At 71.9% G+C, this 56220-nt stretch carries 54 protein-coding genes and 2 pseudogenes (1 of these 56 only partly in view); 25 read left to right on the forward strand and 31 right to left on the reverse strand.

Annotated elements, in window-relative coordinates; genetic code table 11:
• Positions 1-182 precede the first annotated feature (182 nt).
• From ACRDTB_RS11475 to ACRDTB_RS11495, 5 genes are all read left to right on the forward strand, one after another.
• Positions 183-2804 (forward strand): DUF4118 domain-containing protein, encoded by a 2622-nt coding sequence (locus ACRDTB_RS11475; RefSeq protein ID WP_431430072.1) that lies wholly within the window; start codon positions 183-185, stop codon positions 2802-2804.
• Positions 2801-3481 (forward strand): response regulator, encoded by a 681-nt coding sequence (locus tag ACRDTB_RS11480; RefSeq protein ID WP_431430073.1) that lies wholly within the window; start codon positions 2801-2803, stop codon positions 3479-3481. The genes ACRDTB_RS11475 and ACRDTB_RS11480 overlap by 4 nt, the downstream gene beginning before the upstream one ends.
• A gap of 340 nt (positions 3482-3821) precedes the next feature.
• Positions 3822-5510, forward strand: coding sequence for a hypothetical protein (locus tag ACRDTB_RS11485; RefSeq protein WP_431430074.1), 1689 nt, complete (start codon positions 3822-3824; stop codon positions 5508-5510).
• A 9-nt stretch (positions 5511-5519) separates the two neighbouring features.
• Entirely contained in the window at positions 5520-7091 is a 1572-nt protein-coding gene (locus ACRDTB_RS11490) for an ABC transporter substrate-binding protein (protein WP_431430076.1), read from the forward strand.
• Between the two features lie 102 nt (positions 7092-7193).
• Entirely contained in the window at positions 7194-7448 is a 255-nt protein-coding gene (locus ACRDTB_RS11495; protein WP_431430077.1) for a hypothetical protein, read from the forward strand.
• Positions 7449-7510: 62 nt separating this feature from the next.
• On the opposite strand, the gene ACRDTB_RS11500 is transcribed toward ACRDTB_RS11495, so the two are convergent.
• From ACRDTB_RS11500 to ACRDTB_RS11535, 8 genes are all read right to left on the reverse strand, one after another.
• Complete coding sequence (locus tag ACRDTB_RS11500; RefSeq protein WP_431430078.1) at positions 7511-8641, reverse strand: ABC transporter permease; 1131 nt, start codon at positions 8639-8641, stop codon at positions 7511-7513.
• Positions 8641-9522, reverse strand: a complete 882-nt coding sequence (locus tag ACRDTB_RS11505) for an ABC transporter ATP-binding protein (RefSeq protein ID WP_431430079.1) — start codon at positions 9520-9522, stop codon at positions 8641-8643. The genes ACRDTB_RS11500 and ACRDTB_RS11505 overlap by 1 nt, the downstream gene beginning before the upstream one ends.
• A gap of 89 nt (positions 9523-9611) precedes the next feature.
• Positions 9612-10313, reverse strand: a complete 702-nt coding sequence (locus tag ACRDTB_RS11510; protein ID WP_431430080.1) for a response regulator — start codon at positions 10311-10313, stop codon at positions 9612-9614.
• A complete protein-coding gene (locus tag ACRDTB_RS11515) occupies positions 10310-11701 on the reverse strand; it encodes a sensor histidine kinase (protein WP_431430081.1) in 1392 nt (463 codons plus the stop codon). The genes ACRDTB_RS11510 and ACRDTB_RS11515 overlap by 4 nt, the downstream gene beginning before the upstream one ends.
• 30 nt (positions 11702-11731) lie before the next feature.
• The gene (locus ACRDTB_RS11520) at positions 11732-12631 is read right to left on the reverse strand and encodes a carbohydrate ABC transporter permease (RefSeq protein WP_431430082.1); all 900 of its coding nucleotides are present in this window, start codon (positions 12629-12631) and stop codon (positions 11732-11734) included.
• A complete protein-coding gene (locus ACRDTB_RS11525) occupies positions 12631-13575 on the reverse strand; it encodes a carbohydrate ABC transporter permease (protein ID WP_431430142.1) in 945 nt (314 codons plus the stop codon). Before ACRDTB_RS11525 ends, ACRDTB_RS11520 begins: the two co-directional genes overlap by 1 nt.
• Positions 13575-14615 carry an ABC transporter ATP-binding protein gene (locus ACRDTB_RS11530; protein ID WP_431430083.1) on the reverse strand — a complete coding sequence of 347 codons (1041 nt, stop codon included), beginning with the start codon at positions 14613-14615 and terminating at the stop codon, positions 13575-13577. Before ACRDTB_RS11530 ends, ACRDTB_RS11525 begins: the two co-directional genes overlap by 1 nt.
• 73 nt (positions 14616-14688) lie before the next feature.
• Positions 14689-16065 carry an ABC transporter substrate-binding protein gene (locus tag ACRDTB_RS11535; RefSeq protein WP_431430084.1) on the reverse strand — a complete coding sequence of 459 codons (1377 nt, stop codon included), beginning with the start codon at positions 16063-16065 and terminating at the stop codon, positions 14689-14691.
• A 309-nt stretch (positions 16066-16374) separates the two neighbouring features.
• On the opposite strand from ACRDTB_RS11535, the gene ACRDTB_RS11540 reads away from it, so the two are divergent.
• A complete protein-coding gene (locus tag ACRDTB_RS11540) occupies positions 16375-17493 on the forward strand; it encodes a J domain-containing protein (protein ID WP_431430085.1) in 1119 nt (372 codons plus the stop codon).
• A 4-nt stretch (positions 17494-17497) separates the two neighbouring features.
• Here ACRDTB_RS11540 and ACRDTB_RS11545 read toward each other — a convergent pair whose 3' ends face one another.
• Both ACRDTB_RS11545 and ACRDTB_RS11550 read right to left on the reverse strand, forming a co-directional pair.
• On the reverse strand, positions 17498-18259 hold the full coding sequence (locus tag ACRDTB_RS11545) for a hypothetical protein (RefSeq protein WP_431430086.1): 762 nt from the start codon (positions 18257-18259) through the stop codon (positions 17498-17500).
• On the reverse strand, positions 18256-19188 hold the full coding sequence (locus ACRDTB_RS11550; RefSeq protein WP_431430087.1) for an ABC transporter ATP-binding protein: 933 nt from the start codon (positions 19186-19188) through the stop codon (positions 18256-18258). Before ACRDTB_RS11550 ends, ACRDTB_RS11545 begins: the two co-directional genes overlap by 4 nt.
• 181 nt (positions 19189-19369) lie before the next feature.
• Here ACRDTB_RS11550 and ACRDTB_RS11555 point away from each other — a divergent pair, with 181 nt between their 5' ends.
• Positions 19370-21463, forward strand: a complete 2094-nt coding sequence (locus tag ACRDTB_RS11555) for a diguanylate cyclase (protein ID WP_431430088.1) — start codon at positions 19370-19372, stop codon at positions 21461-21463.
• Here ACRDTB_RS11555 and ACRDTB_RS11560 read toward each other — a convergent pair.
• Together ACRDTB_RS11560 and ACRDTB_RS11565 are read right to left on the reverse strand one after the other, a co-directional pair.
• Positions 21460-22131 (reverse strand): transcriptional regulator, encoded by a 672-nt coding sequence (locus ACRDTB_RS11560; RefSeq protein ID WP_431430089.1) that lies wholly within the window; start codon positions 22129-22131, stop codon positions 21460-21462. The two genes, ACRDTB_RS11555 and ACRDTB_RS11560, sit on opposite strands and share 4 nt — an antisense overlap.
• Positions 22132-22212: 81 nt before the next feature.
• Positions 22213-23124 (reverse strand): EamA family transporter, encoded by a 912-nt coding sequence (locus ACRDTB_RS11565; protein WP_431430090.1) that lies wholly within the window; start codon positions 23122-23124, stop codon positions 22213-22215.
• Positions 23125-23284: 160 nt separating this feature from the next.
• Between ACRDTB_RS11565 and ACRDTB_RS11570 the strand changes: the two genes are divergently transcribed.
• The 4 genes and pseudogenes from ACRDTB_RS11570 to ACRDTB_RS11585 all read left to right on the forward strand — a co-directional run bounded on the left by ACRDTB_RS11570 (position 23285) and on the right by ACRDTB_RS11585 (position 25231).
• Complete coding sequence (locus tag ACRDTB_RS11570) at positions 23285-23830, forward strand: hypothetical protein (protein ID WP_431430091.1); 546 nt, start codon at positions 23285-23287, stop codon at positions 23828-23830.
• Between the two features lie 36 nt (positions 23831-23866).
• A pseudogene (locus ACRDTB_RS11575) lies at positions 23867-24091 on the forward strand (helix-turn-helix transcriptional regulator); the annotation flags it as partial.
• 166 nt (positions 24092-24257) lie between these two features.
• Positions 24258-25010 carry a hypothetical protein gene (locus ACRDTB_RS11580; RefSeq protein ID WP_431430092.1) on the forward strand — a complete coding sequence of 251 codons (753 nt, stop codon included), beginning with the start codon at positions 24258-24260 and terminating at the stop codon, positions 25008-25010.
• The gene (locus tag ACRDTB_RS11585) at positions 24965-25231 is read left to right on the forward strand and encodes a hypothetical protein (RefSeq protein WP_431430093.1); all 267 of its coding nucleotides are present in this window, start codon (positions 24965-24967) and stop codon (positions 25229-25231) included. Before ACRDTB_RS11580 ends, ACRDTB_RS11585 begins: the two co-directional genes overlap by 46 nt.
• 12 nt (positions 25232-25243) lie before the next feature.
• Here ACRDTB_RS11585 and ACRDTB_RS11590 read toward each other — a convergent pair whose 3' ends face one another.
• The gene (locus ACRDTB_RS11590) at positions 25244-26404 is read right to left on the reverse strand and encodes a beta-ketoacyl synthase N-terminal-like domain-containing protein (RefSeq protein WP_431430094.1); all 1161 of its coding nucleotides are present in this window, start codon (positions 26402-26404) and stop codon (positions 25244-25246) included.
• A 345-nt stretch (positions 26405-26749) separates the two neighbouring features.
• Here ACRDTB_RS11590 and ACRDTB_RS11595 point away from each other — a divergent pair, with 345 nt between their 5' ends.
• Entirely contained in the window at positions 26750-29521 is a 2772-nt protein-coding gene (locus ACRDTB_RS11595) for a sensor domain-containing protein (RefSeq protein WP_431430095.1), read from the forward strand.
• 39 nt (positions 29522-29560) lie between these two features.
• Here ACRDTB_RS11595 and ACRDTB_RS11600 read toward each other — a convergent pair whose 3' ends face one another.
• On the reverse strand, positions 29561-30076 hold the full coding sequence (locus ACRDTB_RS11600; RefSeq protein ID WP_431430096.1) for a CAP domain-containing protein: 516 nt from the start codon (positions 30074-30076) through the stop codon (positions 29561-29563).
• A 124-nt stretch (positions 30077-30200) separates the two neighbouring features.
• Between ACRDTB_RS11600 and ACRDTB_RS11605 the strand changes: the two genes are divergently transcribed.
• The 4 genes from ACRDTB_RS11605 to ACRDTB_RS11620 all read left to right on the forward strand — a co-directional run bounded on the left by ACRDTB_RS11605 (position 30201) and on the right by ACRDTB_RS11620 (position 32582).
• The gene (locus ACRDTB_RS11605) at positions 30201-30593 is read left to right on the forward strand and encodes a hypothetical protein (protein ID WP_431430097.1); all 393 of its coding nucleotides are present in this window, start codon (positions 30201-30203) and stop codon (positions 30591-30593) included.
• Between the two features lie 104 nt (positions 30594-30697).
• Positions 30698-31372 carry a DUF6766 family protein gene (locus ACRDTB_RS11610; RefSeq protein WP_431430098.1) on the forward strand — a complete coding sequence of 225 codons (675 nt, stop codon included), beginning with the start codon at positions 30698-30700 and terminating at the stop codon, positions 31370-31372.
• A gap of 26 nt (positions 31373-31398) precedes the next feature.
• Positions 31399-32325: an ornithine cyclodeaminase family protein gene (locus ACRDTB_RS11615; protein ID WP_431430099.1), complete on the forward strand. Its 927-nt coding sequence runs from the start codon at positions 31399-31401 to the stop codon at positions 32323-32325.
• Between the two features lie 95 nt (positions 32326-32420).
• Positions 32421-32582, forward strand: coding sequence for a hypothetical protein (locus ACRDTB_RS11620; protein ID WP_431430100.1), 162 nt, complete (start codon positions 32421-32423; stop codon positions 32580-32582).
• Between the two features lie 15 nt (positions 32583-32597).
• Here the strand turns inward: ACRDTB_RS11620 and ACRDTB_RS11625 are convergent, their stop codons facing one another.
• Together ACRDTB_RS11625 and ACRDTB_RS11630 are read right to left on the reverse strand one after the other, a co-directional pair.
• Positions 32598-33656 (reverse strand): hypothetical protein, encoded by a 1059-nt coding sequence (locus tag ACRDTB_RS11625; protein ID WP_431430101.1) that lies wholly within the window; start codon positions 33654-33656, stop codon positions 32598-32600.
• 159 nt (positions 33657-33815) lie between these two features.
• Positions 33816-34757: a phosphotransferase enzyme family protein gene (locus ACRDTB_RS11630; protein WP_431430102.1), complete on the reverse strand. Its 942-nt coding sequence runs from the start codon at positions 34755-34757 to the stop codon at positions 33816-33818.
• A 98-nt stretch (positions 34758-34855) separates the two neighbouring features.
• Here ACRDTB_RS11630 and ACRDTB_RS11635 point away from each other — a divergent pair, with 98 nt between their 5' ends.
• Both ACRDTB_RS11635 and ACRDTB_RS11640 read left to right on the forward strand, forming a co-directional pair.
• Positions 34856-35725, forward strand: a complete 870-nt coding sequence (locus ACRDTB_RS11635) for a hypothetical protein (RefSeq protein ID WP_431430103.1) — start codon at positions 34856-34858, stop codon at positions 35723-35725.
• 57 nt (positions 35726-35782) lie between these two features.
• Positions 35783-36757: a GNAT family N-acetyltransferase gene (locus tag ACRDTB_RS11640; protein WP_431430104.1), complete on the forward strand. Its 975-nt coding sequence runs from the start codon at positions 35783-35785 to the stop codon at positions 36755-36757.
• Here the strand turns inward: ACRDTB_RS11640 and rnhA are convergent.
• Together rnhA and ACRDTB_RS11650 are read right to left on the reverse strand one after the other, a co-directional pair.
• Positions 36667-37230 carry a ribonuclease HI gene (rnhA, locus tag ACRDTB_RS11645; RefSeq protein WP_431430105.1) on the reverse strand — a complete coding sequence of 188 codons (564 nt, stop codon included), beginning with the start codon at positions 37228-37230 and terminating at the stop codon, positions 36667-36669. The two genes, ACRDTB_RS11640 and rnhA, sit on opposite strands and share 91 nt — an antisense overlap.
• A 9-nt stretch (positions 37231-37239) precedes the next feature.
• Positions 37240-38718: pseudogene (locus tag ACRDTB_RS11650) on the reverse strand (DUF7059 domain-containing protein).
• 75 nt (positions 38719-38793) lie between these two features.
• On the opposite strand from ACRDTB_RS11650, the gene ACRDTB_RS11655 reads away from it, so the two are divergent.
• From ACRDTB_RS11655 to ACRDTB_RS11665, 3 genes are read left to right on the forward strand one after another with little or no spacing between them, the layout of a single operon-like run.
• Positions 38794-39135, forward strand: coding sequence for an MmcQ/YjbR family DNA-binding protein (locus ACRDTB_RS11655; protein ID WP_431430106.1), 342 nt, complete (start codon positions 38794-38796; stop codon positions 39133-39135).
• Between the two features lie 33 nt (positions 39136-39168).
• Complete coding sequence (locus ACRDTB_RS11660) at positions 39169-39678, forward strand: hypothetical protein (protein WP_431430107.1); 510 nt, start codon at positions 39169-39171, stop codon at positions 39676-39678.
• Positions 39679-39713: 35 nt separating this feature from the next.
• Complete coding sequence (locus tag ACRDTB_RS11665; RefSeq protein WP_431430108.1) at positions 39714-40256, forward strand: DinB family protein; 543 nt, start codon at positions 39714-39716, stop codon at positions 40254-40256.
• Between the two features lie 28 nt (positions 40257-40284).
• Here the strand turns inward: ACRDTB_RS11665 and ACRDTB_RS11670 are convergent, their stop codons facing one another.
• Complete coding sequence (locus tag ACRDTB_RS11670; RefSeq protein WP_431430109.1) at positions 40285-40857, reverse strand: TetR/AcrR family transcriptional regulator; 573 nt, start codon at positions 40855-40857, stop codon at positions 40285-40287.
• Positions 40858-40936: 79 nt separating this feature from the next.
• On the opposite strand from ACRDTB_RS11670, the gene ACRDTB_RS11675 reads away from it, so the two are divergent.
• Entirely contained in the window at positions 40937-42322 is a 1386-nt protein-coding gene (locus ACRDTB_RS11675) for a cytochrome P450 (RefSeq protein WP_431430110.1), read from the forward strand.
• A 22-nt stretch (positions 42323-42344) separates the two neighbouring features.
• Here ACRDTB_RS11675 and ACRDTB_RS11680 read toward each other — a convergent pair whose 3' ends face one another.
• The 6 genes from ACRDTB_RS11680 to ACRDTB_RS11705 form a co-directional block, all read right to left on the reverse strand.
• Positions 42345-42653 carry an SRPBCC family protein gene (locus ACRDTB_RS11680; RefSeq protein ID WP_431430111.1) on the reverse strand — a complete coding sequence of 103 codons (309 nt, stop codon included), beginning with the start codon at positions 42651-42653 and terminating at the stop codon, positions 42345-42347.
• Positions 42653-43696 (reverse strand): branched-chain amino acid ABC transporter permease, encoded by a 1044-nt coding sequence (locus ACRDTB_RS11685; protein ID WP_431430112.1) that lies wholly within the window; start codon positions 43694-43696, stop codon positions 42653-42655. The genes ACRDTB_RS11680 and ACRDTB_RS11685 overlap by 1 nt, the downstream gene beginning before the upstream one ends.
• Complete coding sequence (locus tag ACRDTB_RS11690) at positions 43693-44565, reverse strand: branched-chain amino acid ABC transporter permease (protein WP_431430113.1); 873 nt, start codon at positions 44563-44565, stop codon at positions 43693-43695. Before ACRDTB_RS11690 ends, ACRDTB_RS11685 begins: the two co-directional genes overlap by 4 nt.
• Before the next feature lie 150 nt (positions 44566-44715).
• Positions 44716-45972, reverse strand: a complete 1257-nt coding sequence (locus ACRDTB_RS11695; protein ID WP_431430115.1) for an ABC transporter substrate-binding protein — start codon at positions 45970-45972, stop codon at positions 44716-44718.
• 28 nt (positions 45973-46000) lie between these two features.
• Positions 46001-46717, reverse strand: coding sequence for an ABC transporter ATP-binding protein (locus ACRDTB_RS11700; protein ID WP_431430117.1), 717 nt, complete (start codon positions 46715-46717; stop codon positions 46001-46003).
• Positions 46714-47511, reverse strand: a complete 798-nt coding sequence (locus tag ACRDTB_RS11705) for an ABC transporter ATP-binding protein (protein WP_431430119.1) — start codon at positions 47509-47511, stop codon at positions 46714-46716. The genes ACRDTB_RS11700 and ACRDTB_RS11705 overlap by 4 nt, the downstream gene beginning before the upstream one ends.
• A 146-nt stretch (positions 47512-47657) precedes the next feature.
• On the opposite strand from ACRDTB_RS11705, the gene ACRDTB_RS11710 reads away from it, so the two are divergent.
• Positions 47658-48032: a hypothetical protein gene (locus tag ACRDTB_RS11710; RefSeq protein ID WP_431430121.1), complete on the forward strand. Its 375-nt coding sequence runs from the start codon at positions 47658-47660 to the stop codon at positions 48030-48032.
• A gap of 37 nt (positions 48033-48069) precedes the next feature.
• Here ACRDTB_RS11710 and ACRDTB_RS11715 read toward each other — a convergent pair whose 3' ends face one another.
• Positions 48070-48975, reverse strand: coding sequence for a LysR family transcriptional regulator (locus tag ACRDTB_RS11715; protein WP_431430123.1), 906 nt, complete (start codon positions 48973-48975; stop codon positions 48070-48072).
• Positions 48976-49046: 71 nt separating this feature from the next.
• Between ACRDTB_RS11715 and ACRDTB_RS11720 the strand changes: the two genes are divergently transcribed.
• A complete protein-coding gene (locus ACRDTB_RS11720; protein WP_431430124.1) occupies positions 49047-50198 on the forward strand; it encodes a M24 family metallopeptidase in 1152 nt (383 codons plus the stop codon).
• Positions 50199-50208: 10 nt separating this feature from the next.
• Positions 50209-51393 (forward strand): mandelate racemase/muconate lactonizing enzyme family protein, encoded by a 1185-nt coding sequence (locus ACRDTB_RS11725; protein ID WP_431430125.1) that lies wholly within the window; start codon positions 50209-50211, stop codon positions 51391-51393.
• A 19-nt stretch (positions 51394-51412) separates the two neighbouring features.
• Here ACRDTB_RS11725 and ACRDTB_RS11730 read toward each other — a convergent pair whose 3' ends face one another.
• The 5 genes from ACRDTB_RS11730 to ACRDTB_RS11750 form a co-directional block, all read right to left on the reverse strand.
• Positions 51413-52105: a hypothetical protein gene (locus tag ACRDTB_RS11730; protein ID WP_431430127.1), complete on the reverse strand. Its 693-nt coding sequence runs from the start codon at positions 52103-52105 to the stop codon at positions 51413-51415.
• A 19-nt stretch (positions 52106-52124) separates the two neighbouring features.
• On the reverse strand, positions 52125-52610 hold the full coding sequence (locus ACRDTB_RS11735) for a hypothetical protein (RefSeq protein WP_431430128.1): 486 nt from the start codon (positions 52608-52610) through the stop codon (positions 52125-52127).
• Positions 52611-52632: 22 nt separating this feature from the next.
• Positions 52633-53949 (reverse strand): putative T7SS-secreted protein, encoded by a 1317-nt coding sequence (locus tag ACRDTB_RS11740; RefSeq protein ID WP_431430130.1) that lies wholly within the window; start codon positions 53947-53949, stop codon positions 52633-52635.
• A complete protein-coding gene (locus ACRDTB_RS11745) occupies positions 53949-54341 on the reverse strand; it encodes a hypothetical protein (RefSeq protein ID WP_431430132.1) in 393 nt (130 codons plus the stop codon). Before ACRDTB_RS11745 ends, ACRDTB_RS11740 begins: the two co-directional genes overlap by 1 nt.
• Before the next feature lie 68 nt (positions 54342-54409).
• Positions 54410-56220, reverse strand: the 3' portion of a protein-coding gene (locus tag ACRDTB_RS11750; RefSeq protein ID WP_431430134.1) for an Hsp70 family protein. The gene runs 379 nt beyond the window's last position; 1811 of the gene's 2190 nt are visible here — the last part of the coding sequence; its start codon lies beyond the right edge, outside the window; it ends in the stop codon at positions 54410-54412.

Raw genomic sequence — 56220 nt, forward strand, 5'->3', positions numbered from 1 at the left:
CCGCTCACGTGCGTCGGGCAGCCCGCCGGCCACGCCCGCCGTCCCCGTCACGGGCGGCGGCGACCTCGACAGCGACACCGCGTTCCTGGGCGAGGTCGCGCGCGCCTACCGCGAGCACCACGCAGCCGCGGCAGCGGACACGCGGGCCGCCCTGGCACACGCGGGTGACGCACACTGAACCCATGAGCACGGAGCACGCGCGGACGGCGGCCGAACCCGTCGCCGGGAACGGGGAGCGTGGCGAGGTCCGCAGGGGTGAGCTGCGGATCTACCTCGGTGCGGCGCCGGGGGTGGGCAAGACGTACGCGATGCTCGGCGAGGCGCACCGCAGACTCGAGCGGGGCACGGACGTCGTGGTGGGGCTCGTGGAGACGCACGACCGCGCCAGGACCGCCCGGCTCCTCGACGGCCTCGAGGTCCTGCCCCGCCGGCGGCTGACCCACCAGGAGCGCGACGTCACGGAGATGGACGTCGACGCGATCCTGGCCCGCCGGCCAGAGGTCGCGCTGGTCGACGAGCTCGCGCACACCAACGTGCCCGGCTCGCGCAACGCCAAACGGTGGCAGGACGTGGCGGAGCTGCTCGACGCCGGGATCGACGTGCTGTCGACGGTCAACGTGCAGCACCTGGAGAGCCTCAATGACGTGGTCGAGCGCATCACCGGGGTCCGCCAGCAGGAGACCGTGCCCGACGAGGTCGTGCGCCGGGCGGAGCAGACCGAGCTGGTCGACATCACCCCGGAGGCGCTGCGGCGGCGGCTGGCGCACGGCAACGTCTACCCCGCCCGCACGATCGACGCGACCCTGTCCAACTACTTCCGGCCGGGAAACCTCACCGCCCTGCGTGAGCTGGCCCTGCTCTGGGTCGCCGACCAGGTGGACGAGACGCTGCGGCGCTACCGGTCGGCGAAGCGGATCACCGACACGTGGGAGGCGCGCGAGCGGGTCGTCGTGGCGATCACCGGCGGACCGGAGAGCGAGACCCTGGTCCGCCGGGCCAGCCGGATCGCGGCTCGGGCGGGTGCGGAGCTGATGGTGCTCAGCGTGCTTCGCGGGGACGGCCTCGCCGGGACGGCACCGCAGGCGATCGCGGGTGCGCGCCGGCTCGCCGAGGACCTCGGCGCGACGTTCCACACCGTGGTCGGCGACGACGTGCCGACCGCGCTGCTGGACTTCGCCCGCGGCGCCAACGCCACCCAGCTGGTCCTGGGCACGTCGCGCCGGTCCCGGCTGGCGCGGCTGTTCGACGAGGGCATCGGCTCGGCCGTGGTGCAGGCATCCGGCCCGATCGACGTGCACATGGTGACCCACGAGGAGGCCGGCCGGGGCTGGCGCATCCGGCTGGGACACAGCCCACTCCCCTCCTCGCGGCGGGTGCTCGGGTTGCTCGCGGCGGTCCTCGGGCCGGCGCTCGCCACCTGGGTGTGCGTGGCGCTTCGCGACCAGCTGAGCACGACCACCGACGTGGTGGCCTACCTCCTGACCATCGTGCTGGTGGCGCTGCTGGGCGGGTTGTGGCCGGCGCTGCTGGCGGCCGCGATGTGCGCGGGGATGTTCGACTTCTTCTTCACCGAGCCGCTGCACACGCTGCTCATCGCCGACCGCGAGAACGTGATCACGCTGGTGGCCATGGTGGTCGTCGCGACGCTCGTGGCGCTGGTGGTGGACCGCGCGGCCAGGCGCTCCGAGCAGGCCGCCCGTGCCCGCACCGAGGCCTCGCTGCTCGGCTCCTACGCCCGCATCGTGCTGGTCGACCCCGAGCCGCTGCCGCGGTTGCTGGAGAAGGTGCGGGAGAATTTCGGCATGTCGTCCGTGGCGGTGCTGGAGAAGCGGGATGGGGAATGGCACCGCGCGGCGTGTGTGGGGACGCCACCGTGCGGCGCGCCGGATGAGGCCGATGTGGACATTCCGATGAACTCCGAGACGCACCTTGCCCTGCGGGGCCGCGCGCTGCCGGCCGCCGACCGCGCGGTGCTCGAGGCCGCGGCCCGGCAGGCGTTGCTCGCCCTGCGGCAGCAGCGAATGGCCGCCGAGGCCGACAGTGCGCGCCGCGAGGCCGATGCCACGAAGCTGCGCACGGCGCTGCTGTCGGCGGTCGGGCACGACCTGCGCACGCCGCTGACGTCCATGAAGGCCGCGATCGGCAGCCTGCGGGCGCCGGACCTCACGCTGTCCGCCAGCGACCAGGACGAGCTGCTCGCCACGCTGGAGGAGTCGATCGACCGGCTGACCGGGTTGATCGGCAACCTGCTCGACTCCTCCCGCCTCACGGCCGGCGCGGTCCGCCCCCGCATCCGACCGGTCGGCTATGACGAGATCGTGGCCCGGGCGATGTCCGGACTGGACGGACGGTCCGGCATCGCGGTCGACGTGGACGAGCGCCTGCCGCTGGTGCTGGCTGATCCGGGCCTGCTGGAGCGGGTCGTCGCGAACGTGGCCGGCAACGCCCTGCGGCACGGCACACCCGCAGTGTCCATACCGGACGACGAGCCCGGTGTCGCCATCCGGGCGAGCGCATATGCTGACCAGGTTGAGCTGAGGATCGTGGACCACGGCAAGGGCGTGCCGAAGAAGGCGATCGACTCGATCTTCACGCCGTTTCAGCGGCGCGGCGACCGGGACACCACGGCGGGCACCGGGTTGGGCCTGTCCGTCGCGAAGGGATTCACCGAGGCCATGGGCGGCACGATCCGCGCGGAGCAGACACCCGGCGGCGGGCTCACGATCGTGATCTCCCTGCCCGCGCGGCGGATCACCGACGACGCGGGTAACAGGATCGAGAGAACTGCGAACCCCATGCCATGACCACAGTTCTGGTCGTCGACGACGAGCCCCCGATCGTGCGGACGTTGCGGATCAACTTCAGCGCGCGCGGGTACAAGGTGCTCACCGCGCCGGACGGGCGGACCGCGCTGCGCCTGGCCGCATCGGGCAAGCCGGACGTGGTGGTGCTCGACCTCGGCCTCCCCGACATCGACGGCACCGAGGTGGTCGAGGGGCTGCGCGGCTGGACCTCCGTGCCGATCATCGTGCTGTCGGCCCGCGTCGACTCGGCCGACAAGGTCCGCGCGCTCGACGCCGGCGCCGACGACTACGTGACCAAGCCGTTCGGCATGGACGAGCTGCTCGCCCGACTGCGGGCCGCGCTGCGCCGGTCCTCGACGTCTGTGCCGGCCGACGAAGCGGTGATCGAGACCACGGACTTCACGATCGACCTCGCGGCCACCAAGGTGCGCCGGGCCGGGTCCGAGGTGCACCTGACCCCGACCGAGTGGGGCATCGTCGAGCTGCTCGTCCGCAACCGCGGCAAGCTGGTCACCCAGAAGCAGCTGCTGCTCGACGTGTGGGGACCGCACTACGCCGACCACACCCATTACCTGCGGGTCTACCTCGCGCAGCTGCGCCGCAAGCTCGAGCCCAACCCGTCCCGCCCGCGCTACTTCATCACCGAACCCGGAATGGGCTACCGCTTCGAGCCCTGATCCGCCTGCCGCCACGCTGGTGAGCGAATGTGACCATTTGCCACCGTTTTGGTCGAAGATCGGCGGGCGCGGTCGCTGATCGACTACAACTGGAGCTGTGGAGCAGGGCGACCAGACACTGGGGCATCGGCGAGTAGTTCAACTCGTGCAACAACTGATGGCGCGCCAACCGCACCGCGGTGTGACGCGCAGTCTGCGTCACCCGGTACTGCTCCTCGAAGGGGCTCGGGGCTGCGGAAAAACGGCCGTCGTCGACGCGTTATCCCGCCGGCTCGACCAGCGCGTCCCGTTCGCGAGAATCGACTTCGAACAAAGCCGGGCTGCGACGGTCCCCGAAGTATTGTCCGCGATCGCATTCCAGCTCGGAAACACCTGTGAGCGGTACGGCTCGCTGGAGTTCCCCCGGCTGGCGATCGGTAGGTTGATCATGGGAGCCGAGTTGCCGGACAGCCGCCAGAAGGCACGCGCGGAGGTCCAGCGGCTGCTCTCCGCGCACGTCGACATCGACGCCATCCGGCCGATTCTCCTGGACACGGCCGGCGCGCTCGCCCCACTGCTCACGCCGAACAGCGCCGCGTTCCAGGCTGCCGCCAGGCTGGGGATCGAAGGGATGCTGCGCTGGATCCGGCACGCGCGGGCATTGTCTCCCGACTGGTATGCCCACCAGGACCGGGGCTTACGGAGGAATCCGCTCGACGCCCTCGTGGAGCTCAACAGCTGGACCCAGGACGGGCTCACCCGCCAGGTCAACGAACTGCTCTGGGACGCCTTTCTCGCCGACCTGCGGCACGATTTCCAGAAATCGAAGCACGCATTCGAGATGACGCTCAACTGTGTCGTATTACTCGACAACGCCGACACGCCACTCGGCCAGGATTTCGTCAACGGCTTGGTCGAGGCCCGCAAAGGCAGGCAGGTCCGGGGAATGGATTCCGCCGATCCTATGACGACGGTCGCCACCAGCCGGGGCGAGTTGCTCACGGACGTTCCCCGGCACGAGGTGGTCGAGTACGCCGGTGCCGAGATCGACGACCCGCTCTCCGCCGACGGCAACGACGAGCCCACCCGGTGGTGCCGGTACGTCCTGCGTGACCTGAGCGAACGCGAGACCGGCGTGCTGGTGTCGGCACTCCCGCCCAACCCCGACGCCAACGCCCAGTCGATCGCCAACCACCAGGTGACGTCCATGGTGTACGGCCTCATCGGCGGTCATCCGGCCTCGACCGCGCTGCTGGTGGACGCGATGCGCGAGCATCCGCTGGAGCACGGCGACACCCTGACCCGGCTGCTCGACCTCCCCGAACCCGGTCGCGACCCGGACCGCCCACCGCTGGGCGAGCGGCTGCGGCAGCGGTTGCTCGGCGAGTTCACCGAGGACACCTACGAGGACCTGGTCACCTGCGCGGCCGCCCGCACCGAGCAGCACGCCCGCCTGCTCGCCGCCCGCGGCGACCTGCTCACCGGCGGCGTCAACAGCTACCGCGAGATCGCCCCCGTGCTCTGGCCCGCCTCGGGTGGCGCCGGCCCCACCGTCCTGCGCCGCCTGCTGCTACGCGAGCTCGCCACGCGGGCCGACGACGAGGCGGCGAACTGGACCAAGGTCAACGACTGGTTCCGCACCCGCTGCTACCAGGACCGCGACGTGGAAGGCGTCCTGCACTACGCCATGGCTGGCGGCGACATCGCCACTGCCAGCGAGGGCTTACGCCTGCGGCTGACCCACGACTCGGCGGACTGGGTCCAGCTCCTGCGTTCGATCACCACCGTGCCCCGCCGCCCCACCACCGACTCCGCCGCGTCCCCGATGGACCAACTCCGCGCCACCCTCGACCGGCGCTCCCAACGACTGACCCGCCTGATCGTCGCCCGCTGGATCGCTTACGACCCGTTCATCTCCAACCGGCGACGCGCCCTGCACCTCCAGATCGCCGCCGACTACGACTTCGTCGCCGGACTCGCCGAAGGAGACCCCGGGCCACTGCTCACCGAAGCCAACCACCACCGCCAGCAAGCTGAACTGTGGAGCTGAGGAGGTTCCGTGTCCGACGACCATGATGTGTTCGGCCAAGAGGACGACTGGCCGGAGCCGCCCGATCCGCAGGGCTTCTGGCGCCGGCTTCGCGTTCGGCTGCGCCGGCACCGCGGCAAGGTCGCGCTGGGCGTCGTGGTCGCCGTCATCGCCACGGGGGTGGCCGTCGTGTTGTGGCCGGACGACAGCTGCGGCAGCGATGACTCCGGGGTGCGTCGCATCGACGGTCAGTGCGTCGGGGTCACGGACGGCAGCTTCGTGTTCCACGAGTCCTTCGCCGACATCCAGGCCAAGATCGCCGAGGAGAACCGCCGGGTGAGCGGCTCGGGCCAGACGGTGACCGTGGCACTGGCCGACCCGCTGACGGTGACCGACACCTCGGCCGTGACCGTCGAGCAGGTGCGCAACGAGCTGGAGGGCGCGTACACCGCGCAGTACCGCATCAACCACACCGCGGCGGTCGGCGACCAGCGTCCACTGGTCAAGCTGGTGCTGGCCAACTGGGGCAGCCACCAACTGCAGTGGCAGCCGGTCGTCGAGCAGCTGGAAGGCATGGTGGACGACCCCGACCCGCTGGTGGCCGTGATCGGACTGCGGCTTTCCACGGTGCAGACCGAACAGGCGGCCAAGCATCTGGCGCGGCACGGCATCCCGATGGTCAGCGCGATCGCCACCGCCGACCAGCTCAACTACGGCGCCATCCGGGGCTTCGTCCGGGCGTCGCCCCCCAATACCGAGTACGTCGCGGCCCTGCGCACGTACCTGCGCCACCATCCCAACCTGGACTCGGCATTGATGGTCTACGACTCGAACTCCGACGCCAGCCCCGACCCCGGAACGGGATCCGGTTCGGACCTGTTCACCCGGTCGCTGCGCGACGACTTCGACAAGGGACTGGAGTTCAAACAGGAGTATCCCGCGCAGAGCTTCGTGGGAAAGTCCGGTCGAACCGGGGCGAGCCCCGACCTGTTCACCAACATCACGACGAACCTGTGCGCCGTGAAGCCCGAGGTGGTGCTCTTCGCCGGCCGGGTCGTCGACTTCGGCGGGTTCCTGGACTCGCTGCACAACCGGGTCTGCCCGGACTCACCGATGACCGTGCTGGCGGCGGGTGCCGACTTCGGGGCGCTGGACCTCCGGTCGAAGGAGGCGGAGCTGGCCGAGAAGAACCTCAGCGTCGTGTACGCGACCGAGACCGATCCGCACGGCTGGGTACGCGGCGCGCCCGGAACTCCACCGTTCTTCAAGGAGTTCTACGACCAGTACAGTCAGCTCGGGTTCCCCACGGCACACCTCGACGACGGCGCCGCGATCTCCACCCACGACGCGCTGCTCATCGCGGCGAAGGCGGCGCGGCTGTCCTCCCGCTCGCATCCGGGCCACGTCCTGCCGAGCCACGTCGACGTGCTCAACCAGATGCTGAACCTCAACAACCTGGACGAGGTTCCCGGTGCGTCCGGCCAGCTGAGCTTCAGCTACCGCGGGGCGGACAGCGGAAACCCCAGCAACAAGCCGGTGCCCGTGATCGAGGTGCCCTCGTCGGCCGCGGAACAGACCGCGGAGGTCCACATAACACGCTGATACGGAATCCGGCGGATCGGGTGCACCCGGTTGCGCGAGCGGTCTGGCTACCCGTAGCGTCCGGTCTATAACGGTATGTGCCGGATTGGGAAGGTCGAGTTCATGGGTCTGTTCGACATCGTCAGGGAGAAGGCGGCCGAGCTCATGTCGGGCGCGAGCGACAAGGTCAGTGAGCTGACCGGAACGGAAGTGCCGCAGTCCGCTGACGAGGTCACCGACGCCGCGACCAACCTCGGTGACACCGCGAGCAACCTGGGCGACACCGCGACCGGTGCGGCCGAGGACCTCACCGGCTCGGCCACCGACGCGGCGGAAGGCGTGATCGGCGACGTGACCGACCCACCCGGCGAGAAGTAGCCGCTCCACACGACGCGCGTCCCGCCGGACCCCCAGGCTCGGCGGGACGTTCGCCGTTCCGGTCAGTCGTCGCGGCGCCAGGCCGTCGACAGCGTGACCTTGCCCCCGGTGCGCAGCAGCGAACCGGAGTACAGCCGGCTCGACAGCAGGACCACGAGCGCGACCGTGCCGGCGAGCAGGCCCAGCGAGACGAGCGCCTCCCACACCTGCGCCTCGCCGGAGAACAGCCGGACCGGCATCGCGATCGCCGACGAGAACGGCACGTACGACAGCACGGTCATCACCGTCGCGTTGTCGGACAGGAACATCACCAGGAAGTACGGCGTCATCACCAGCATCACCACGACGCCCATGCTGGAGCCGAGGTCCTCCTGCCGGCTGACGAGCGAGCCGGCGACGGCCCATATCGACGCGAGCAGCATGAAACCGAGGACCAGGTACGGCACGAACCAGCCGAGCGCCGGCGCCACCACCGTGAGCAACTCCGTGTGCCCGCCCAGCCGCAACGCCACGGGTGCCGCCACGGCGAGCACCGCGACCTGCCCCAGGGTCAGCAGGGTGTGGCCCGCGACCTTCCCGGCGAGCAGCGCACGCACCGGCACCGTCGACACCAGGATCTCCACGATGCGGGTCTGCTTCTCGGTGACCGTGCTCTGCGCTATCGCCGTGCCGCCCATGCCGAACATCAGGAACACCAGCGCGAACACCATGATCACGACCTGCCGCTGGTCCTGGCCGACCTCCGAGGCGTCCAGCAGGTCCACCGGCGGCGCCGTGCTCAGCGCGGCCACGACGTCGGTGGGCGGGTCGGAGAGCGCCACGACCCGGACGCCGGACGCGGACTCGCCGGTGGTGTCCGGCACGACCGCCGCGTCGACCTCCTCCGCGCGGATCAGCCGCTCCGCCGCGTCGACATCGGTCGACCGCCGGACGTCGAGGTCCGCGCCGTCGAGGAGCTCCGCCGCCTCCGTGCCGACGGTCGTCACCTTCGGCTGGTCACCGCCGAACAGCGGGGGCAGCACGGACAGCGCGAACAGCCCGACCAGGATCACGATCAGGCCGATCCAGAACCCCTTCATTCGCAGGAAGGTCGTCACCTCCCGCTCGGCCACGAGCCTGGTCGCCGCCCAGAACGGCGTACCGGCCGCCGGTTCGGCCGCCACCCGTGGCCGCGGTGAAGTCGTGACGGTCATCAGATGACCTCCTTGAAGATCGTGTCGAGCGAGGGCACCACGGGCGTGAAGCTGCGGACGTCGCCGCGCCGCATCGCCTCGCGCAGCACCTGCTGGTCCTGCGTACGCGCATCGATGTCGAACACGGCCCGCGGCCCGTCGATGTCCACGACGCGGATGCCCGGGTGGTCGCGCAGCCAGCCGGCGTCGGAGTCGACGACGAGCTCGAACCGCGGCGGCCCGTGCTTCGTGCGCAGCTCGTCGCGGCCCCCGCTCGCCGCGATCCGGCCGCCGGAGATGATCACCAGGTCGTCGCAGAGCCGTTCCACCACCGCGAGCTGGTGGCTGGAGAACAACACCGGGACGCCGCCCGCCGCCCGTTCCCGCAGCACGCCGAGCACGGTGTCGACCGCGATCGGGTCCAGCCCGGAGAACGGCTCGTCGAGGATCAGCAGGTCGGGATCGTGCACGAGCGCGGCGGCCACCTGGGCGCGCTGCTGGTTGCCCAACGACAGCGTCTCGAGCTTGTCGTCGGCCCGGTCCGCCAGCTCGAGCTGGTCGAGCAGGCGCATCGTCTCCTCGCGGGCCCGCTCCCGGGAGAGCCCGTGCAGCTGGCCGAGCCAGGCGATCTGCTCGGCCACCCGCATCTTCGGGTAGAGGCCGCGTTCCTCGGGCATGTAGCCGAAGCGCTGACGCACCGGCTGGGTCACCGGCTCGCCCCGCCAGGTCACGACACCGCCCTGCGCGGCGAGCACGCCGAGGATGATCCGCATCGTGGTCGTCTTGCCGGAGCCGTTCGCCCCGAGGAAGCCGGTCATCCGGCCGGGCCGGACCTCGAACGAGATCTCGTCGAGTACCCGGTGCGCGCCGAAGCTCCGGCTGATTCCGCTCACCGTCAACATGCCGCAACGCTATGGGCAGGCGGCCCCGCCGCGCGTCCGGCTCACGACCGACCCGGGTGGTCCGCCCCGCGGACGACCCGGCGACCGGGTCAGCGACCGCCCGGCGCCACGATGCCGTTCTCGTAGGCGAACACCACTGCGTGGGTACGGTCGCGCAGGCCGAGCTTGGCCAGGACACGCGACACGTGCGTCTTCACCGTCGACTCGCCGAGATAGAGCTCCCTGGCGATCTCCGCGTTGCTCGCGCCGCGGGCGAGCGCCACCAGCACCTCGAACTCCCGGTCGGTGAGCTCCGGCGGGCGGGACACCGGCGGCGTCGTGGCCGGCGTGGAGAACCTGGCGACCACCTTGCGGGTGACCTCTGGCGACAGCAGCGCGTCCCCGCGCGCGACGACCCGGACCGACTCGACGAGATCCTCCGGCGACGCGTTCTTCAGCAGGAACCCGCTCGCACCACACCGCAACGCCTCGAACAGGTAGTCCTCCCGGTCGAACGTCGTAAGGATGACGACCTTGACCGGGTCGTCATCCGTGACCGCGCCCAGAATCCGGCGGGTGGCCGCCAACCCGTCGACGCCCGGCATCTGCACGTCCATCAGCACGACGTCCGGCCGCAGGCGCTCGACGAGCTCGACCGCGGCGTGCCCGTCCTCCGCCTCGCCGACGACCTCGATGCCGTCCTCCGCCCCGAGGATGACCCGGAAGCCCGCCCGCACGAGCTCCTGGTCGTCCGCGAGCACCACGCGCAGCGGCCGCTCGGCCGTCCCGCGCCCCGCCGGCCCGGCCGTCATGACGCGGACATCTCCGCGCCGGCCACCGTGTCGGAAGCGGTGCTCGGCGCAGTGCTCGCCGCGGTGTCCGAAGTGGACCGTTCGGAGCCACCCGTCGGCAGCACGGCGCGGACGCGGTAGCCGCCGTCGCGGCGCGGGCCGGCCTCCAGCTCACCGCCGTGCACCGCGACCCGCTCCCGCATGCCGAGCAGGCCGAACCCGCGGTTCGCCCCGCCGTCGGGCTGACGCTCGCGGCCGTCGTCGGTGACCTCGACCTCGAGCGTGCCGGCCAGGTACCGGACCCGGACGTCGGCCTTGCGCGCGCCGGCGTGCCGGACGACGTTGGTCAACGCCTCCTGGGCCACCCGGTAGGCCGACAGCGCGACCCCGTCGGGCACCGGCCGGGCCTGCCCGTAGACGCCGAGGTCGACCTCGAGCCCGGCCGCTCGCGTGGTGGACACCAGCTCGGACAGCTCGGCGAGCCCCGGCGAGGACGGGTACTGCCCGGCGGCCTCCTCGTCCGGCGGCGTGGCACCGGTGTCCGGCTCGGCTCGCAGGACACCGAGCAGCCCGCGCAGCTCACCGATGGCGACGCGGGCGGTGTCCTCCACCGCCCGCAGTGCCTCGCGAGCCGCGTCGCCGTCCTTGTCGAGGACGCGGCGGGCCGCGCCGGCCTGCACGCCCATGACCGACACGTGGTGGGCGACGACATCGTGCAGATCGCGGGCGATGCGCACCCGCTCGGCGACGACCGCGCCGCGCGTGTTCTGCTCCTGCGAGCGACGCAGCTCCTCCGCCTGCGCCACCAGCTCCGCCTGCCGGCGTGCGGACAGCCAGGCCGCGTTGCCGAAGAAGTACGCGGACAGGAAGAACAGGACGTTGATCCCGATCTGGTAGATGACGGCCGCAACGAGCGGGTCCAGCGGTCCGGCCGCGTCCTCGAAGGCGTGGGGCGGCGAGAACAGGGCGCGCACCAGGCTGATGCCGAGCCAGCCGAACATCGTGGCGATGACGCCGATCCGCGCCCAGCGGGCGAGCGGCCGGTTGCGCTCCCACGCGCCGACCGTATAGATCGCGAGGAACAGCGCGATCGACGGCATCAGGTTGTCGCCGACATGCCGGACCTGCCCCGCGATGAACAGCGCGCCGATCGTGCACAGCACCGCGACCGGGAACCGGGTGCGCACCACGAGCGGCGCGGCCATCGCCGCGGTCCACCCGAACTGCTCGCCCAGCGAGGGGGCGTCGCCGAAGGCGAAGGCACCCATGCTGTTCACCAGGACGGTCACCAGCGCCGAACCGCCCACCACCGCGAGCCCCAGCCACACGTCTCGCCGCCGCTGCGCCGGGGTCGGCCGCGGCCGCCGCCACCGGCTCCACTCACTCCCCTGCTCGCGCGTCGCGCTCATGGGCGCCAAGGTAACCCACCCGGCCGCGGCTCAGCCCTTGACCGCCCCGGCGGTGAAGCCGGCGATGAACCTGTCGAGGAACAGGTTGAACACGAACGCGATCGGCACCGCGACGAGGACGGTGGCCGCCTGGAGCGACTGCCAGAAGAACACGTCGCCGCGGATCAGCTCCGCGGGCACGCCCGTGCTGACCGGCATCTGGTCCGGCGGCGAGACGAACGCGAGCGCGTAGATGTACTCGCTCGCGGTCAGCGTGAACGCGAACACCACCACCGCCACGACGCCCGGGAACACCAGCGGCACCACGGCCCGCAGGAACGCGCCGAGCCGGCTGTAGCCGTCCACCATGGCCTGTTCCTCGACGTCCCGCGGCACCGACCGCAGGAAGCCCATCAGCAGCCACACCGACACCGGGACCGTGATCGTCGGGTACACGAGCACCATCGACCACGTCGAGTCCTGCAGCCCGATGCCCACGACCACCCGCGACAGCGACAGGAACAGCAGGCTCGGCGGCACCAGGTACACCAGGAAGATCCCGATGCCGAGCGGTCCCGACCACGGCCGGTCCAGCCGGGCCAGCGCGTAGGCGGCCGGCAGCGCGAGCGCCAGCGTGATCAGCACGACGAGCACGCCGACCCACAGGGTGTTCCACGCGAACGTGAGGAACCGCGTGTCGGTGAACAGGTAGGTCACATGGTCGGGGGTGGCCGGCCGGTTGAAGATGAACGGGTTGTTGTCGGCGTTGTACAGGTCGCGGTTCTGCTTGTACGCGGTGATCGCGCTCCACAGGAACGGGCCCGCGCACAGCACCGAGACGATCACCGCGGCGACGTACACGCCGATCCGGCCGGCCACGTGCCGGCGGGTGTAGCGGCGGCGCAGGGCCGCGGCCTGTGCCGGGGTGAGCCGCGTGGCGTCGACCGTCATCAGCTCACCTCGATCCGGCGGACCACGCGGAGGATCCCCACCGCGGCGGCGAGCAGCAGCGGGAACAGGAACAGGGCGACCGCGGCGCCGCCCGCCACGTCACCACCGTCGATGCCGCGGTAGAACGCCCAGCTGGACAACACCTGGGTCGAGTCGTTCGGCCCGCCGCGGGTGAGGATGCGGACCACGGCCATGTCGGTGAACGTGAAGATGGCGCCGAACAGCGCGGCCACGGCGACGACGGGCAGCACGAGCGGGATGGTGATCTCGAACATGCGCCGCCAGTAGCCCGCACCGTCCACCCGGGCCGCCTCGTCGATGTCCCGCGGGATCGCCACCAGGCCGGCCATCATGATCACCGCGGCGAGCGGCACGAGCCGCCATACGTGGACCGCGATCACCGAGGACATCGCGAGCCCCGGCTCGCCGAGCCAGTACATGTTCGCGCCCGCGTCCAGCAGCCCCACCTGGCGCAGCACCCAGTCGATCGGCGAGTAGATCGAGTCGAGCAGCCACAGCCACGAGATCGAGGACAGCGCCACCGGCGTGGTCCAGGGCAGCAGCACCAGGAACCGCACGACCCACTTGCCGCGGAAGTCCGCGACCAGGATGTTCGCGAGGATCTTGCCGAACAGCACGATGAACACCATCGAGACGCCGGTGAACACGAACGTGTTCCCCAGCGAGCGCCAGAACACCGGGTCGTCGAACGCGCGGGCGAAGTTGCGGAACCCGGCCCAGTCGAACGTCGGGTCGCCGGCGGACACGTCGGAGAACGCGAACCCGATGGCCAGTACGAACGGGACGGCCACCAGCGCGACGATGTAGACCACGCTGGGCAGCAGGAAGATCCAGGCGAGCGCGCCCTCCCGGTCGGCGAGCGTGCGCCGCGCCAGCTCCTTGACCGGTGTCGGCTCGACCTTCTCCTCGGTGGCGGTCGCCATCACACGCCCAACCGGATCGGCTCGGTGCGCAGCCCGTCCTCGGCGTCGAAGAACCGCAGCCGGCTCGCGCGCACGGCGAACTCGTGCGTCTCGCCGGCCGCAATCGGCGTGTCCACAGTGGCCGGAAGCCGCGCGACCACGCGGGTCTGTTCGCCGATGCGGGACACCGTGCCGTACACGTGCCGGTCGCCGGAGAGGTACTCGATCCGGTCCACCGCGAGCGGCAGCGGCGTGCGCTCGCCCGCCCGGACGGTCTCCACCGGCAGCAGGTGCTCGGGCCGGAACCCGACCAGGTGCCCGTCGCGCCGCACGAGGTTCATCGGCGGCGAGCCGATGAACGTGGCCACGAACGTGTCCGCCGGTTCGTCGTAGATCTCCCGAGGCGGGCCGACCTGGCGCACCTTTCCCTGCGACAGCACGGCGATCCGGTCGCCGAGCCCCATCGCCTCGACCTGGTCGTGGGTGACGTAGATCGTCGTGGTGCCGATCTCGCTCTGGAACGACTTCAGCTCGTCGCGGGCCGACGCGCGCAGCTTCGCGTCCAAGTTGGACAGTGGCTCGTCGAGGAGGAACACCTGCGGCTCGCGCACCAGCGCCCGGGCGAGCGCCACCCGCTGACGCTCGCCGCCGGACAGCTGGCGGGGCTTGCGGTCGAGGAGGTTGTCGATGCCGAGCAGGGTCGCCGCCCACCGTGCCTTGCGCTCCCGCTCCTCCCGCTCCATGCCCACGGCCCGCAGCGGGAACACGATGTTGGCCAGCACCGTCTTGTGTGGATAGAGCGCGTAGCTCTGGAACACCATGGCGATCTTGCGGGCACGCGGGGGCAGCCCGGTGACCACGTGGTCGTCGATCAGCACGTCGCCGGCCGTCGGCTCCTCCAGCCCGGCGATGGTGCGCAGCAGGGTGGTCTTGCCGCACCCCGACGGGCCGAGCAGCACCAGGTACTCACCGTCGCCGGCGGCGAGGCTCACGCCGTCGATCGCGTGGACCTTGCCGCCGTCGAAATCCTTGGTCAGCTCGAGAACCTCGACGACCGCCATCGGAAAACTCCTCGGTAACGGTGCTCGCTCCGCGAGCTCCGCTCAGCAATGATGTTCGCTCCGCAAGCTCGGCTCAGCCGCCCACGAGCCCCCTGGCACGCCATTTGTCGAAGATGGCCTGGACCTGGCCGGTCGCGTCGGTGACCGACTGCTGCGGTGACGCCTCCCCGCGCACGGCGCGCGCGAACATGTTGGGGATGATGAACGTGTTGAACACCTCGCCGATCGCCGTCGACGCCGGGCCGGGGTGGCCGATGTTCGCGCTCCACGGCACCGCGTCGGCCAGGAAGGCGAGCTTGTCGGCCGGCTTGGCGCCGAACGGGTCCTTCCCGAGCCAGTCGCCGAGGTCCGGCGTGCGGTCCGACCACGCGCAGAAGTCGTACAGCTTGGAGTGGTAGGTGGCCGAGGCGAAGTTCGCGGTGTAGTGCAGGAGGAACTCCTTGGCCGCGTCCACTCCCTTGGCGTGGGACGGGACGATCCAGTTGTACAGCACGTGCTGCGCGGCGAGCGCCGTCTCCGGCCCGCGCAGGGCCGGCACGAAGAAGGTGTCGTCGGCGACATCCGGGTTGGACTCCTGCGCGGTCCGCCACGCCGAGATCGAGTTGACGATGTAGGACAGCTTGCCGGCGACCAGGCCCTGGTTGTTGCTCGCGGCGTTCCACGAGAACACCTCGGGCGTCATGGCCTGCTTGTAGAGCTGGGTCATGTACTCGACCGCGGCCACCGTCTCCGGGGAGTCGAGCACGACCTGCTCGTTCTCGTCCTGCTCGGACGCGCCGTAGGACCACATCAGCGCGCGCAGCACCATGTTGGAGTCGATCTCCTGGGACATGCCGAGGCCGAGCTGGGTCCCTTCCGAGCTCTTGATCTCGGCGGCACCCGTGAGCAGATCGTCCCAACTGGACGGTCCCTCGGCGAATCCGACCGGCTCCCACAGCGACCTGCGGAAGTTGCCGGGGTCGGGCACCCAGCCGGGCGAGTAGGCGTAGAACTTGCCGGTGGTGGGGTTGGAGCTGGACTTCGCGCACAGCTCCAGCTGCTCGCCCCAGCGCGAGCTCGCCTCGTCGACGAGGTCCTTCATGTCGAGCACGCTCGGCTCGTACTGGGACAGGGTCGCGATGTACTGGATGAGATCGTGACCCTCGCCGGCCTGTACCTCCGCGGCGATGCGGGTGGGGATCTGCGCCTGGTCGACGTGGTCGACGACGACGCGGACGCCGACCCGCTCGCCCCAGTCCTGAGCGAACTTGTCGAACCAGGTGTCGTGGCTCGGGACGAAGTGGCTCCACAGCAGGATCTTCAGCTCGCCGGACAGCTTGCTCGCCGGCTCCTCGAAGATCGTGCGCGGGGCCTCCCCCGTCGAGCCGGGGTCGGTGGTGGGTGACTCCTCACTGGCGCAGGCACTGCCGAAGCCGGCGGCCATGGCGGCGACCGCCGCCGCCCGTAACACGTCACGGCGGCTGTGAGGAACCCGAAAAACGCGGGGAACGGCTTCGTTCATCGCTTACTCCAGCCCTCGTCGGAGTATCAACATCACCGTAGCGCCACTTCGGCCCACACCACCACCCTGATCATGAGGCCGACCCGCCGACCTGGGCGAATACCGTACTTTTGTTCGCCATACGTACCGTCCTGGATCGTCACCGCATGCCGGGCTTCGCGGGGCCGGGGCCGGCGGCGCGCCCGTGCCCGGCCGGTGTCGGAGTCGATCTTGGTGAGGCCATAGTCTGTTCCCCGCACAAGAGGCGGAGGACGGGCGGTGTTGGTGCGCGGGGTCGACTACTACGAACTCCTCGGGGTGTCCCGGAGCGCCCCAGCTGCCGAGATCAGATCGGCGTACCGGTCGCTGGCCAAGGTGATGCATCCCGACGCCGGTGGCACCGCGGGGACGTTCCGGCTGCTGCGCGAGGCGTATGAGACGCTGACCGACCCCGAGCGCCGCGACGACTACGACCGTGGCGACGAGCACGGCGACGAGCACGGCGAAACCCCGCCACCGGTGCGCCGCCGCCGCACCCGCGTCCACGACGACCACGTCCCCACGCTGCCCGTCCTCTCCACCGGCACGATCGCCTGGTGGGACGACGTGCACGGGGCCGGCCGGACCGTGCTGGTCCCGCCGGCCCGGCCACCCCGCTCCTCGGTGCTGGCGGCGGCGGGCGGGTGGGTCGTGCTCCTCCTGGTCCTCGTGCTCGCCGGCCCGCCCGTGCCCGTGCTGGTCGCCTGGCTGGTGGCGCTCGCCGGCTCGGGTGTCGCGGTGGTCCTGCTCGCCCGGCGCCATCTCGCGGCCCGCGGGACCGAGCGGGAGTTCACCGCGGAGTTCGGCACGCGGACCGTGTTCGGCAGCCCCGGCACCGAGCCGGAGGAGGTGGCCGAGCGGCTGACCGCGGAGCTGCTCGACCGGTACCTGACCCGCATCCCCGGCGTCCGGATCTTCCACGGGCTGGCAACCGAGGCGGGCTCCGTGTTCGCCGACATCGATCACGCCGTGCTCTGCGGGCGGCGGCTCGTGCTGATCGAGTCGAAGCTCTGGCTGCCCGGCCACTACGACCTCGACGAGACCGGTGGCCTGCGGCGCAACGGCCACCGGTTCCGCGGCGGCTCGGCCAGGCTGGCGGACTGGATCGCGGCCTACCGCACGCTGCTGCCGGATCTGGAGCTGCGCGGTGTCCTGCTGCTCTACCCCAGCCGGCGCGGCGAGATCACCGTCGACGGGAGCACCGTCGGGAACTCCGATGACGCAGGACCGGCGGAGCTCCCGCCGATGGTGCCGGACCAGTTCGTCCGCGAGGTCGGCGCGTGGCTCGCCACCTCAGCGTCCACAGTGGACCGTGAGGCGTTCCGGTCCCTGCTGCGGCAGGTGGTGTCCCCGAGCTGACCGGTCAGGACACGTCGCGGCGCACCGCGAGCCAGCTGCCCGCGAACGCGAACACCACCCCGTAGGCCACCAGCAGCGCGCCGCCCTGCCAGGGCTCCAGCAGCGTCGTCCCGGGCTGGGTCGTGCCGGTCAGTGCCGAGTTCGCGCCGCCCGGGAAGTACTTGTAGTAGTCACGGATCGTGGGTAGCGAGGCGGCGAACGCCTCGATGACGAACAGGTACACGAGTGACCCGACGATCGCGGCGATCTGGTTGCGCACCAGGGCGCCGACGCCGACGCCGAGGACCGCGTAGACCGCGAGGCCGGCGACCGTGCCGCCCAGCGCGCCCGGGATCCCGTTGGCGGACAGGGAGATGTCGATGTCCTTCGCCGCGAGCCACGGCAGGGCGAGCGCGATCGCGAAGGCGACCACGACGAGCCCGTAGGCGATGCCCGCCAGCGCGTAGGTGAGGACCTTCGCGGTCACCACGCGGCCGCGGTGCGGGGTGGCGAGGAACGTCGGCGTCACCGTCTGGTGCCGGAACTCGCCGGTGATCCCGATGATGCCGAGGATCAGCACGAATACCCCGGACGCACCGGCCACACCGAACAGGTTGCGTTGTCCCTCCGGTGTGGACAGTGGCGGGCTCGGGTTCCCCTCGGCTCCGTCGAGCGCGACGGTGAAGCTCATGAACATCGCGGTGACCGCGATCGCGCCGAGCGCCATCCACAGCCAGAGCCTGGTGGTGAACAGCTTGCGGACCTCGCCGCCGACGAGCCGGATCACCGGTCACCTCCGAGGCCGAAGTGCTCCACCGGTCCGCCGGCCTCGCCGGTGAGGGCGAAGAAGATCTGCTCCAGGTCGCTGCGCTCGGTGGTCAGCTCGTGCAGCTCGATCCGCTCGGTGAAGGCGAGGTGGCCGACCTCCTCGGTGGTCAGGCCGGTGACCCGCAAGGTCGTGTCCTGACGGTCCGCTGTCGCCCGCTCCGGCAGGACCTCGGCCAGCCGGTCCAGGTCGGGGCCGCGGACCAGGACCGTCAGCCCCTCGTGCTCGGCCAGCTCGGCGATGCTGCCCTGGCGCACCAGCGTGCCCCGGTTGATGATCACTACGTTGTCCACGGTCTGCTCGACCTCGCTCAGCACGTGGCTGGACACCAGGACCGTGCGGCCCTCCTCGGCCATCTGGCGCAGAAACCGGCGCAGCCACGCGATGCCCTCCGGGTCCAGCCCGTTGGCCGGCTCGTCGAGGATCAGCACCCGCGGGTCGCCGAGAAGCGCGGCGGCGAGCCCCAGCCGCTGGCGCATGCCCTGCGAGTATCCGCGGACCCGCTGCCGGGCGGCCTTGGTGAGCCCGACCAGGTCGAGCACCTCGTCCGCGCGGCGTTCCGGGAAGCCGTTGACCGTACAGTAGATCCGCAGGTGGTTGCGCCCGTTGCGGGCCGGATGGATGCTCGAGGCCTCGAGCATCGCGCCGACGGTGGCCGACGGGCGCGGCAGGTCGGCATAGGCACGGCCGCCGATGGTCGTGGTGCCGCCCGTCGGGCTGACGAGCCCCAGCAGGCAGCGCAGCGTGGTGGTCTTGCCGGCGCCGTTCGGCCCGAGGAACCCGGTGATCGTCCCGGCGGGCACGGAGAAGGTCAGGTTGTCGACCGCCTTGACGGTCCCGAAGGACTTGCTGAGGCCGCGCACCTCGATCCGGCCGGATTCGTCCGTCAACGAGTCCCCTCTCGTTTGCCTCGCGACCACATGCTACGAGTCTGGCTCCGCTGGGAAAATTCGGCGTCCGACCGGCCGGGAAAATGCGCCGGAGAAGGCGCCTGCGAGGGTGCTTGATGACGTCGCTAAGGTCGAAGGGTCGAAGCGGGGTAAAACGGGCGACAAGGGAACAGGGGCGGCCGTGCGGGCGAGCAGGTGGGCATGGGCGGCATATCTCGCGTTCGGACTGCTCGTCGTGGTGGCCTACTACGTCGCATTGGCGATGAACGCGCCCGCGCTGGCGCGGGTGCTCCTATACAGCATGGTCAGCACGTCGTCGGCGATCGCGGTGATGTACGGCTGTTATCGGTACCGGCCCAAACCCATGCTGCCATGGCTGTTGTTGGGTTTCGGCGAGTTGATCTATGCCGCGGCCGACACGAGTTTCTACGTGACGCACTATATCGTCGGCGACACCAGCTATCCGGCGCTCGCCGACGTGTTCTATCTGTCGCATTATCCGATGGTCGTCGCCGGGCTGGTCTTGCTGATCCGGCTGCGCACCCCCGGCCGTGACCTGCCCGGCCTGCTCGACGCGGCGTTGCTGGCCGTCGTGGCGGGAATGCTCTCCTGGCTCTACCTCCTGACCCCGACCGCACAGGCACAGGTGCCCACGCTGGCCAAGGTGGCGTCGCTGGCCTACCCGATGATGGATCTCGCGATGTTCGCGGTGGCCCTGCGACTCATCCTCGGTGCCGGCCGTCGCCCGATGGCGTTCTTCCTCCTGTCGACGAACCTGCTGGCCTTCCTGGCCGCCGACAGCATCTACGTGCTCCAGCAGCTGAGCGGGACCTACGCCGCCGGGAACTTCCTCGACGCGATCTGGCTGACCGGCAACCTGGCGCTGGGTGCGGCCGCGCTGCACCCGACGATGAGCCGGGTCGGCGAGCCGACGAAGATGGTCGATCCCGGGCCGGGGCCGGCGCGCATCGTCGCGCTCTGCGCCGCCGCGCTCATCGCTCCGGCGACGCTCCTCGTCGAGCACTCCCGCGGGGCCTACCACGACATCCCGGTGATCGCGGTGGCGTGCGGGCTGCTGTTCCTGCTGACGATCGCCCGGCTCGCGGTGCTCGTCGGACAGCAGCGGTGGCTGGCCATCACCGACGTGCTGACCCGGCTGCGCACGCGCCGGTACTTCGAAGCCCGGCTGGCCACCGAGGTGGCGCACGCTCACCGGTCCGACTCGCGGCTCGCGGTGCTCATCGCGGACGTCGACCACTTCAAGTCGATCAACGACGCGTACGGCCATCCGGGCGGCGACCGGGTGCTGGTGGAGATCGCCACCCGGCTCCGGCATGGGATCCGGCAGGAGGACGTGCTGTCGCGCTACGGCGGCGAGGAGTTCGCGGTCCTGGTTCGCGGCGCCGGGGCCGACGACCCGCTGGTGATCGCGGAACGCCTGCGCCGCAAGGTCAGCGGCAGCCCGGTCGTGATCGGCGACGGGACGTCGGTGGAGGTCACGATCTCCGTCGGCACGGCCACCTTCCCGCTGCACGGCAGGAGCCCGGACGAGCTCGTGATGGCGGCCGACCGGGCCCTGTACGCGGCCAAGTGCCACGGGCGCAACCGGATCGACGTCGGCCCCGCGGACGCGCTGACCAACGGCGACCCGGCCGGGACCGCGGGCATGATCGACTACCTACAGCACCTCGCGGACCTGGTCGACGGCTGGCTGTCCGGCAGGGAGCACGGCCGCGCGGTCGGCAGGTGGGCGGAGCTGACCGCGATCGAGCTCGGCCTGGACAGCGACAGCGTGCGTCACGCCGCACTGGCCGGACAGCTCCACGACGTCGGCAAGATCCTGGTGCCCAAGGAGATCTGGACCAAGGCCTCCCAACTGTCCGATGAGGACTGGCAGCTCGTACGCCGCCATCCCGAAGACGGCTACCGGATGCTGCGCGCGGTGCCCGGACTCGCCGGTACCGCCGTGGTGGTCCGCCAGCACCACGAACGCTTCGACGGCGCCGGCTACCCAGACGGCCTCTCCGGCGGGCGGATCCGGATCGAGGCGCAGATCGTCGCCGTGTGCGACTCGTGGGCCGCGATGCTCGCCGACCGGCCGTACCACGTGGCGCGGACCGAGGAGCAGGCCCGAGAGGAACTGCTCCGCTGCCGTGACGGCCAGTTCGACCCCGACGTGGTGGACGCGTTCCTCCGCCTGCACGACGCGGGTCGCCTCGGCGCGCTGGCCCAGCTGCCCGAGGCAGCCCGTACCGGCCAGTCCTGGTCGACCTAGTCCTCTTGATCCTGGCAATCCGCGATGGTGTTCCAGAACATCAGCTCGTAGGCCTGGAACAGCCGGCCGTACCGGAATGCCAGGCGCTCGGTGGACCGGCCGGCGTCCATCCCCGCCTGTATGGCCGCGATCGCCTGTTCCTCCTGGCCGGGCACGGGTGTCGCGAAGAAGTCGAAGAACGCGACCGCCTCGTCGTCGAGACCGTACTTCTCCCGCGCGGCCGCGGCGATCCGCGCGCAGTAGTCGCCCCAGGCGCCGAAGTTCGCGACGACCCCGACGATCACGTCGGCGGCCTCGCCGCCCAGCGCCAGCCACGCGAAGTACGCGGGATACGCCTGGCAGCCGGCCATCGGCTCGTATGCCTTCAGGTCCCCCTCGTCCATCCCGCCCGCGGCGGCGAGCGCGGGCAGCTTGGTCAGCGCCACGCCCTCACCCTGGGCGAGCCCGCCGAAGAACTCCCGGGCGAGCAGCTCGTCCGCGCGCGTCGCCAGCTGGTGGAGGCTGCGCCAGTCGCTGCGGACGATGTGCGTCTCCTCGGCGGCGATCGTGCCGAACACTGACCGCGCGGCCTCGCCTCGCTCGATCATCGGCACCAGGCGGTTCTTGCTCTCCCCCGGCCGCAACTCCTCGCGTACCGCCTCCAACAGCTCTCGTGCGTCCTTCGTCACCGCTCGAACTCCCTCCCTGCGCGCACACCACGGACGAGTCCGCAGCCTAGATCAATTCCTCCGGTGGGCCGAGGGACCGGGTCAGATCTCCGGGCGCGCCATCCTGGTCGCGCCCACCGACGCGGCGACGACGAGGGACACCGCCAGCCACTGCACCGAACCGAGGACCTCGCCGAGGATGACCAGCCCGACGAGAACGGCGACCGCGGGCTCGAGGCTCATCAGGACCCCAAACACCTTCGGCGGCATCCGGCGCAGCGCCTCCAGCTCCAGTGAGTACACGATGACCGACGAGAGCAGCGCGACCCCGAGCCCGGCGAGCAGCACCCACGGCTCGAGCAGCGCAGTGCCACCGTCGACGACCCCGACCGGTACGGCGACCACCGCCGCCAGGACCATGCCGAGCGCGAGGCCGCCTCCGTCGGCGGTGTGCCGGCCGAGTGCCGCGCTGAGCAGGATGTAGCCGGCCCAGCACGCGGCGGCCGCGAGGGCGAGCAGGATGCCGGCCAGCTCCACGTCGCCGCGTCCCTCGGCCAGCAGCACCACGCCGCCGGCGGCGAGCAGCGCCCACAGCCCGTCCAGCAGCCGCCGCGAGCCGCCGATGGCCACCGCTAGCGGCCCCAGGAACTCGATCGTCACCACGATGCCCAGTGGCGCCCGCTCCAGCGCGAGGTAGAAGCACATGTTCATGGCGCCGAGCACCACGCCGTACCCGACGACCACCGCCCACGCACGTCGCCCCATCCGTACCGACGGCCGCCACACCAGCAGCAACACCAGCGCGGCGAAGAACAACCGCAGCGCGACCGCGCCCATGCTGCCGACCGTGGAGAACAGGAGCTTCGCCAGACCCGCGCCGAGCTGCACGCTGAGGATGCCGGCCAGCACGTGCACGGGTGGCGGCACCGCACCCAGCGCCCGCCCGGCCAGCGCGACCAGGCGCAACCGCGGAAGCGGACCGGGACCGGCCCGGTCGACGTGCATGGTGGCCATGCCCGCATACTCCGCGACACCCCCGACGGCGTCGTCGCGTTTTCCAGATCCTGGGACGCGGCCACGACCCGATCTGGCGAATAGCCGAACGCGACGGACGTCGAGTGGGCAGGATGTCCCCGGACGGTACGGACACCCACGCCGGGACGCCGGAGGATCGATGACCGACAGACCTTCTCGCCGCTGGTCAGCGCCGTTGGTGGCGGTGTTGGTGACGGCGTCGCTGCTGACCGCGGCCTGCAGCAAGCCCGTCGCCGGGACGCCGGTCGCCGGCGCGGCCGGCGGCGGTGATGACGCCGCGGAGACCACCGCCGCGCCGTCCGAGTCCGACGAGCCCACGGGCGACGCGTCCGTCGACGGCGACCTGGGTCCACTCGTGGGCACGTGGGCCGGCGAGTACACCTGCCTGCAGGGCGAGACCGGGCTGACGCTCGCCATCGAGCCGATCGACGAGGCGTCGGTGAAGGTCGTGTTCGAGTTCTTCCCGGTGTCGGAGAACCCGAGCGCCCAGCAGGGCAGCTACGAGATGATCGGCGCCTACGACGGCGATCGCCTGCTGTTCAAGCAGAACAAGTGGATCGAGCGGCCGTCGGACTACGTGATGGTGGACCTCGAGGTGACGAGCCCGGTCGAGCCGAACGTCGACGCGCTGAGCGGCAACGTCCTGTCGGAGGGCTGCAAGGGCTTCTCCGTCCGGCGTGACTGACCTCCCCCGGCCGGCGACTGTTGCCGGTACGGCTACGAGTTGTGCCAGCTGCTCGACCTCAGAGCCGGGTCCAGGTACCCGATCCTGATGCGCCTCGCCGACCGCGGGCTCCTCGAGACCCGCTGGGAGGAGCGGCCGCCCGCGGGCCGGCCGCCGAGACACCTCTACCGGCTCACCGGGCCCGGCGTGACGTTCGCGAGCGAGCTGGCCGCCGGGCGGCACGCGCGACCGGCCCCGAGGATGCGGCTTGCGGAGTCATGACTCTGGGGCGCCAACGCGGTCTCCGCGCTCGTGATCGCGTTGGCGCCCCGTCCTGGTCGGACTCCTCGGTGCGTCGGGCGACTCGCGGTCGGCGAGCTCGTGGCTGTGGCCGGTTTCTGCTGTGGACCGTGCTGACCGTCCCGTCGGTGTTCGCCGCCCGGATCCTGTGGCGGGCCTGGTGGCGTGCCACCGGATCCGACTGTCTACTTTGGATGGTCCGGCACGGCTGCTCGCCGTCGCGGTCGGCTCGGCGCCGGCGGAGCGACGCGACTGGGGCGGCCATGCTCGCCGAGCTGGACCAGGTGCCGGGGCGGGCGACGCGGTGGCGGTCGCCGTGGGATGCGCGGCGGCAGCGATGTTCCGGCCCCGCGCCCGTACGCGGGTGCCCGTGCCCGTGGCCGCCGCGGTCGCGGTGGCGGTGGCGGCGGTCGTGGCCACGGGGTACGCGGTCGGCGCGACGCTGCCCGAGCTGTCGACGTTCGCGGTGGCGTTCGCCGTGATCGTCGGGGTGCTGGGCACGCTCGCCGTGGCGCGGGGACGGCGGATCGATCCCCTGGGCGGCGCGGTCGGCCTCGCCGGTGTCGGTGGCGGCGGGTGGCTCGTCGCGGACCTGCTGGCGACCCACCCGTCGACCGCCGCCGAGTTCGGGCCCGTCGACGCGGTCGCCCTGGCCGTGCTGCTCGCCGGCTGCGGGTGGGCCACCCGGGTGCCGCGGCCCGGGCCGCCGCGGACCGGGCCGGCCGGCTGGTGGGGACGTGCGCCGGACTCCTGCTCGCCGGTGGGGTGTGGTTGTACGCGCGGATGGACGTGGACCGGGACGACGTGCTCAGCTACCTGCTGCTCGCCCCCGTGGCGGGGTTCTTCGTCGCGGGCGTGGCCGGGACCGTGGCGGGCCGGTCGCTGCGGGCCGGGCTCGTGAGCACCGCGCGGATCGCGGTGGTGGCCGCACTGGGGATCCTCGCCGTGTGGCTGCTGGACGGCGACAGCGGCCATCCGGTCGGGGTGAACCTGCCCGACGCGCTCTGGCTCATCGTGATCGCCGCGGCGTGGTCGCTTCCCGCCGGCGTGCCCGGGGCGCGGGCCGGGGGCGTCTTCGGTGGTACGACCGTGGCCGCGGGTGACGGGCCCCGCGTCCGCTGACGGCGTCGGCGGTCACGCGGGCGGGGCGAGTACGACCGCGGAGTTGTGCCCGCCCATGCCGAGCGAGGACTTGACCGTGATGCCGCCCGTGATCGGCGTCGGGCCGTCGAGCAGCTGTGGATGCCCGGGGGCCACGGTCGGCGGCGCGGGCACCACGCCCCGGTCGTACGCCAGCGCGGTCACCGCCACCTCGACGGCCGAGGCCGCGCCCTGGCAGTGTCCGGTAAGCGGCTTGACCGAGTAGATGTTGGTCCGCGCCGGGAAGAGCCGCTCCAGCACCGCGGCCTCCGCGCGGTCGCACTGCAGGGTGCCGGGCCCGTGGGCGTTGAGGTAGCGCACGGCCGACGCCGGCACCCCGGTGTTGTCCAGCGCGTCCCGGATGCAGTTGACGACCTGCGTGAGCGCCGGGTCGATCGAGGTCACGTGGTGCGCGTCGTGGGACATCGCGCCGCCGAGCGTCTCCGCGTACGGGCGGCCGGCGCGGGCGGAGACCACGAAGGACACCGACGCCTCGCCCATGATGAAGCCCCTGCTGCCCTGCTGGAACGGCCGGCACGCCTCCAGCGGCTCGGCGTCGATGACCGCCACCCCGAGCCGGACGAAGTGCAGGATGTTCTCCGGGGTGAGCGACAGGTCCGTGGCCACGAAGACCACGTCGTCGACGACACCCGCGTCCAGCCAGGACTTCGCGGTGATCAGGCCGGCGTTGCCGGAGGCGCACATTGCCGACACGGTCATCGCCGGGCCGTGGAATCCGTATTCCTGCATGAGCATGGACATCGGTGTGGACGGCATCAGCGCCAGGTATTCGTGCACCGACAGCGTCCCGTCCCGAGTGGTGTAGAAATCCCGCCACAGATCCACCTCCCCCAGCACGACCGCGTGCAGCAGGCCGACACGCCGGCCGGGACTCCAGCCGCGCAGCCCGGCATCCACGATGGCTTCCCGTGCGGCCGCGCGCATCGCGCGCGCGAACCGGCTCGCGCCGTCGCGCGGGTCCCCGCCGTCCGGCACGCGTGCCGCCCACGCCGTGTCACCCGGTGCCGGCCCGAGCCCAGACGCCGCCGTGGCGGCCGGCTTTCCGGACATCAGGCCGTCCCATAACAGTTCTCGCCCCCATCCATACCCGCTGACTATGCCGATACCGCAGATTCCCACTCGTTGCGCAGTCATCCTCTGTTCGCTCTCGACTCGAGGGTCAATATGCACCGCGGGACCTCACGTCGACACACCGCTTTGGCAAGCTTGTCAACGTCGACCTGGCAATCGTAACTCGGCACCGGGCCGGGCACGGCCGCCCGACTTCGGGCCTTTCCCGGTCCGTCACCTGTAATTTCCGTCCGTCGGGAACCCCCGTTCCACAAACAACCGTCCCGCCGCGGCTCCCGTGTAGGAATTCTCGGATGTCAAGACCGCGGCTGGTGAAAGACGTGCGGGACGCACCTCTAGGGTGGGTGGGTTCGCGGGGGACGCGGGCAAACTCCACAATGGCCACGCCCACTACGGATTGGACAGAAAATGGGGCCTGGACGCCACGACTTCCACGGGCTCATGGGTGACGCGAAGCTCGACCATGAGCTGGTGGTCGAGCTGGCGCTGTCGGCCGGGTCCGCCGTGGTGTGGTGGTTCGACCTGGCCACCGATCGACTCACCTGGATGCCGGGGCTGGACGACATGCTGGGCCTGGGCGGCGCGGACGACGGGCTCGTGCGGTCTCGGCTGGCCGAACTGGTCGCCCCGCTGACGATCGCCGCCCGGACGGCCCCCGTGTGGCAGGGGTTCGAGCTGGAGCAGCCGTGCGAGAACCCGGGCGGCAACGTGCGCTGGCTCCAGTTCCGCGCACGCCTGTCCGGGCAGCCCGGCCGCCGGAGCCTGGTCGGCATCGCGACCGATGTGAGCGGCCGGCACGACCAGCGGCAGGCACTGGACGACCTCACCGACCGGTACCGGCTGCTCGTCGACCTGACCCCGGACGCGATCGTCGTGCACGAGGGCGGCCGGGTGTTGTACGCGAACCCGGCGACGGTCCGGTTCGTGGGGGCCAGGTCCACCGCCGAGATCGTGGGCCTGCCCATCGTCGACTTCGTCCATCCGGACTCGGTCTCCGGGATGCTGCGCCGCATCTCGGAGCTGACCGAGCCCGGCGCGACGAGCGAGTCCGCCGAGGTCACGCTCACGCGGTTGGACGGCGGAATCGTCGACGTCGAGTCGGTCTCGGTGCGCACCACCTGGGAGGGGCGTTCGGCCTACCAGGTGATCATGCGCGACGTGACGGCCCAGAAGGCCGCCGCGGCGGCCCTGCAGTACCAGGCCGCGCTGGTCGCCCACGTCAGCGACGCGCTCATCGCGACGACCGCCCGGGGCGTGGTGACGAGCTGGAACCCGAGCGCGGAGGCCGTGTACGGCCTGGACGCGGACGCCGCGATCGGTCAGCCGATCGACAAGGTCGTCGGCGCGCCCCTGGACCCCGCCGCCATCCTCGACGCGGGCGGTGTCGTCCAGGCCGTGCACCGCCGGTCGGACGGCTGCGCCCTGGCGGTCCGCGTGTCGGTGGCCCGGATGCCCGACGGCTACGTGCTCATCTGCGCCGACGAGACCGCTCGCAGGCGCGCGGAGCAGCACTTCACCACGGTGGTCGCGGCCATCGAGGAAGGCGTCATCGTCGTCAGCGCGACCGGGCATGTCGAGTCGGTCAACCCCGCGGCGGAGCGCATCCTCGGCATCAGCGAGCAGGACGCCCTCGGCCAGCCGACCTCGCTGGCCGAGATCTACGACGAGGCCGGCGAGCGCATCCCGCAGTCGAGGTACCCGACCCTCCACACGCGACAGACGGGGCAGCCACGCAACGGGCAGATCATCTGCGTGGCCCGGCCGGACGGCCGCCTGGTCTGGCTGTCGATGAGCTGCCGTGCGCTGAACCCGGACGGGGACCTGCCCGCGGCGGTGGTCGTCTCGATGACCGACATCACCGAGCGGCGGCGGATCGAGCGGCGGCGCGAGCACGAGGCCACCCACGACGCGCTGACCGGGTTGCACAACCGGACCGTGGCCATCGACCGGCTCAGCCCGTCGGCCCGCGCCCGGTGCACGGGATCGACCGCGGTCCTGTTCATCGACCTGGACAAGTTCAAGGTCATCAACGACTCGCTCGGGCACAGCGTCGGCGACAAGGTGCTGCAGATCGTCGGCACCCGGCTGCACGCGGGCACCCGCCGGGGCGACACGGTCAGCAGGCTCGGTGGCGACGAGTTCGCGGTCATCGCCTCCGACGTGCGCAGCGCCGACGACGCGACGGGGCTCGCCGAACACATCCGCCGCGAGCTGAACGAGCCGGTCGCCGTCGACGGCCGGAACCTGCACATCGACGCGAGCGTCGGCATCGTGATCGCCGATCGGGACGACACGCGCGACGGCGAGGACCTCCTCCGCGACGCGGACCTGGCGATGTACCAGGCGAAGACGCGGGGCCGCGGGCGGCACGCGTTCTTCGACATCAACCTGCGCGAGCGCAGCCAGCGCCGGCTGCAGCTGGAGCAGGACCTGCGTGACGCCCCGCGGGACGGCCAGCTGTGGCTGGCCTACCAACCCATCGTCGACCTGCGCACCGACCAGGTCACGGCGGTCGAGGCCCTGCTGCGCTGGACGCACCCCCGCTACGGACCGATCTCCCCCGGCGAGTTCATCCCGATCGCCGAGGAGAGCGACCTGATCAACATCATCGGCACGCACATGCTCCGGACGGCGACCGCGGAGATCGTCGGCCTGCGTGCCGCGCACCCCGGCCTGCGGCTGACCGTGAACCTCTCCGCGCGCCAGCTCGACGACCCCCACCTCGTGCCGTCGGTGCGCGACGCGACACGGGCGACCGGGCTACCGTCGAGCGCGCTGTGCCTGGAGATCACCGAGAGCGCGATCATGCGCGACCCGGACACCGCCGCGCGAACCCTCGTCGCGCTGCGCGACCTCGGCTCGCACCTGGCGATCGATGACTTCGGCACCGGGTACTCCTCGCTCGCCCAGCTGCTGACCCTCCCCCTCGACACGCTCAAGATCGACCAGACGTTCACCGCGGGGCTCGGCCACTCCGCGGACGCCGAGGCGATCGTCACCAGCATCATCGCGATGGCGCACGCGGTCGACCTCGCCGTGGTCGCGGAGGGCGTCGAGCAGGCGCACCAGCTCGACATACTGCGCCGGCTCGAGTGCGACCTGGCCCAGGGCTACCACCTGGGCCGCCCGGTCGCCGCCGCCGACCTCCGGACGACGACCCCAGAGCCCGGCGAGAGCTGACCCGTCGTGGCGGCCGACGGCTGTGGTGCGCGGAGGGCGTCACACCTTGCCGAAGTCCTGGGTCCAGTACATGCCGTTCCCGTGAAGCCCGACACCCACCCGGGAGAACTCACAGTTCACGATGTTCGCCCGGTGGCCGTCGGAAGCCATCCAGCTCTTCATCACCTGCTCGGCGTTGCGCTGGCCGCGTGCGATGTTCTCGGCGGTGCCCGGGTTCGGGTAGCCCGCGGTCCGGATCCGGTCCCGGAACGTGAGGCCCTCCGGGGTGGTGTGGGCGAAGTAGCCCCGCTGGGCCATGTCCCGGCTGTGCTTCTCGGCGGCGTCGGCCAGGCGCGGGTCCACGACGAGCGGCTCGCAGCCGGCCCGGACTCGCTGCTCGTTGACGAGGTCGACGACCGCGTCCTCCATGAACGAATCGGTGTCGGCCATCGCGACGGGGGCACCGCCGGAGGTCCGCGAGTCATCGAGGCCGACCAGCAGCGTCGCCGCGCCGGCGGTGACCGTACCGACGATGGCGGCGATGAGGGCGGGGAGCATCGAGCTACGCGTACGCACCGACGTCACAGTGCGGAAATTTACCACGCGTGGGTGACTGTCATAGGTCGTTTGGTCACTTCGGGTAGCCGCATTGACGGCCTGTTGAATTGACACGGCCAGGCTGGCCGCCGAGGATCGCGACGTGCTGATCTCCCGGCTGGGCGTGGTGGCGGCCGCCGTGGTCATGTGCGCCGGGTGCGCCACGGGCCAGCGCGAGACCGACTCGACCGCCATCGCCACGAGCTTCCTCGCGGCGATGGGCGAGGGCGATCTCGGCGCCGCGTGCGCGCTGCTCGCGACGGACACCCGGGAGGACCTCGAATACTCCGAGGGAACGCCCTGCGCGACCGCGCTCGAGTCGGTGGACATCGCCGGTGGCACGGTCGACGAGGTGACGGTGTGGGGCGACCGCGCGCAGGCACACGCGTCGGCCGGCACGCTGTTCCTGGTCGAGCTGAACGTCGGCTGGCGGGTCAGTGCCGCCGGATGCACGCGCGGGACCGACGACACCCACGACTGTCTACTGGCGGCATGATGCGCCTCCTGGTTCGGCGAGCGATCCTCGTGGTCTACCTCGGCGCCGTGCTCGCGGGCCTGGCGTTCTTCATCGTCGTCGGGCTGCTTCGATTGTGAGACAGGATGAAACGGTTCCTCCGGGACAACGGGCTCGGTGTCGTATTCGGACTGTTGTTCCTCGTGACGCTGGTCGGCCAGGCCGTCGCCGGGCACGTGGACTTCAACCATCGCCAGCAGCTCGAGGGCGGCCAGTCGATCTCGTTCTGGAGCTTCCTGACGACGTCCGACTTCGCGGTCGACGTCGCGGAGAACTGGCAGTCGGAGTACCTCCAGTTCTTCCTCTACGTCCTCGCCACCGTGTGGCTGGTGCAGCGCGGCTCGCCGGAGTCCAAGCGACCGGAGGAGATCGGCCCCGAGTCCGACGAGAAGCAGCTCGTGGGCCGGCACGCCACCGCGGACTCTCCGAGGTGGGCGCGGGCCGGCGGGTGGCGCACCGCCGTGTTCTCCCGCTCGCTGTGCCTGGTGATGGGTGGCCTGTTCCTGCTGTCCTGGCTGGCCCAGTCGGTCGCCGGGCTCAGCGCGTACAACGGGGAACAGCTCAGCCAACTCGCCGATGCGGTGTCGTGGCCGGCGTACCTGGCGAGCGCGGACTTCTGGAACCGGACACTGCAGAACTGGCAGTCCGAGTTCCTCGCCCTCGGGTCGATGGCCGTGCTGAGCGTCTACTTGCGACAGCGCGGCTCCCCCGAGTCCAAACCGGTCGGCGCCCCGCACGCCACGACCGAGACGTCCGGCTGATGAGCCTCCACAAAGGACAATCGGGCGTGCCGCCAGTGCTGATCGACGGAGCGCGGCTCGCCGGGCTGGTGCCGGCCGAGCGAGCCGTCGCCGTCCTGCACGAGGCGGTGCTCGCCGGGGCGGTGTCCGACCCGGCGCCCGCACGGTCGCGGGTCCCCGTGGGGGCGGGCGAACTCCTCCTCATGCCGGCCGAGAACGCGGAGTTCGCCGGCGTGAAGGTGGCCGGTGTCGCGCCCGGCAACCCGGACCGCGGCCAGCCGCGGATCACCGGCAGCTACCTGCTGTGCAGCGCCCGGACGCTCCTGCCGCTCGCGGTCGTCGACGGCGCCGCGCTGACCCTGCTGCGCACGGCGGCGGTGTCCGCGCTCGCCGCCGACCTGCTCACCGCGCCCGGCCTGCGCCGGCTGCTGGTGTTCGGCACCGGACCGCAGGCCCTCGCGCACCTCGACGCGCTCCGCACGGTCCGGCCGGTCGAACGAGTCGACGTGGCCGGGCGGACCCGGGCGGCGACGGAGGCGTTCCGGCACGAGTGCCTGGCGCGCGGGCATCCCGCACACCTCGCGGCGGCCGACGCCGTCGAGCGTGCGGACCTCGTCGTGTGCGCGACCTCGGCGCGGACGCCGCTGTTCGGCGGCGACCGGCTGGCCCCGCACGCGACGGTCATCGCGATGGGGTCGCACACCCCGGACGCACGGGAGCTCGACGACTCCGCGATGCGGCGCTCCACCGTCGTCGTCGAGGATGTGGCGACCGCGCGGCGGGAGGCCGGCGACGTGGTGCTGGCCGAGCGGTCCGGGGAGCTCGCGCTCCGGTCGCTGACCGAGCTCGTGCGCGGCGAGGTGCGGCCGGACCAGGGACGACCGCGGGTGTTCAAGTCGGTCGGCATGGCCTGGGAGGATCTAGCGGTGGCAGGGGCCGCGTTCCGCGCGCACACTGGTCGGGCTGTCACCTGATGGGGCTATTGATCATGCGCCGGAGCCATCGCCTAGGTTCGACACAACGGAACGGGATCGTGTGAGTCGTCATCCGGACGTGAGCTGAGGAGCACATGGACGTCAAGAAGGCCCTGCTGCTGATCGCGGCGGCCGTGCTGGTGTACACCCTCCTCGTGCACCCGACGCAGCTGGGCGACGGCGTGCAGGCCATCCTCGGCTGGATCATGAGCGGCATCCGGGCGATCGGCGACTTCTTCAAGAGCATCGTCGACTAGCCGCCTGCCAGTGCCCTAGTCCCAGCTGCCCAGCCACTTCGGCACGACGATGTCGACGTCGGCGGCGAGTTCCCGCGCGTCCTGGCGCAGCCGGGCGAGCTCATCCCTGGGATCGGCCGCGCCCATGACCCTGTGCACGAGCCCGGCGAGCGCGTGCGAGTCGTGCTCCCGGGCGGCGGTCCGCACGTCGGCGGGTACCGGGGTGTCGTAGGCGAGGTCGAAGCGCCGCAGGCCCGACCCGGCACGCGCGCAGGCGGCGCATCCGCAGTCGGTGACCTCGGTGCCCCGCAGGTCGATGCCGCGCTGCCAGTGCAGCAGCCGCGGTACGAACACCTGCGGGCTGCGCCTGGGCCGGACTCCGTCCGCGCGCCGGGCGACGGGCCCGCCGAGGTGCCGAGTGGAGGAGGACAGCCCGATGGCCGCGAGGTTCGCGCCGGCGGCGATGGCGGGGATGCCGATGGGGCCGGTGCGCAGCAGCTCGAGCCGGCGTCCGGTCCGGGAGGACCAGCGCAGCAGCCGGCGCAGCCCGAGGACCTTGTAGGAGGAGTCGACCGGGTCGAACGGTGCGCCGAGGACGAGCGAGACGTCGCGGTCGGCGGCGCGCAGCTGCTCGGCGAGGGCCCCGCTGTGCCGCGACCCGAGCCAGCCCGCGTCGAGCGCGAGCGTCACGGAGACCGGTACGGGGTAGTCGCGGTGCAGCTCAGCCTTCAGCTCGTCGACCTGTCCCACCCGCAGCCGCGGCCCGGCGGTTCGCACGACCGGCACCCCGAGCTCGGCCTGCGCCTCGACCCAGTCGAACACGGGCAGGTCGAGGTCGAGCCCCAACTGCCCCTCGACGACCGGCGCCCTGGTGCGCCCACGCGCGAGGTAGGCGGCCGGATCGAGATCCACCCCGGCGAGCGCACCCGCGCGGGCCAGCACCCGGGCCACCTTGAGCCCGTGCACGCCCTGCAACGTCACCCCGCCGAAGCGCTCCCGGTTGGCCAGCGCGTCCGCGGCACCGCACCGCCCCAGGTATGCCTGCACCCGCCCGAGCGACGACCGCGCGCCACCCCGCACCCGCCGCTCGACCATCGGGACCTCTCACGCTCGGACCACCCACAATGTAAGCCAGGTCGGGTGACGCGAACGCACCGCCGCGGCGCATCGACTCAGCTTCGCCAGCGGTCGGCCACTCGCGCCGCCCCGGTCGTGCGCCGGCGACCGGGCGCAAGGCGACGTGGGCCCCGGCCGTCAGGTGAGGGCCAGCGCGGCGGCGAGCTGCGGTGGGGTCGGCAGGATGCGCAGCGCCTCATCGATCTCGCGTTCGGCCCAGGCGCGGTGCCGCGGCTCGGCCAGCGGGTCCAGCGCGACCCTCGTCTGCGCCAGGAGGAAGTTCAGCCGGGTCGCGAGGAGCATGGTGAAGTCCGCCGGCCCGGTGATGCGGCCGGGTCCGCCCGCGCGCACGTACTCCGCGTACATCTCCCGCATGGCGTCGAGGTCGGCCGGACCGTCGCAGAACCAGTCGAACAGCGCCCGGGCCAGCTCCCGGCCGGGCTCGACCGGCCCGAGGTCGTCCCAGTCGACGACCACCAGCTCACGGCCGGGGTCGGCGAGCACGTTCTCCGGGTGCAGGTCACGGTGGCAGACGAGCATCCCGGCGGGATCGGCCGGGGTGACCCCGGCGCAGAGCTCGGGCAGGGTGGCCAGGCACTCGGCGAGCCGCGTCGCCCACGGCGCGTCCGGCGCCGGCCATTCGCGGGTGGCGGGAACGTGGTCGTACCAAGGCTCGGAGGGCCCGGTCGCCGCCGGGGCGCAGCGGTGCAGGCTCGCGAGCAGCCTGCCGAGCCGGCCCGGGGTGGCCGGCGAGGTGAGGTCGACCGGCCGCAGGTCCACCCAGTCGTAGAGGCGCAGCCACCTCCCGGACGGGGTGGTGAGCAGGATGCGACCCGAACGGTCGGGATGGCTCGCCGGCAGCCGCACCCCCGCCCGGGCGGCCCGGCGCACGAACGCCAGCTCAGCCTCGATCGCGGCCGCGGACGGCGGCTCGGCGAAGATCTCCTTGAGCGCGAAGCGTCTCGTGCCGACCTCCAGCCGCCAGATCTGCCCCAACGCCCCACGGGGCCCCGGGGACACGACGACGTCCTCGTCCCATCCGAACGCCTCCCGCACGTGCGCCACCAGCTCCCCGGTCATGATCAAACCACTGTGGACGGACAGTCGGAAGGGCGCATGGGGTCAAGTATGGGACACCGCGAGAGGGTGACCCGCGCCGCGGGCGTTAGGGTGCGCCGGTGTTCCGTACCGGGTTCGCCACCGTGCTGGTGTTGTTGGGATGTCTGCTCGCCGCGCCGGCGGTCGCGGCGTACGTGCTGGTCGGTGAGGTCACCGACCGGGAGAGCTATCTGGAGGCGGTGACCCCGCTCGCCGACGAACCCGCGGTCCAGTCGGCCGTTGCCGACCAGCTGTCCGCGGCGTTCGGCGAGAACGTGCCGCAGGCCGCACGGCAGGTCGTGGACACCAGCATCACGAACTTCGTGGAGAGTGACCAGTTCCAGCCGGCCTGGGTCGAGCTGAACGAGACGGTGCACCCCCAGCTGCTCGCCCTGCTCCGCGGCGAGGAGGGCAACGTGGCCGTCGAGGGCGACGCGGTCGTGCTCGACCTCGGCGGGGTCGCGGCCGACGTGAAGGCCCGCTTCGTCGCCGACGGCGTGCCGCTGGCCGACCAGATCCCGGAGGTCGACGCACGGGTCCAGGTGATGTCCGGCCCCGCGGTACGCCAGGCGGTGCCCGCGTTCGACCTCCTGGAGACGCTCAGCGTCGTGCTCCCGATCGCCGCCGTCGCCCTGATCGTCCTCGGACTGGCGCTGTCCGCACGCCGCGGCATGACGCTGGTCGTCACCGGCTTCGGCCTCGTCGTCGCGATGCTGCTGGTCGTGCTGTTCCAGGCGATAGCGCGCGGCCAGGTCACCGCCCGCAGCCAGTCACCCGAGCTCGCGGGGCCGTTCTACGACGCGCTCACCGGCACGCTCGGCGTCGTGGTGTGGACCGTGTGCGCGATCGGCGGCGCCTTCGTGATCATCGGCGCCATCCTCAGCCGCCGCGGGCCGTCGCCGGTCCCACAGCCGGCCGCCGACCCCTACGGCCGCTCCTACCGCCGCTGACCTGGGGGGCCGAAAACTCCGTCGACAGGACCGCCTCGCGGCGCGGACCATCACGGCGTGGCCGACACACTTCCGGACGGGTACGGCGCCCGCGCGCCCGGGCTCGACGACGTCGGGACGATCGCCGGGCTGGTGCGCGAGTACACGCACACCGTCCTGGGTTTCGCCGACTGCACCGAGGACGACGTGCGCGACGAGCTGACCGAGCCGGGGTTCGAGCCCGAGCACGACGCGCGCCTGGTGTTCGACGCGCGGGGCACGGCGGCCGGGTTCGCGGTGGTGATCGCGCGCGGCGACAGCGAGAAGGTCGAGATCGACGTGGTGGCGTCGCGGGCGGCGGTCTCCCGCTGGCTGTTCGCGTGGGCGCTGGACCGGGCCCGGGAGCTGGGGCGGGCACGCGGGCATGCGCGGGTGACGGTCGGCCACGGCGTGTACCGGGCCGACGAGCCGTTGCGAGAGCAGGCGGCCGCGCACGGTTTCCGCGTGGCGACGACCTTCCACCGCATGTGCGTTGACCACGCCGGGCACGTCGAGGCGCCGCGGCCGCCAGACGGCCTGGTCATGCGGCAGGGCACCGAGCCGGCCGTCCGCGAGGCGGCGCACGCCATCCTGACCGCGGCGTTCACCGAGCACTTCGGCTACGTGCCCAAGCCCTACGGCACCTGGCACGAGAGCCACGAGCGGATGTCCACGTTCGACTGGAGCCAGTTGTGGGTGGCCGAGGTGGACGGACGCCCGGCCGCCGTGCTCGAGTGCAACGACCGGTACGCCGCCGACGAGAACTGCGGCTACGTCGCGGAGCTCGGCGTGCTGCACGAGGCACGAGGCCGTGGTGTTGCGAAGTTCCTGCTGCGCCACGCCTTCGCGACCGACGCCGCCGCGGGCCGGGCCGGCACGATCCTGCACGTCGACACCAACAACACGACCCCGGCGCTGGGCCTCTACGAGTCGGTGGGGATGCGGCCGACCCTCGTGGTGGACGCCTGGCGCCGGACCGTTGAGGTCGCGCCCGCGCGGCGCGGGGTGCGGTAGGTCGCCGGGTCGACGCCGGACTCCCGCAACGCCTGCTCCAGGCCGGCCAGCGCGAGCCGGTCCGCGTGCTCGTTGCCGGAGTGGCCGGCGTGGCCCTTGACCCAGTGCCAGACGATCTCGTGCCGGACGGCGGCCTCGTCGAGCCGGCGCCACAGGTCGTCGTTCTTCACCGGCTGCTTGGCCGTGGTCAGCCAGCCGTTGCGCTTCCAGTTGGCGACCCACTTGGTGATGCCGTTGCGCACGTAGGTGCTGTCGGTGTACAAGCGCACGACCGCCGGCCGGGTGAGGTGGGTCAGTGCCTCGATGGGCGCGGTCAGCTCCATGCGGTTGTTCGTGGTGTCCCCGGCCTCCCCGCCGCACAGCGTCTTCTCGTGCGTGCCGTACCGGAGCACGACGCCCCACCCGCCCGGTCCCGGATTCCCCCAGCACGCGCCGTCGGTGTAGATCTCGACCGCCCCGTCCGCCGACTCCATGCCGGCAATCTAGCGGGCCGCCCGAGGTGGGTCGGAGGCCGGCACGAGCATCCCGTGCAGCACGAGGTCGTGCACGATCGGCACGACCGCCCGCGTGTCGACGTCGCCGTAGGCAAGCTCGAGCAGCGCCAGCACGTCCCCCAGCGGCAGCGCGCCGCGGCAGCCGGCGAGCAGCTTCGCGGTCGGCTCGTCCAGCACGTGGCGCCAGCCGGGGCCGTCGGTGCGGTGCAGCCGCCGCACGACGGGCAGCCGGCCGTCCTCGCCGGGTGCGCTGACCTCCTCCAGCACCACGTCCGGTGACACGGTGAACGGCGTCTCCAGCAGGCGGTCGCCGTGCGCCCGAAGCCACGCGACGGCGTCCAGCCAGCGGGAGGTCTCCGGCCCGAGCGGGTCGTCGTAGGCGTGCGGCAGGTCCTCGCACACGATCTCGGTGTCCGGCTCGTCCGTGCGGCGCAGCGTGACGTAGCCGAAGCCGACACCCTCGACATCGTTGTCCGCGAACCAGTCCAGCCACGCCCGCGCCTTCTCCCGGCCCGAGGGCGACCACGGGTCGACGCCCGCGTCCCGCAGCCAGGTGCCCACGTACAGCGCGGGATCGGCGACGTCACGCTGCACGACCACGCGTCCACCCCGCCCGGCAGCCACGACGTGACGCGGTCCGCCCAGTCCTCGCCCGCGCGGTGCAGCCAGGACGCGAGCAGCTGACCGACGCCGCCGTCCGCCAGGTGCTCGCGCATCCGGCGGACCACCAGCGCGCTCGCGCCGTCGCCGGCCAGGCCGGAGTCGCGGTAGACGTGGTCCACGCGCGGCGGGCCGACGACGAACGGCAGGTTGCACACGATCTGGTCGAACCGGCGGCCTCGCATCGGGTCGAACCACTGCCCCCGCAGCAGCTCGGTGTCGAGCTCGTTCAGCCGGAACGTGCCCGCGGCGAGCGCGAGGGCGCGCGGCGACACGTCCGTCGCCGTTGATCGTCCGCGCGTGCCGGCTCTCGTGCAGCGCCTGGACCCCGCAGCCGGTGCCGAGGTCGAGGAGCGTGCCGACCGGGCGGCGAGCCGTGGCGCGGGCGAGGCTGACCGAGGCGTGGCCGACCCCCAGCACGTGGTCCCCGCGCACCGCGCCGCGGCGCGGACCGGCGTCGAGGTCGGAGATCACCCACCAGTCCCGCTCGTACGGACGGATGTCCAGGCCCGCTCGCCCGTTCGGGGTGAGGACCTCGTTCGCGACCGACTCGTCGCGGCCGACCGGTGCGAGCGCGGCACGCACGTCGCGCTCGGGCTCGGCATCGCCCACCAGGAACAACCGGATCAGCGTGCCGAGTGCGCCGGCGTCCCGGCTGGCCCGGCGGGCGGCCTCGGGCTCGCCCCGGCCGAGCGCGGCGTGCGCCTGGGCAGCGAGCGCTTCGAAGACGCCGGCCGACGTGTAGCCGGCGGTCAGGAACGCCTCACGCAGCCGCGCGCACAGGCCGGCGGACAGGTCGGGATGCACGACCGCGGATGCTGTCACGGCCCGGCCCGGCACCGACGCGCGGGAATGTCGGTGGGGTGCGGAAGAATCTCGGTCGTGGGTGTGTCCAGCGATCGGTTCCTGCGGATGGTCGGCAAACTCGCCGAGGTCGAGCACGGCCAGGCGCGGGACTACATGTCGTTCAGCGTGCGCGGCAAGCGGTTCGGCTACCACTGGCCGCGGACCCGGACCGTCGGCCTGAAGCAGACGCTGTCCGAGCAGCTGGCCCTGGTCTCCGAACGGCCGGACGTGTTCGAGGTGCAGTTCACCGCGGGCGGGTTCGGGTGGGTCGTCGTCTACCTGGAGAAGATCGACCTGCGGGAGCTCACCGAGCTGGTCTACGAGGCGTGGCGGTTGTCGGCCCCCGAATCCCTCGTGGCGGAACATCCGCTCAGGTGAACGCTCGACCCCACGCGTTCCGTATAAGTAGGTGTGACTCACCGACACACCTCACGAGCAGGTGCCGCGACGGGCCGCGTCCGACCGCCGGGCAGCCTGCGGCTCGCCGCGGTCGTCGCCGCCGCCGTGTCGGTGTTCCTCGCCGGCGGGTGTGGCAGCGACGCCGGTAGCACGACGGCGGACAAGGCGGCGGAGAAGGTCCCGGAGAAGGCGGCCAGGACCGCCACCAGCAGCACGAGCATCGCGCCCACCAAGCGCTACACCGTGCGGCAGCTCGCCGCGGCGGTCGGGTGCACGGCGAAGATGCAGGACCAGGCCGCCGACTTCCGCCAGGCCGCCTGCGTGAAGGGCAAGGACGACTTCGTGTTCCTCGACTTCGACACGGCCGAGGGGCAGAAGGCGTGGCTGGAGTACGCCGTCACGTTCGGCGGCGTCGACCTGGTCGGCGACCGGTGGGTGATGTCCGGGAAGTCGAAGGAGTACATGGAGACGCTGCGCGGCACCCTCGGCGGCACGATCCAGGAGCGCCAGCCCGCCGCCTGAGGCGCCTCTCAGTCCGCCGGGTGGACACTGGCTCCGTGGACCGCGACACCCGCGACACCGTGCACCGGGAACTCGACGATGCCCGCGCGACCTTCCACCGACTCGTGGCCGCCGCGAGCCCCGCGGAACTGCGCCGGCCGTCCGACGGTACCAAGTGGACGAACAAGCAGCTGCTGTTCCACATGCTGCTTGGCTACCTGATCATCCGTGCGCTCGGCACGCTCGTCCGCGTCTTCGGCCGGCTCCCGGACGGCGCCGGCCGCGCCTTCGCCCGCCTGCTCAACGCGGCCACGACCCCGTTCGACGCGGTCAACTATCTCGGCTCCCGGCTTGGCGGCAGCGTGCTCGGCACGCGGCGCATGGGGATCATGTTCGACCACGTCGTCGCCGCGCTGCACCGCCGGCTCGACGCCGAGACCGATGCCGACCTCGCCCGCGGCATGCACTACCCGACCCGCTGGGACCCGTTCTTCGCCGACTACATGACCCTCGCCGACCTGTACCGATTCCCCACTCGGCACTTCGACTTCCACCGCCGCCAGCTCACCCTCGACGCCCCGGCCAGAGGTCCGAGGTAGCGGTCGGGCGACCTCCAGCGTCCAGACCTCAGGGCTCGATGCCGACGGCCGCGAACAGGGCGCGTTCGCACATCGCCCGCAGCTCGACCTGCGACACACTCCGGTGGTCGAGCCAGTCGAGGATCACCGCGCTGACGAACATGAGCCAGCCGTGGACGGCGAGCCGGGTCGCGTCCGTGATCGTGGTCAGCTCGCCGAGCGCGGTGACGATCCGCTCGGCGTTCGCGGCCATCCCCGCCTCCCGGATCTCCCGGAGGTCGGGGTCGGTGCCGCCCGCCGCGCGATGCACGATCCGGTAACCGTCCGGGTGGGTGCGGGCGAACTCCAGGTACACGTCGAGCCCGGCGCTCAGCTGCTCGCGGACCGGCAGCGACGGGTCGGGCGCGCTCATCTCCAGCAGCCGGTCGCGCTCGGCCCGCAAGACCTCGGCGAAGAACTGCTTCTTCGTCGGAAAGTAGTGGTACAGCAGGCCGCGTGAGACCTCGGCGATCTCGGCGACCTCCTCGATCGACACCTCGTCGTACGGCCGGTTCCCGAACAGCCGGGCGCCGATCGTGAGCAACTGCTCGCGTCGCTGCTCGGTGCGGAGCCTGGTACGCATCCGCCCACCTTACTTGACACCGGTTCAATAACACGGAATTGTGGCGCTATTGGATCCCAGTTCAGTAGGAGGGGCGCTCGTGGACACCACCGGCATCCCGCACCGGCCGGGTCGGCTGCCAGTGATCGGCGACCTCATCGGCGCGGACGTGCGAACCCCGTTGCAGGACACCGTGCGCATCGGCAAGACGCTGGGCCCAATCTTCACCCGCAAGTTCCTCGGCCTCGAGCTCGTCTTCGTCTCGGGCGTGGACCTGGTCGCGGAGCTGAACGACGAGACGAGGTTCGGCAAGTACGTCGGGCTCGGCCTGAAGCACCTGCGTGCCCTGGGCGGCGACGGGCTGTTCACCGCACACACGAACGAGCCGAACTGGCGGCTGGCGCACGACATTCTGCAGCCCGCCTTCCACGCGGAGGCCATGCGCGGCTACCACCCGATCATGCTCGACGTCGCCCGCGAGCTCGTCGCGTCCTGGGACGCCGCGACCGGACCGGTCGACGTCTCGGCCGACATGACCCGGCTGACCCTGGAGACCATCGGGCGCGCCGGGTTCGGCTACCGGTTCGGCTCGTTCGAGCGCACCGAGCCGCACCCGTTCGTCGCCGCCATGATCCGCGCACTGCGGTTCGCCCAGCTGTCGAACGTCCCGCTGCCACTGGTCCGGCGGATGGTCGCCAGCTCGAAGCGGCAGAACCGGGCCGACCTCGCCCTGATGACGGGCCTGGTCGACGAGGTGATCGAGACACGGCGTCGCAGCGGCGAGGACAGCCGAGACCTGCTCGGCCTGATGCTGTCCGAGGGGCACCCGGAGACCGGAGAGAAGCTGGACCCGGTCAACATTCGCAACCAGGCCATCACGTTCGTCGTCGCCGGGCACGAGACGACCTCCGGCGCGCTGTCGTTCGCGCTGTACTACCTGACCCGCCATCCCGAGCTGCTGGCCCGGGCCCAGGCCGAGGTCGACGCGGTATGGGGAGACCGCGAGCCGGAGTTCGCCGAGGTGGCCAAGCTGCGCTACGTCCGGCGGGTGCTGGACGAGGCGATGCGGCTGTGGCCCACCGCGCCGGGCTACGAGCGCGAGGCCCGCGCGGACGTGCTGCTCGGCGGGAGGTACCGGATGCGCGAGGGCGACTGGGTGATCGTGCCACTCCCCCTGCTGCACCGGGACCCGGCGGCATGGGGCCCGGACGCTGAGTCGTTCGACCCGGACCGGTTCGAGCCGGCCGCGGTGCGCAAGCGTCCGGCGCACGCGTACAAGCCGTTCGGCACCGGGGAACGCGCGTGCATCGGTCGCCAGTTCGCGTTGCACGAGGCCGTGCTGGCGCTGGGCATGGTGCTGCAGCGCTACGAGCTCGAGCCGGACCCGGACTACCGGCTCGAGATCGTGGAGTCCCTCACCCTCAAGCCGTCCGGCTTCACCCTGCGGCCCAGGGTGCGCACCGACTCGACCCTCGGGCGCGTCTGACGCCGCACATCGCCCAGGCCGGTCACGCCGCGCCGCCGGCCGGGCCCGACCTGGGCTCGACGTGTGCCTGAGGGCGCGCAGCGTGCGCTCGCTCTCCGCACGGAACCGGCGCAGCACCAACGGCCGCACCAGCTTCAGCGTGCCGTACTCCCCCGGGCCCGCAGTCCACATAGGTCGTACCGGCGGCGGCCGGGTCGGTGCTGGCCTCGGTGGTGGCGGCGTAGGCCGGCGACGGTGCGAGCCAGCGCCCGTACCCGCGCAGGTCGACGATGGCGGCGAAGACCGCGTCGGCCGTGCCGTCGATGTCGGTCTCGAACGAGAGGGTCACCATCAGCCCGGGGAGGCGGGGGTCGGGCTCCGTTCCTGGGGCACGGGTTCCTCGTCCGGTGCCGCGTCCGGTGTCTCGTCACCGCGGCGGCGGGATCCCAGCAGACGCCGGGCGGTCCCCCAGATCCCGCGGCGGAACACCAGCACCGTGACCACGAAGATCACGCCGGTCACGGTGCCGACCGCGTCGATGCCCGCGGTCGCCAGGTAGTCCTCCAGCACCACGATGATCCCCGCGCCGAGCACCGGGCCCCACAGCGTGCCCATGCCGCCGAGGATGTTCATCACGACGACCTTGCCGGAGGTCGTCCAGTAGACCTCCTGCAACGAGGCGAACCCGTGGCCCACCGCGTACACCCCGCCGGCCACGCCGGCCAGGAACGCGGAGATCACGAACACCTGCACCTTGTAGCGGTCCACGGGATAGCCGAGCGCCCGCGCGCGGGCCGGGTTCTCCCGGATCGCGACCATGACCCGGCCGAACGGCGAGTGCACCACCCGCCACGCGCCGAGCAGACCCAGCAGTATCAACGGAAGTGCCGCGTAGTAGAAGTAGAACGTGTCGGACAGGTCGAGCCCGAATGCCTCGCGCGGGATGCCCTGCAGCCCGTTCTCCCCCTCGGTCAGCGACCGCCACTGGTTGGCGACGAAGTAGATCAGCTGCGCGAACGCCAGCGTCACCATGGCGAAGTAGATGCCCGTCCGGCGCACCGCCAGCATGGCGATCGGCAACGCCAGCAACGCCGCCACGACCGCACCGCCGAGTACCGCCACGTAGAACGGCATCCCGGTCTCGATCGCGATGATGCCCGTGGCGTAGGCCGAGGAGCCCCAGAACGCGGCGTGCCCGAACGAGAGCAGGCCCGTGTAGCCGAGCAGCAGGTCGAGCGCGACCGCGAACAGCGCCCACGCCGTGATGTCCAGCGCCACGGCCGGGTAGATCATCCACGGCAGCCCGAACGCCAGTACCAGGCCGGCGACCAGCAGTCCTATTCGGACGATCAGGGGCCGGCCACGGGTGGCGTCGACGAGCCGGGTGACGATCATGCGTGCACGCCTTCCTCGCGGCCGAACAGGCCCGCGGGCCGCAGCAGCAGCACCAGGGCCATGAGGACGAACACCAGGCTCTGGGACAGCGCCGGGACGTAGAGGCTGCCGACCGCGGACAGCATTCCGACCAGGTAGCCCGCGGCGACCGAGCCGAACACCGAGCCGAGCCCGCCGATCACCACGACCGCGAAGATCACGATGATCAGGTCCGCGCCCATGCCGGAGTTGACCGCGCGCATGGGTGCGGCGAGCACGCCGGCGAGCGCCGCCAGCGCGATGCCGAACCCGAACACCGGGGTGATCCAGCGCCGCACGTCGATGCCGAGCGACCGCGTCAGCTCCGGCCGCTCGGTCGCCGCGCGCACGATCATGCCGACCCGGGTACGGGCCAGCACCAGCCAGACGAGCACCGAGACCACGATCGAGAAGGCGAACACGAACACCTGGAACTTCGGGTAGTCGAAGAGCCCGAGGCTCATCGACCCGTCGAGCAGCGCCGGCCGCGGGTAGGGCTGCGAGGCGACCCCGTACTTCAGCCGCACCACGTCCTGCAGGATCAGCGCGACGCCGAAGGTGAGCAGGAAGTTGTACAGCGGGTCGAGCCGCACCAGCCGCGCCACGAGCAGCCGTTCGAGGACCATGCCGACGAGACCGAGCACGACGGGGACCACCAGCAGCGCGAGCCACCAGCTCAGGCCGACGGTGTCCAGCAGCACGAAGGCGCCGAACGCCCCGAGCATGTAGAACGCGCCGTGGGCGAAGTTGACGACGCCGAGCATTCCGAAGATCACCGACAGGCCGAGCGCGAGCAGCGCGTAGAAGCTCCCGCTCACCAGGCCGTTGAACAACTGCTGTACCAGTTCCACGGCCCGCCTCCCCGGAATTAAAAGTGTCGGCTGCGTTCCAGCGAATGGTTCGGCTGTTCACGTACTTGTGGCTGGGTGTCGTCACGGTCCCCTGAGATTGCGTTGGTCGGCACGAGAACTCGCACGATGATCCCTGAGACGGGCATTGGGTCAGTTCATCTGGCAGCCGCTGTCGGAGGCCTTCTGGAAGGCCTCGTCCGCGGGGATCTCCTTGACCAGCTCGGTGAAGTCGAAGTCCTCCTGAACCTGGTCCTCCGCCTTCACCTTCACCAGGTACGCGTCGTGCACGACGCTGTGGTCCTCGGCTCGGATCTCGGCGTTGCGGGCGAAGAAGTCCTCGAACTGGTGACCGTCGAGCTGCGCGCGAACCGTGTCGGCGTCGTCGGTGCCGGCCCGCTGGACCGCCTCGAGGTACTGCATCGCCGCCGAGTAGTTCGCCGCGTGGTCGAAGGTCGGGCGGGTGCCGGTCCGCTCCTTGAAGCGGTCCGCCCACTCGCGGCTCTGGTCGTCCATGTTCCAGAACCAGGCGGTGGTGAACAGCGTGCCCGCCAGCGGGCCCACCCCGATCGACTTGATGTCGGTGTCGAACATGAGGCCGACCGCGAGGTCCACACCCTTGTTCCGCAGGCCGAACTCGTTGTACTGCTTGACGACGTTGACGAGGTCGCCGCCGGCCTGCATGGTGCCGAGCACGTCCGGCTTCGGGCTCAGGTTGGGCGCCTTCGTCATGAACGTGGCGAAGTTGTCGTTCGGGAACGGGGTCGGGTCGGCCGTGCCGACGGTGCCGCCCGCCGCCTTGATCGCGTCGGTGAAGCTGCGGTTCATGTCCTGCCCGAACGCGTAGTCCGGGTAGATGATGTACCACTGCTTCGCGCCCTGCTCGGTCACGGTCGTGCCGGTGCCGTGCGCGAGCATGTAGGTGTCGTAGGCGTAGTGGTAGGTGTAAGGGTTGCACTGCTCGCCGGTCAGCTCGGTGGTGGCCGCGCCGATGTTGAAGTACATCTTCTTGTTCTGCCCGGCGACCGTCGCGACGGCGAGCGCGGCCGATGAGGTCGGCACGTCGAAGATCGCGTCCACACCGTCCCGGTCGTACATCTCGCGGGCGGTCGTGTTGGCGATCTCCGGCTTGTTCTGGTGGTCCGCGGAGCTCACCTCGATGGTGTCGGTGACCGCGTCATCGGCGTGCTTGTCCTGGAAGTCCTCGACCGCCATCTCGACCGCCTCGACGGCGTTGCGCCCAGCGAGCTCGGAGTAGACGCCGGACAGGTCGGTGATCACGCCGAGCTTGACCGCGTCGCCGCTGACCTTGCCGCCCCCGCTCTGCGGACCGCCACCACATGCCGAGAGCGCGGCACCCACCGCGAGCGCTGCGGTGAGCGCGCCCACCGACTTCAGCGTCGTTGCCACGTGCTTCCTCCTGTCGTGTAAGGCTCGCTCAGATGCCCAGGTACTCGAGCAGCTCGTGCTCGCGCTCCTTGACCTCCGCGTTGTCGAGCGACTCGACGACGCGGCCCTGGGCGATCAGGTAGTGCCGGTCCGCCACGGTCGAGGCGAAGTGGACGTTCTGCTCGATCAGCAAGACGGTGACGCCGTGCTCGGAGACGGTGCGGATGATCTCGCCGATCTGCTGGACCAGCAGCGGGGAGAGCCCCTCGGTCGGCTCGTCGGCCAGCAGCAGCCGCGCGCCCATCCGCAGCACCCGCGCGACGGAGAGCATCTGCTGCTCGCCGCCGGAGAGGTGGCTGCCCGACTGGCGCCGCCGCTGCGCGAGCACCGGGAACGTCTCGTAGACCATCGCGAGCGGCCAGGCGTCGGGCCCGGTGGCCGGGGGCAGGGTGAGGTTCTCCTCGACGGTGAGGCTGGCGTAGATGCCGCGGTCGTCGGGGACGTAGCCGAGGCCGAGGCGGCACCGCCGGTGCGGGGGCATGCGGGAGATGTCCGTGCCGTCCAGCTCCACGTGGCCCGACATCGACCGGTGCAGGCCCATCAGGCAGCGCAGCAGCGTGGTCTTGCCGGCGCCGTTGCGGCCGACCAGGGTCACCACCTCGCCGCCGGCCACGTCGAGCGAAACCCCTTGCAGCACCTGGGCTTCGCCGTAGCTCGCGACGACGTCGCGGACGCTGAGCTGTGTTTGATCGTTCGCTTCGCTCACACGGACTCCCCCAGATACGCCGTGATCACCGCGGGGTCGTTGCGGACCTGTTCGTACGACCCCTCCGCGAGGACCTTGCCGAACTGCAGGACGGTCACCCGGTCGGTGAGATCGCCGACGACCTTCATGTTGTGCTCCACCAGGACGACGGTCCGGTCCTCGCGGACCCGCTGGATCAGCTCGATGGTCCGGGACACGTCCTCGACGCCCATGCCGGCCGTCGGCTCGTCGAGCAGCAGCAGCCGAGGCGACAGGGCGAGCGCGAGCGCGACCTCCAGCGCCCGCTTCTGGCCGTAGCCCAGGCTGCCGGCCGGTGTCCGCGCGCGCCCGGCGAGCCCGACCTGTGCCAGCAACTCCTCGGTCTCCGCGCGGTAGCGGCGCATCCGCTTGTCCGAGCGCCAGAAGCGAAAGCCCTGCCCGTCGCGGCCCAGCAGCGCCAGCTCGACGTGCTCGGCGAGGCTCAGCTCGGTGAAGAGGCTGGTGATCTGGAACGAGCGCGCGACCCCGCGCTGGGCGATCCGTTCCGGGCGCATGCCGGTCACGTCGTGGGCGTCGATCGTGATCGTGCCGGCGGTCGGCTTGAGGAACCCGGTGAGCAGGTTGAACAGCGTGGTCTTGCCGGCGCCGTTCGGTCCGACGAGCGCGTGCACCGTGCCCGGGGCGACCTCCAGGTCGACGCCGTCCACCGCGCGGAAACCGTTGAACTCCTTGGTGAGGCCCCAGGTCCGCAGCATCGCGGTGTCCTCGGTCGCGGACCGGGTCCGCTCCGCCGCGGGTGGTGAGGCGCTCGTCACGGCGACGACACTAGGGACTGCCAGCCGGCCGCGACATGGCCGCGACTTCCACAAGTGCCGGGCCGGATGTAGCAGCTCCACACATAGACCGGCCGGTGGGTGATCAACCACCTCGTTCCCGTCCCGGTGTCCGCTACGTTCGGTTCATGGACCTACGCCGACCGATCGCGCTGCTGGCCGCCGCCTTGCTGGCGGCCGGGTGCGCCGAGGTGGACTCCGCGGTGGATCAGGCGAGCACCGCGACGGACAAGGCGACGGTCTGCGCGGAGGCGCTGGGGCTCGCGGACCTCGACCCGCTCGTCGACCCCGAGCGGCTGCGGGCCCGCGCCGACGACAAGGAGCGGCGGCTGCGCGAGCTCGCCGACAGCGTCGCGGACCAGGACGTGAAGAACTCGCTGCTGACGATGGCCGACTCGTACGTCGAGGTGCAGAAGGAACGCTTCGAGGACCTGTCCATCGTGGCCGGCTGGGCCAAGCGCAACGCCGAGCACGTCGACGCGCTGCGCGAGGCCTGCACCTGAGCGCCGCCGCCCCGCGGCTCCCGGTCACAGCGCCCGGTCACAGGGACAGCTCGCCGGCCACCTCGCGCAGGGCCGCGAGCATGGTGGCGATCTGCGGGGCGCGGCGGCTCCCGGTGCGGACCGCGGCCGACACGGTCCGGGTCAGCTCCAGGTCGGCGACCTCCCGCAGCTCGATCTCGGCGGCCATCGACTCCAGCGCCAGCCGCGGCACGATCGACACGCCGAGGCCCGCGGACACGAGCGCGAAGATCACCGTGTAGTCGGAGCTGGTGAAGTCGAGCCGCGGTTCGAACCCGGCGGCCGCGCACGCCCGCGCCAGCATCACGTGCAGCGCGTCGTCCTTGGACGCGGCGATCCACGGCTGGTCGGCGAGCGACGCCAGTTCGAGCGGGCCCTCCCCGCCCGTCAGCCCGGGCGGCAGCGCGATCAGCAGCGGCTCGGTCACCAGCTTCTCGGTCTCCACGGCCGGTTCGCGAACCGCCGGCAGCAGGCTGTACTCGTGGACCAGCGCGATGTCGATCCGCCCGCCCCGCAAGGCCTCCACGGAGTCCGTCGTCTCCAGTTCGGACAGCCGGACACGGAGGTCGGGATGCGCGGCCCGGCACCGGGCGATCGCCTCCGCCGCGAGCGCCCGCGCGGCCGAGGGGAACGCGGCCAGCCGCAGCACCCCGCGCACCGTCGAGGTCAGCGCGGCGACGTTCGCCCGCGCGCGCTCCAGCTCGGCGAGCACGGTCTCGGTGTGCTCCACGAGCACCCGTGCGGCCTCGGTGAGCACCAGCCGCCGCCCGTCGCGGAAGTACAGCGGGGTGCCCGCTTCCCGTTCCAGCACCGCAAGTTGCTGCGACACCGCCGAGGGCGTCAGCGAGCACGCGTACGCCGCGGCGGCGATCGTGCCATGCCGGGCGAGCTCGCGCAGCAACCGGAGACGGTAGACGTCCAGCATGTAGCTCAACTTACGACCGAACGTAGAAATCGTCACTGGATCTTTCGCTTCGCCCGACGCACCCTGGCGGCATGAGCCTTCCCATCGCGGCACCGGCCGGCGAGCACGACGTGCGGATCGCGGGCCTGCGTGCCTGGATGACCGGCGCCGGCGTGCACGCGTTCGCCGCGGTGAGCCCGGAGAACGTCTACTACCTCACGGGCCTGGACCACCTCGGGTACTTCGCGTTCACCGCGGTGCTGATCCCCGCCGGCCCGGGCGCCCCGGTCGTGGTGACCCGCGCGATGGAACGCCCGACCGTGCGCGCGCAGCTGCCCGGCTGCCACCACGTGACGTTTCCCGACGGCGCCGACCCGGCGGCCGCGTTCGCCGGTGCGCTCGCCGACCTCGTGCCGCCGGGTGGGCTCGTCGCCGTCGAGGAGGAGGCCATGTTCTTCCCGCCGGCCGTGCGCGCCGGGCTGGACCGGGCGCTCGCCGGCCGGCGGCTGGTGGACGGCACCGGCGTGCTCGCCACGGCGCGGGCGATCAAGTCACCCGTCGAAGTCGAGCACATCCGGGAGGCCGCGGCGGTCTCCGACGCGGCGATGGCGGCCGGTATCGGCGCCGCGCGGCCGGGTGTCCCCGAGCGGGACGTGGCCGCGGCCGTGTACCAGACGATGTTCGCCGCCGGCGGCCAGCAGCCCGGGTTCACGCCGCTGATCCGTCCACTGTGGATGCTCGACCAGGAGCACGTGTCCTGGGGCGACCGGCAGGTGGACGGCGGGCTGTTCCTCGAGCTGTCCGGATGCGTGCGCCGCTACCACGCCCCGCTGAGCCGCACCGTCTACACCGGACCCACACCACCCGCGGCCGTCGACGCGCACGCCGCCGCGACCGCCGGGCTCGGCGCGGCCCTCGGTGCGCTGCGGCCGGGGACGACCACGGGCGAGGTGTACGCCGCCTGGCGGCGAGGGGTCGCCGGCACGTCCTCGGCGACCTGGCCGTCGCGCCACCACTGCGGCTATCTCGTGGGCATCGGCTTCCCGCCCAGCTGGGTCGGCGGCGGCCAGGTGCTGGGCATCCGCGCCGACGGCGACACCGAGATCGTCGCCGGGATGACCTTCCACCTGATGTCCTGGGTCACCGAGCCGGCCGGCCACGTCGTGTCCGACACCGCGCTCGTCACCGCCACCGGCGCGGAGCTGCTCACCACCGTCGACCGCGACCTGGTCGCTCTGTCCTGAAAGGACTCAGATGCGGATCACGGAGCTGCGCGCCACCCCGGTGGCGGTGCCGTACCGGGCCGACGAGGTGTGGGCGTTCGGCCGGCGCCGCGGGCAGGTCAGCATCCTGCTGGAGGTCCGCACCGACGAGGGCCTGGTCGGGCTCGGCGAGGCCACCGCGTACCCGTCGGCCGACATCGTGCTCGCGGTCCTCGAGAGCCTGCGCCCGTTGGTGATCGGGGCGGACGCGTTCCAGATCGAGCGGCTCGTCCGGCGCATCGAGCTGGTCGGCACCTGGCACCACGTCAAGGCCACGAGCCCGGCGATCGCGGCCGTCGAGATGGCCTGCTGGGACCTCGTCGGCAAGGCCTGCGGGCAGCCGCTGGTGAACCTGCTCGGCGGCCTCTTCCACGACCGCGTCGAGTTCTTCTACTACGTGGCGCACGCCGAGTCCGACGAGGTGGCGGCCGAGGCCAAGCGCGCCGCCGAGGCGGGGTTCACCACCTGCTACCTGAAGGTGGGTGCCGACGATCCGCGGACCGACCTCGATCGGGTCGCCGCCCTGCGCGACGGCGCGGGCCCGGGCATGGCGCTGCGGGTGGACGCCAACGAGGCCTGGTCACCGGGCACCGCCGTGCGGATGATCGCCGAGCTGGAGCGCTACGGGCTCGAGCTCGTCGAGCAGCCGGTGTCCGGCCGCAACCTCGAGGAGATGGCCTACGTCCGCGGGCGGGTCGGCACTCCCCTGCTCGCGAACGAGGCGAGCTGGACCCGCTACGACCAGCTCGCCGTGATCCGGGCCGGCGCGGCGGACGTGCTGTCGGTCGACAACCAGATGGACGGCGGTCTGCTCAACCTCAAGCGCTCCGCCGGCCTGTGCGAGGCGGCCGGGCTTCCGGTCGTCAAGCACAGCCTCGGCGAGCTCGGCGTCGCGCTCGCCGCCGCCGTGCACGCGATCGCCGCGACGCCGAACTTCCGCTACGCCAACCAGTCCTACGGCGCGCTGCTCGCCGGCGACGTCACCGACGGCTTCGGCGGCGGGGTGGAGTCCTACGTGGACGGCACGCTGACCGTGCCGGACGGGCCGGGGCTGGGCGTGCGGCTCGACCCGGACAAGGTGGCCGCGTACGCGGAGCTGTACCGGACCGAGGGTAGGGACTTCGCCTTCCACGACGCGGGCGTGCTCACGACCGCACCCGCGCTGCCCAAGCGCTGAGGCCACCGCACTGGTGCCCCTACCGGCGCAGCGCGTCCGTCGGGATCCGGTCCAGCAGGTCGCACAGCCGGTCCACCTCGGGCTCCACCATGCTCGCCTCGAACCCGCCGGTGTCGGGTTGCCAGCCGATGAGGTCGGGGCCGCCCAGCCGCAGCGACCCGGTCGGCGGGTGCTCCAGCAGCCAGTGGCGGACCGGCTCGGTGAGCACCCGGTCGGCGAACGGCTCGTCCTCGGTGCCGACCGTGAAGGCGCGGTCGAACGCGTCGTCGCCGACCGTGTACCGGCGCGTCCAGCGGGGCGCGAAGCGGGCCGCCGTCACCACGACGGTGGGCACCGGCTCGGGCAGCGACACCACGACGACCCGGGCGTAGTCGATCTCGCTGGAGTACTCCCCGGACGGCAGCGAGCGCGGCGGGGAGTACTGGAAGCACGCGAAGTTCCGGCCCCGGTGCGTCCCGGTGACCAGGTCCAGCGCCGGCCGCTGCCGGGCGCCGTGGCCGAACGGGTAGCCGCCGGCGAACCGCCGCAGGAAGCCGTCGTCGCGGGGGCTGAACCGCCAGCCCTTCGCGGTGGCCAGCCGCGCGAGATCCTCGCGGACGGCTGGGTCGCGGGGCGCCCGGTTGTGCCGGACGGTGCGGACCACGAGCCAGACGATGAGGCCGATGATCGCGGCGAACACCAGCATGAACGCCACGGGCGCCAGTTCCGACATACGTTGGCCTCCGGCGTCGCTACTGGCCGGGCTCCGCGGCTCGGACGGTGCGCACGAACTCCTGGAAGTCCTCGAAGACGTCGTCGAGCTGGGCCTCCGTGCAGGTCAGCATGAACTCGAGTACGGCCCGCCGCTCCGGGTCCTCGACGTCGTGCATCGACACGTACACCTGGCACTGGACGATCTCCTGCTCGGCGCCCAGCGTGATGTCCAGGACCTGCGTGATGCCCGGGGCCTGCGCCGAACCGACCTCGACGCGCTTGCGGACCTGGACCGAGCTCGCGGTCTCCTCGAGCCGTCGCACCGACTCGTCGGCGATGTCGACCATCGTCAGCTCCGGATCGCGGACCTGACCGGCGATCGTCATGTTCGCGGTGAAGCCGTTGGCCGAGGCCGGGTGCAGCGCGACGAACGCGACGCCGGGCGCGCCGACCTCGTCCGGCGGCGCCGCCTGCCAGCCCTCGGGCAGCCTGAACTCGATGCGGACGGGTAGCTCGGTGACCATGTGTGGAGCTCCAAACGGTCGGTCAGTCGAACGGGTTCACGGCGCTGGCCGCGTCGCCCAGGGTGTCGGTGATCTCTCCCGGGTCCACCGAGACCTCGAAGCCGACCTTACCGCCGATCCCGAGGCCGATCCCGGCCTCGGCACCGATCTTCCACTCGCCGTCCTCGCCCCGGCCGATCTGGGCGTCGGCCGAGGCACCCACGCCGGCCCATGCCTCGCCAGTCACGCCGGCACCGAGCCCGCCGACGTCGCCGGACACCTCGCCGGTGGCCTTCGCGCCGGCGAACGCCTCGCCGCCGACCCTCGCACCGTCGAGCCCGATCGAGCCGTGGGCACCTGCCTCGGCCCCGACGAAGGCCTTCCCCTGAGCGCCGACCTCGGCGATGCCGTACTGCGCCGAGCCCTGCGCGGACACCTGCGCCAGGTACGCGGAAGCCCTGGCCTGGGCGTTGACGCCGTCCCGGCCGATCCCCGCGGTGGCCGACGCCTCGGCGCCGAGGGCGCTGGCCTCGGCCTTACCGGCGAGCGTGACGTCGCCGATCTGGGTCGCGCCCGACGCGTTCGTGGAGAACAGGCTGCCCTGCACGGTGCCGCCGACGAGGTGCACGTTGACCCCGGGGCCCTGACGCTTGGCGAACTCGTCGCCCCACTGGCCGTACCGGGCGAACCGGCTGCCCTCGCCCTGCTTGCGCTCGGCCTTCTCCGCCCAGCTCTCGGTCTGCTTGATATCGACGGCGACCTTCTGCGGGCCCTTCTCGTCCACGAACTGGGCGGGCCCGGTCAGCCAGCCCGGCGCGCCGTCCGCCTTGCCGGCGACCTTCTCGATCGCGCCGGCAGCGGTGTCGCCGGCCTTGCTCAACTGCTCACGTGCCCGGTCGAGGACCTCGACGGCCCGCTGGCGCAGCGCGGCGCCGGGGTCGTTCAGCAGCGTCGGGGACCCGAGCGGCATGCCACCTGCCGTGCCGGACGGGGCCAACACGAGCGAGCCGCTCTCCATGGCCCGGCGGGTGGCCTGCTCGCCCTGCTCCCACAGCGCGATCGCCTCGGCCGCCTGGCCCTGCGCCCAGGTCAGCGAGGAGGCGTGGGAGTCCAGCGCGCCGGCGGCCGAGTTCATCGCGTCGCGGCCGAGCCGCCAGTTGGACGCCTCGGGCGTGAACTTGTCCCAGAACGCACTGCTCGCCGGGCCCTGCCAGTCCGGGATCCGGATGGCGGCGAGGTCGCCGGCGACGTCTTCCATCGTGCGGGCGCGGGACCGCAGCCCATCGGCCGCGCCCGTCACCGCCTCGGGTTCGCCGGGAACCAGCTCCTTGGGGTCGTCTGTCTGACCCAGCTCCGCCATCAGGGCGCTCCTTGCGGGGTGGGCGTCGGACCGGGTGTCGGTGCCGGCGTCGGGGTGGGCGTCGGCCCCGGTGTGGGTGTCGGGCCCGGTGTCGGCGTCGGCTGGGGCATCGCCGGGTCGAACGTGGAGACGCCGCTCGCCTCTTGCCGCTCGTAGATGCCGGCGCTGTCGACCAGCGCCTCACCGGCGGACGCCGAACGCTGCTGCAGGATCTGTTTCGCCAGCTCCCACGTCGTGCTGAAGGACTTCACGGCCGACGAGACCTTGTCGTGGCCGAAGTTCGCGCCCTTGCCGACGTCCTCCAGGTTGGTGTCATCGGCGGCGCCGATGGCGTCGCCGATGCCCGTCGCGGCGGTGCGGAGCTGCTCTGGTTCTACGCTGTAGCCGTCCATCGCAAACGGACTTTAGTAGATACTCTCGCTGCTCGTCCGGCGAATCGTACGGAATTTTCCGACCACTTTCAGGATTGCCGGTTCGGCCACCATGACCAGGCCTCCGGCTTGTCGGGGTCGAGGCCGAGGGCGAACCCGGCGATCGGCGTGTCGGCGTCCACGATGTACGCGGCGCACACCACCTCCGTCTCGCCTGCCGGGATCGTGTCGAGCGACGGGCAGTCGACGAGCTCGTAGAAGTCGTCCCAGGCATCGAGCACGCGCAGCCCACGGTCGTCGACCACGTCCAGGTACTTGAACAGCTGGTTGTCGACCTCCCCGGTCCCCGTCGCGGACACCAGCGCCCGCAGCACGACGAGCCGGGTCCCGGGCTGGAGCTCCACCTCGCCGGCATACGCGGACGGCTTGTCGACGAGGTCGAACTGGATCGTGACGAAGTCGCCGACCCACTCCACCTCCGCCGGGTCGCCGCCGAGCTCGCCGACCGGCTCGGGCAGCCGGGCGGGCTCGCCCGCGGCGGGAATGTCCGCCTGCCACAGCAGGGACCGCGCGCCCACGCCGAAGGTGCGCGGCTCGTCGCCGAACACCACGGCGGCGACCGGGGTGGCACGGGGGAGGATGAAGTCCCGGCACGCGGTGACCGACGCGCCGGGCTGCAGCGGCTCGTCGTCGGGGGGCGCGCCGGGGCATCCCTCGGCTGTGCCGGGCGGGGAGTTGATGTGCTGGCCGCGGTCGTCGAGCAGGCCGATGCGGTAGTCGACAGAGTCGAAGGGCGCGTCGCCGGCCTTGCCGAGATGCTTCGCAGTCACCTGGGCGCGGACCCAGCGGTAGCCGGCCGGGGCGGCCTGATCGGTCACCGCCACGTCGTCGAGCCCGACCTCGATGGTCACCTCGTCGAGGCCGTCCTCGTAGCGGCCGGTCTGGCCGGCCGGGACGACCTCACGGTTGGGCTCCCCCTCGCCGACGACCTCCTCTCCCGGCTTCGCCGGCTCCAGAGCGGACGTGGCCGCCGGCTCCGACGGCGGCTCCGACACCGCGGTGCCGGGCGCGGCGCCCTCCACGGGCCGCGCGGTGCCCGGCACCTCCCCGTCCCGCGTGGCGAGAACGGCCGCCACCACGGCAACCACGACCGCGGCGGCGACACCGGCGATCAGCCCGCGACGGCGTGCCGGTGGTGGTGCGGTGTTCGGCCGGCTGGACGGCGTGGGAACCGGCCGGATCTCGGCACCGGCCTGGCTGATGAGCGACAACGCGCCCCACGCCACGGACGTCTCGGGCTCGTCGGCCGGGTGCACGGCGAGCCCGGTGCGCTCGTGGACGGCGGTGGACAGCGGCCGGAGCCGGGAGGATCCGCCGACGAGGTACACGAAGTCGAGCCGCTCGGTCCCCGCGGCGCGCCGGACCTCGTCGAGCAGCCCGGCCGCGCGTGCGACGTCGGCCGCGACCAGCCGGTCGAACTCCGCGCGCTCGATGGTCACCGGCTCCACCCCGGCACCGGCGATCTCCGCGCGGTCGTGCCGGCTGAGCAGCTCCTTGGCGGTGCGGGCGTCCTGGCGCAGCAGCAGCGCGTCCCGCGCGCCGTCGGCACCCGGGGCGGCGAGCGACTCGGCGAGTGCCGGCCGCAGCGCGAGCACGTGGTCGACGAGTCGCTGGTCGAGGTCGTCGCCGCCGAGGTCGGGCAACCCGGCGCAGGCCAGCACCCGGTAGCCGGAGCCGTCGTGGCGCACCGCGGCCGCGTCGCACGTGCCGCCCCCGAAGTCCAGCACGAGCAGCGCCGAGCCGGCCGGCACACCGTGCTGCGCGGCGGCCGCGACCGGCTCGGGCACCAGGCTGAGCCGGCCCGCGAGCCCGGTCGCGGCCCGGGTGATCGTGCCCATCC

It is taken from the genome of Actinophytocola sp. (assembly GCF_050699935.1).
Lineage (GTDB): Bacteria > Actinomycetota > Actinomycetes > Mycobacteriales > Pseudonocardiaceae > Actinophytocola.

What these genes read in the sequence shown, in the direction of transcription:
- ACRDTB_RS11505 (WP_431430079.1), bottom strand. Translation starts at nt 9,522, where the DNA reads ATGTTGACGGTGAGCGGAATCAGCCGGAGCTTCGGCGCGCACCGGGTA.
- ACRDTB_RS11680 (WP_431430111.1), bottom strand. Translation starts at nt 42,653, where the DNA reads ATGGTGACCCTCTCGTTCGAGACCGACATCGACGGCACGGCCGACGCG.
- ACRDTB_RS11530 (WP_431430083.1), bottom strand. Translation starts at nt 14,615, where the DNA reads ATGGCGGTCGTCGAGGTTCTCGAGCTGACCAAGGATTTCGACGGCGGC.
- ACRDTB_RS11500 (WP_431430078.1), bottom strand. Translation starts at nt 8,641, where the DNA reads ATGACCGTCACGACTTCACCGCGGCCACGGGTGGCGGCCGAACCGGCG.
- ACRDTB_RS11570 (WP_431430091.1), top strand. Translation starts at nt 23,285, where the DNA reads ATGACCGACAGACCTTCTCGCCGCTGGTCAGCGCCGTTGGTGGCGGTG.
- ACRDTB_RS11620 (WP_431430100.1), top strand. Translation starts at nt 32,421, where the DNA reads ATGGACGTCAAGAAGGCCCTGCTGCTGATCGCGGCGGCCGTGCTGGTG.
- ACRDTB_RS11590 (WP_431430094.1), bottom strand. Translation starts at nt 26,404, where the DNA reads ATGACTGCGCAACGAGTGGGAATCTGCGGTATCGGCATAGTCAGCGGG.
- ACRDTB_RS11495 (WP_431430077.1), top strand. Translation starts at nt 7,194, where the DNA reads ATGGGTCTGTTCGACATCGTCAGGGAGAAGGCGGCCGAGCTCATGTCG.
- rnhA (WP_431430105.1), bottom strand. Translation starts at nt 37,230, where the DNA reads ATGGAGTCGGCGGACGGGGCGGTCGAGATCTACACCGACGGCGCGTGC.
- ACRDTB_RS11625 (WP_431430101.1), bottom strand. Translation starts at nt 33,656, where the DNA reads ATGGTCGAGCGGCGGGTGCGGGGTGGCGCGCGGTCGTCGCTCGGGCGG.
- ACRDTB_RS11475 (WP_431430072.1), top strand. Translation starts at nt 183, where the DNA reads ATGAGCACGGAGCACGCGCGGACGGCGGCCGAACCCGTCGCCGGGAAC.
- ACRDTB_RS11630 (WP_431430102.1), bottom strand. Translation starts at nt 34,757, where the DNA reads ATGACCGGGGAGCTGGTGGCGCACGTGCGGGAGGCGTTCGGATGGGAC.
- ACRDTB_RS11595 (WP_431430095.1), top strand. Translation starts at nt 26,750, where the DNA reads ATGGGGCCTGGACGCCACGACTTCCACGGGCTCATGGGTGACGCGAAG.
- ACRDTB_RS11520 (WP_431430082.1), bottom strand. Translation starts at nt 12,631, where the DNA reads ATGACGGTCGACGCCACGCGGCTCACCCCGGCACAGGCCGCGGCCCTG.
- ACRDTB_RS11610 (WP_431430098.1), top strand. Translation starts at nt 30,698, where the DNA reads ATGAAACGGTTCCTCCGGGACAACGGGCTCGGTGTCGTATTCGGACTG.
- ACRDTB_RS11740 (WP_431430130.1), bottom strand. Translation starts at nt 53,949, where the DNA reads ATGGCGGAGCTGGGTCAGACAGACGACCCCAAGGAGCTGGTTCCCGGC.
- ACRDTB_RS11735 (WP_431430128.1), bottom strand. Translation starts at nt 52,610, where the DNA reads ATGGTCACCGAGCTACCCGTCCGCATCGAGTTCAGGCTGCCCGAGGGC.
- ACRDTB_RS11745 (WP_431430132.1), bottom strand. Translation starts at nt 54,341, where the DNA reads ATGGACGGCTACAGCGTAGAACCAGAGCAGCTCCGCACCGCCGCGACG.
- ACRDTB_RS11510 (WP_431430080.1), bottom strand. Translation starts at nt 10,313, where the DNA reads ATGACGGCCGGGCCGGCGGGGCGCGGGACGGCCGAGCGGCCGCTGCGC.
- ACRDTB_RS11480 (WP_431430073.1), top strand. Translation starts at nt 2,801, where the DNA reads ATGACCACAGTTCTGGTCGTCGACGACGAGCCCCCGATCGTGCGGACG.
- ACRDTB_RS11710 (WP_431430121.1), top strand. Translation starts at nt 47,658, where the DNA reads ATGGACCTACGCCGACCGATCGCGCTGCTGGCCGCCGCCTTGCTGGCG.
- ACRDTB_RS11515 (WP_431430081.1), bottom strand. Translation starts at nt 11,701, where the DNA reads ATGAGCGCGACGCGCGAGCAGGGGAGTGAGTGGAGCCGGTGGCGGCGG.
- ACRDTB_RS11685 (WP_431430112.1), bottom strand. Translation starts at nt 43,696, where the DNA reads ATGATCGTCACCCGGCTCGTCGACGCCACCCGTGGCCGGCCCCTGATC.
- ACRDTB_RS11725 (WP_431430125.1), top strand. Translation starts at nt 50,209, where the DNA reads ATGCGGATCACGGAGCTGCGCGCCACCCCGGTGGCGGTGCCGTACCGG.
- ACRDTB_RS11525 (WP_431430142.1), bottom strand. Translation starts at nt 13,575, where the DNA reads ATGGCGACCGCCACCGAGGAGAAGGTCGAGCCGACACCGGTCAAGGAG.
- ACRDTB_RS11565 (WP_431430090.1), bottom strand. Translation starts at nt 23,124, where the DNA reads ATGGCCACCATGCACGTCGACCGGGCCGGTCCCGGTCCGCTTCCGCGG.
- ACRDTB_RS11715 (WP_431430123.1), bottom strand. Translation starts at nt 48,975, where the DNA reads ATGCTGGACGTCTACCGTCTCCGGTTGCTGCGCGAGCTCGCCCGGCAT.
- ACRDTB_RS11730 (WP_431430127.1), bottom strand. Translation starts at nt 52,105, where the DNA reads ATGTCGGAACTGGCGCCCGTGGCGTTCATGCTGGTGTTCGCCGCGATC.
- ACRDTB_RS11670 (WP_431430109.1), bottom strand. Translation starts at nt 40,857, where the DNA reads ATGCGTACCAGGCTCCGCACCGAGCAGCGACGCGAGCAGTTGCTCACG.
- ACRDTB_RS11720 (WP_431430124.1), top strand. Translation starts at nt 49,047, where the DNA reads ATGAGCCTTCCCATCGCGGCACCGGCCGGCGAGCACGACGTGCGGATC.